Raw genomic sequence first — 54893 nt, 5'->3', positions numbered from 1 at the left:
CGAGCGCTTGTGTCGGCCAGGGTTATCGGCGCCTGCAACCTTTCTGACTTGTGGCTGACGAACACTCCGGGCCTTCCCCAACCTGGAGTGTTTCGTGATCCGTATGAAGAAAACCCTTGTCGTCGTGGCCGCCCTGGCCACTGGCGGCATCGCGTCGGCCCAGTCGAGCGTGACCCTGTTCGGCGTCGTCGATGCCGCCGTGCGCAACGTGTCGAACAAAAGCGAATCGATCAACGGCTTCGGCCCCGGCCTCTCGGTCAAGGCCAGCCGCACCGAGCTGGCCAATTCCGGCCTGAGTTCCAGCCGCCTCGGCTTTCGTGGCGTGGAAGATCTCGGCGGCGGCCTCGCAGCCGGCTTCTGGCTCGAAGCGCCGCTGGGCAACGACGACGGTGGCCCGGCCCTCGCGTTCTCGCGCCGCTCGACCGTGAGCCTGTCGGGCGCTTTCGGCGAGATCCGCCTCGGCCGCGACAAGACCGCGACCGTCTACCAGGAAGAAACCTTCGATCCGTTCGGCGACACCGGCATCGGCGGCTCGCTGATCATCGACGCCAACGAGACCAGCACGGCCGGCGGCGGCTTCGGTGCCAACAGCGCCTACAAGCGCGCCAGCAACATGGTGTCGTACTTCCTGCCGCGCAACCTCGGTGGCTTCTACGGCAATGTCGAGTACGCATTCCACGAGCGGGTGCGCACCTCGCCCGACACCTTCGCGGGCGCCGACCGCACGAGCACCGGACGCCATGTGGGCGGCCGCTTGGGCTACGCCAACGGCCCGTTCGACATCGCGGCCAGCTACGCGCAGAACGACACCAGCTTGACCACCGGCACGGGCACCGCAGCCGTGACGCGCCTCGGCAACATCAAGACCTTCAACCTCGGCTCGAGCTATGACTTCGGCGTGGCGAAGGTGTTCGGCGAGATCTCCCGCTCGAACGACGAGCGCGACCCGCTCAACGCGTTCTCGCAAACGCAGGGCGTCGACCTCACGGGCTATCTGCTGGGTGTGACGGTACCGGTCGGTCCCGGCCTGATCCGCGCGTCGTATGCGCAGGTCAAGTACGACGACAACCGCGCACCGGCTTTCGGTGTGAGCACGGCCGACCCGAAGGCGAACAAGCTGGCGCTGGGCTACGTGCACAACCTGTCGAAGCGCACCGCGCTCTATGGCACGCTGGCGCGCGTCTCCAACAAGAACGGCGCCAACCTCACGGTGGGCGCCGGTCCTGCTTACGTCACCACCGCCAACGCGGTGGCCGTGCGGCCGAAGTCGTCGACCGGCTACGAGTTCGGCATCCGCCACACGTTCTGAGCGGAAGACAGAGCCAATTTCTCCAAGGGTCTTTGAACCGATCCTTTTGGGCCCGCCGCGTGCGGGCCTTTTTTTGCGGCATTTCGGCGTTACGAGGTGCCCGCGAATGCACGGCGAATCAGCGCCGCCGCCAGGACGAGCATGGTCACGCCGATGAGTCCGTCCAGCCAGCGCCACGCGCCCGGCTTGGCCAACCAGGGCGCCATCAAGCGAGCGCCGAAGCCCAGCAGGATGAACCAGACGCAGCTGGCCGTTGCGGCGCCTGCAATGAACCAGCCGCGCAAGGCCGGAGGTTGTTGGGCGCCCACGGTGCCAACCAGCAGGACGGTGTCGAGATAAACATGCGGATTGAGCAGCGTGAACGCAGCCGCCTGTGCGATTGCCGTTCCGCGAGTCATGGGCCGGTTGTCAGCAGGGTGCATCGGCTGCGCATGCCGCGCGCGGCGCAAGGCCAAAACGCCGTACATCGTGAGGAAGGCAGCGCCCGCGAGGGCCAGCAAGCGCGCCAGTTCGGGCCGCTGGCCCAGTGCGTGTGCCATGCCCAGCACGCCGGCCGCAATCAGGACCGCATCCGCCGTTGCGCAGAACAGAACGATGCTCCCGACGTGCTCGCGGCGCAGCCCCTGCCGCAGGACGAGGGCGTTCTGGGCGCCGATGGCGGCGATCAGTCCCAAGCTCAGGGCGAGGCCTTGCGCGAAGGCCGGAAGGGCTGGAGAAGTCATCATGGGCGGAGCTTGCCGGTCTCGAGAGACAAAGACAAACTACGGTTTCTAATCCAGCTTCAGAAAATCTAATGCGATGCTCGACTATTCAGCACTGTCCGCGCTTGCTGCGGTGGTACGTGAAGGCAGTTTTGATCGCGCGGCCAGCGCGCTTCATGTCACACCGTCCGCCATTTCCCAGCGCGTGCGACTCCTGGAGGAGCGCATGGGTTGCGCGCTCGTGGTGCGCGATCAGCCCTGCCGCGCAACGGAAGCAGGACGGCGCCTTTGCCAGCACGTCGATCGCGTCAGATTGCTCGAACAAGACCTCTCGGATGCCGTTCCGTCGCTGGTGTCGGACAGGGCTGCGCGGGTCCAGTTACCCGTCGCGGTCAACGCCGACAGCCTCGCAACGTGGTTTGCGCCCGCCGTGGCGATCTTCGCGGCCGACGCACCCGTTCTCGTCGAAATCGCGGTGGACGACCAGGACCACACGGCCGAGTGGCTGCGCAGTGGCGTGGTGATGGCGGCCGTCACCGGCGGTGCCCGACCGGCGGCGGGGTGCAACAGCCAGGCATTGGGGGCGATGCGCTACGTGGCGGCAGCCAGTCCCGCCTTCAGGGCGCGGCATTTCGCTGAAGGCGTGGGTGCGGCCAGCCTGGCCGTGGCGCCGAGCCTCGTCTTCAACACCAAGGACGCGTTGCAGAGCCAGTGGGCGCGCCGCCTGTGCCATCGGCATGTCGAGTTGCCCCGACACGTCGTCCCGTCGTCCCATGCGTTCGTGACGGCCGCATTGGCCGGGATGGGCTGGGGCCTGCATCCGCTGTCCCTGATCGCGCAGCACTTGAAGGATGGCTCGCTGGTCGACCTGGCGCCGACGATGCCCCTGGATGTGCCGCTGTACTGGCAACAGGCGCGCGCCGCCTCCGCGCTTCTTGAGAGCTTGACGCGGCAGGTGGTCGCAGCAGCCAGCCGGGCGCTGTTGCCACCCTGACAGAGCAAGACCTCGCCTCGGCGCGAGCCCTTACACGCGCTCAAAAAAAAGCCGGGCAGGGCCCGGCTTTTGTTGGCATGAGGACCGATCAGTCCGCGTAGACGCCCGCTGCCTTGATCACCGGGCCGAAGCGCGCGACTTCGGCTTGCACGAACTTCTTGTGCTCGGCCGGCTCGATGCGCTTGTCGGTCACGACGACGGCGCCGAGGCCTTCTTCCTTCTTCAGGAATTCAGGGTCCTTCAGCGCGACCTTGAGGGCGTCGTTCAGCTTCTTCAGCACCGGCGCCGGCGTGCCCTTGGGCGCGTAGAGACCGTGCCAGATGGTGACCTGGAAGCCCTTCAGCCCGGACTCGTCGGCCGTCGGAATGTCCTTGAGCGCCGGCGTGGTGAGGCGCTTGAGCGTGGTGACGGCGTAGGGTTTGACCTTCTTGGCTTCGATCTGGCTCGTCGTGTTGGTGGTCTGGTCGCAGAGCAGGTCGATCTGGCCGCCCAGCAGGTCGGCGATGGCCGGGGCGGTGCCCTTGTACGGCACGGTCGTCATTTCGACCTTGAGTTCGCTCTGGAACAGCAGGCCGCACAGGTGCGACGCGGAGCCGATGCCGGCGTTGCCGAGGTTGACCTTGCTGCCGGTCTTGCCGATCCAGTCGCGCAGTTCCTTGAAGTTGTTGGCTTCGAGTTGCGGCTTGCCGATGACCGTCATCGGCACGTCGTTGATCATGCCGAGGTACTCGAAATCGGTCTCGTAGTTGTACGGCAGCTTGCGGTACAGCACCGGCGTGGTCGCCATGCCGACGTGCGTGAGCAGCAGCGTGTAGCCGTCGTTCTTGGCGCGGGCCACCTTGGCGTTGCCGATGGTGCTGCCGGCGCCGGCCGCGTTGTCGACCACGATGCTCACGCCATCGAGCGGCTTGCGCATGGCTTCGGCCAGATCGCGCGCCACGCGGTCGGTCGGGCCGCCTGCGGCGAAGGGCACCACGATCGTGATGATCTTGCCCGCCGGAAAATCCTGAGCCTGGGCGCCTGCAGCGGCCAGGGCGATTGCCGCGAGGGCGAACAGCTTCTTCATGGTGGGTGTTTCCAAAGGTAAAGGGCCCGATCCTATCGGCTGACCGGAAGCTGACCTATCCAGAATTGCCCTAGCTTCGAAGGGCTACGCCACACCGGGGCGCCTGCCGACAGGGGCCGACCTGCCGCGTGCCTAGCCTCGCGGCTTCCATTTCTCATCGGAGCACGCCGTGGCCACCCCTTCCCTCGTCAAGACGCACCAGAAGATCCAGCGCGAACAGGCCGCCAAAGACCGCCGCCCGGCCGCCAGGAAAAGCAGCGCCGCAGTGCAGGCCGGCGCGCGCCGCCAGCCCGTCAACCAGACCGGCGAGCAGCTCGCCAAGCCGGGCCGGGAAGCCGACCTGAAGCTGAAGCCCAACTTCATGGCGCCCGACTACCGCGGCAGCGGCAAGCTGGCCGGCATGAGCACGATCGTGACGGGCGGCGATTCCGGCATCGGCCGCGCGGTGGCGGTGCTGTTCGCCCGCGAGGGCGCCGACGTGGCGATCGTTTACCTGAGCTCCGACGCGGACGCCGAGGAAACCAAACGCTGCGTCGAGGCCGAAGGCACGCGCTGCGTACTGATCAAGGGCGACGTGCGCAAGGCGGCGTTTTGCGATCGCGCGGTGGCGCGCACCGTCAAGGCCTTCGGCCAGCTCGACGTGCTGGTGAACAACGCGGCCTTCCAGATGCACGCCGACGCGCTCGAAGACATTTCCGACGAGCGCATGGACCTCACGTTGCAAACCAACATCGGCGGCTACATGCGCATGGCGCGCGCCGCGTTGCCGCACCTGAAGCAGGGCGGCTCGATCATCAACACGGGCTCGCGCACCGGCCTGCAGGGCAGCTGGAACCTGATCGACTATTCGGCGACGAAAGGCGCGATCCACGCGTTCACCAAAGCGCTCGCGCTGAACGTGATCAGCCGCGGAATCCGGGTCAATGCCGTGGCGCCGGGCCCGGTGTGGACCCCGCTCAATCCGGCCGACAAGCCGTCGAAAGATGTGAAGAAGTTTGGCAAGGAGACCGACTTCAAGCGCGTGGCGCAACCCGAAGAACTGGCGCCTGCCTACGTGTTCCTGGCGGCACCGGTGTGCGCGGGCTACATCACGGGCATCGTGCTGCCGGTGACGGGCAGCGTCGCTGCCATCTGAACCGCGATCGGCGCGGCGGCGCGCTCACTTGTAGCTGCGCGCGTCCTCGATCACCTTGCCGTCGTTCGGGAGGGTGCCGGGGGCGACCAGTTCGACCGTGCCGCGCAACTTGGTCACTTCCCGGATCGCGTCGGCCACGCGTTCGCTCAGCCCTTCGGGCGTGGCGCTGCATTCGAGCCTGAGCGTCATGCGGTCGTCGCCCATGTCGCCTTCGACCACGAGCCGTGCGCGCTGCACTTCGGCGAAGCGCCGAGTGACTGCTGCGATCTGGCCGGGGTGCACGAACATGCCGCGCACCTTCGTGGTCTGGTCGGCGCGGCCGAGCCAGCCCTTGATGCGTTTGTTGGTGCGGCCCGTCGGGCAGGTGCCGGCGAGCACCGCCGAGAGATCGCCGGTGCCGAAACGCACCAGCGGATAGTCCGGATTGAAGGTGGTGACGACGATCTCGCCGACCTCGCCATCGGGCACCGGCTCGCCGGTGCCGGGACGCACGATCTCGACCAGCACACCCTCGTCGAGCACCAGCCCTTCGCGCGCGCTGGTTTCGTACGCGATGAGGCCGATGTCGGCGGTGGCGTAGCACTGCGTGCCATGCACGCCGTGCGCGTCGATCCAGTCGCGCAGACTGGGCGGAAACGCTTCACCGGACACGAGCGCCTTGGTCACGCTCGGCACCGGCAGCTTCAGTTCCTGCGCCTTTTCCAGAATGATCTTGAGGAAGCTCGGGGTGCCAACGTAGCCCTCGGGCTTCAGGTCGACCATCGCCTCGACCTGCTGTTCGGTCTGGCCGATGCCGCCTGCGAAAACGGTGCAGCCCATCGCGCGCAAGCCGCTCTCCATGATCGATCCCGCGGGCGTCATGTGGTAGCTGAAGCAGTTGTGTGCGAGCTCGCCGGGACGAAAGCCCGCCGCGTGCAGCGCACGCGCGGTGCGCCAGTAGTCGCGGCCGTCGCCCTCCGGTTCGTAGAGGGTGCCGGGGCTCGCGAAGATGCGCGGCATGCGGTTGCCGCGCGCGATGGCCGCGAACCCGCCGAACGGGTCGCTCGCGCGGCGTTCTTTCTGCAGTGCGAGAAGATCGGTCTTGCGCGTCACAGGCAACCTGGCCAGCGCCTCGCGCGAGCCCACGTCGCCAGCCTTCACGCCGTCGAGAATCTTCGTGAACGCCGGTGCCGCCGTCTGCGCATGGGCGATCTGCTTGGGGAGCGCCGCCAGCAAATCACGCTCGCGCTCGGCCGGTTCGCGAACTTCGAGCGCGTCGTAGAAATCGCTCATGCCAACCACCTCTTGCGCCGCTTGTAGCTCTTGCCGTCCTTGAAGCTCTTGCGGTCGGCGCCGCCCACGCCGAGGTAGAACTCCTTGACGTCTTCGTTGTTCGCGAGGTCGGCGGCCTTGCCGTCCATCACGATGCGGCCGCTTTCCAGGATGTAGCCGTAGTCGGCGTAGCGCAATGCCATGTTCGTGTTCTGCTCGGCGAGAAGGAAGGTCACGTGCTCCTTCTGGTTGAGGTCTTTCACGATCTCGAAGACTTCCTCGACGATTTGCGGCGCGAGGCCCATCGAGGGCTCGTCGAGCAGCACCATGTTCGGGTTGGCCATCAGCGCACGGCCGATCGCGCACATCTGCTGCTCGCCGCCCGAGGTGTAGGCGGCCTGCGAGCCGCGCCGCGTTTTCAGGCGCGGAAAGTAGGCGTAGACCTTTTCCAGTGTGGCGGCGATCGCGGCCTTGCCGTCGGTGCGCGTGTAGGCGCCCGTCATGAGGTTGTCTTCGATCGTCAGGTGCGCGAAGCAGTGGCGCCCTTCCATCACCTGCACCAGGCCGCGCTGCACCAACGCGGACGGCGTGAGCGCCTCGATGCGCTCGCCGCGCAGCTCGATCGTGCCCTTGGTCACCGCGCCGCGTTCGCCCGCGAGCAGGTTGCTCACGGCGCGCAGCGTGGTCGTCTTGCCTGCGCCGTTGCCGCCCAGCAGCGCGACGATGCCGCCTTCGGGCACCACGAGCGACACGCCCTTCAGCACGAGGATCACGTGGTTGTAAATGACCTCGATGCCGTTGACGTTGAGGAGAATGTTGGGCGTGCTCATGAGACGGTGGCTTTCACTCTCCTTCGGGAAACACCGCGGAACCGGCTTTGCCGGGCCGCTGGTGTTGCCCCCGGTGAGGGGGTTGGCGAAGCGACACGAAGTGCGCGAAGACTGGGGGAGCTCAACAAGCCCGTGGCTTGATGTTCTTGTCTTTCGCGTACTTGGCCGAGTACTCCTTCACCAGCGGGTCGATGTACGTCTTGTCCGATTGGTACCAGTCGGACTTGAGTTCCCACTTGCCGCCGTCCCACTGAACGATGCGCGCCCAGTCGTCGCCCATGTGGTTGGCGCACGAGGTCTTGACCGGCCGCATGATCTCGCCGAAGCCGAGCGCCTTGAGCTTGTCGGCCGTGAGGTTCAGGTTCTCGAAGCCCCAGCGCACCTGCTCGGGCGTCATGGCCTTGCCCTTGCCGTACTTCTCTTGTGCCGCGCGGATGGCCTCGACCTGCAGCATGGAGATCATCATCCCTCGCGTGTGTGCCAGCGAGCCGATGCTGTCGGCCGGGCCGGTGCCCTGGCCCTTGTCGTAGACGATCTTCTTCAGGTCGTCCTGCACCTTGTCCTTCGCCGAGCTGTTGTGGATGGTGATCGCGTTGTAGCCCTTGGCGCCGGCGCCGATGTCTTTCACGTCATGGTCCGAGCCGGCCCACCAGATCGCGTAGATCTTCTCGCGTGGATAGCCGCTCGCCTGCGCTTCGCGGATGCCGGCGGGCGTCATCACGCCGGCTGACCAGAACAGCACGTAGTCGGGCTTCTGCTGGCGGATCTGCAGCCAGGTGGATTTCTGCTCCACGCCGGGTGGCGTGACCGGGAACAGCGAGAGCTCGAAGCCCTGCGCCGCAGCGCGCTTTTGCAGCAGCGCGATCGGCTCCTTGCCGTAGGGCGAGTCGTGGTAGACCAGCGCGATCTTCTTGCCCTTCAGGTTGCCTTTTTCCTTCTTGGCGATGTCTTGCATCATCACGTCGGCGGCGGTCCAGTAGGTGCCCAGCAGCGGGAAGTTCCATTCGAACACCGTGCCGTCGGACGACTGCGACAGGCCGTAGCCGGGTGTCTCGACGGACACCTTGTCGACGAATGCCTTGTCGGTGACCGCGAAGGTGATGCCGGTCGATTGCGTGTCGAAGCCCGAGGCGCCGGAGCCCTTGGTTTTGAGCCGCTCGTAACACTCCACGCCCTTGGCCGCGTCGTACGCCGTTTCGCATTCTTCGTAGGTGAGCTTGACGCCGTTCACGCCGCCGTCGCGTGCGTTCACCAGCTTCAGGTAGTCCTGCTTGCCGTCGGCCCACGGGATGCCCAGCGGCGCGAACTGGCCGGTGCGATAGACCAAGAGCGGCACAAACTGCTCGGCGGTCTGGGCTTGCGCGATGGAAGCGCCACCCACGATGGATGCCACAGCCATCGCTGCGGCGGCACATTGCATTCTGAATTTCATTCTCTTGTCTCCTAGTTAAGTCACGTCACGGAACACGGGTACTTGTCTTTTCCAGCAGATGCCGCGGAACCGGCTTTGCCGGGCCGCAGGCGTCGCCTCCGGTAGGGGGTTGGCGAAGCGACACGAAGTGCGCGAAGACTGGGGGCGAGCCATATCAATGAGGGAAAGGCCAGAGCCGCAACTTCTGTCGCGCGGTGGACCAGAGCCGCGCGAGGCCGTGCGGCTCGACGATGAGGAAGAACACGATCAACGCGCCGAAGATCATGTGTTCCAGGTGCGATGCGGTGGCCGTCGAGATCGACAGGCCCAGCCAGTGCGGCACATAGTTCAACAGCAGCGGCAGCAGCACGATGAACGCCGCGCCGAAGAAGCAGCCGGCGATCGAGCCCAGCCCGCCGATGATGATCATGAAGAGCAGCTGGAACGACTTCTCGATGCCGAACGCCGCCGGTTCCCAAGCCCCCAGATGCACGAAACCCCACAGCGCACCGGCGACGCCGACGATGAAGCTGCTGACCGCGAACGCGGTGAGCTTGGCGTAGACCGGCCGGATGCCGATGACCGCTGCGGCCACGTCCATGTCGCGCATCGCCATCCACTCGCGCCCGATCGCGCCGCGCACCAGGTTCTTCGCGAGGAAGCCGAACACCACGACGAAGCACAGGCACAGCAGATACTTCTGCACCGGCGTGTTGAACTCATAGCCCAGCATCTGCAGCGTGCGCACGCCGACCGAACCGGAGGGCGAATCGTTGGTGACCCACTTCACCCGGTTGGTGAACCAGTCGATGAAGAACTGCGCAGCCAAGGTCGCGACCGCCAGGTACAGCCCGCGAATGCGCAGGCTCGGGATGCCGAAGACCACGCCCAGCGCCATGGCCGCCACGCCACCGCCGAGGATCGACAGCACCAGCGGCATGCCCTCGACGCGCACCTGCAGGTTGTAGGCCGCGTACGCACCGACCGCCATGAAGGCGCCGGTGCCCAGCGAGATCTGCCCGCAGTACCCGACGAGGATGTTGAGACCGATGGCGGCCAGCGAGAGGATGAGGAAGGGAATGAGCACCGCGCGGAACGCGTAGTCGCTCACCAGCAGCGGCACCGCGACGAAGCAGATCGCCGCGAGCAACAGCATCGCCCAGCGGTCCTGCGCGATCGGGAACAGCGCCAGGTCGGCCCTGTAACTGCTCTTGAATTGACCGTTTTCTCTGTAGAACATGGTGTCGGTTTCTTCAGACGCGGTCGATGATCTTGTCGCCGAACAGGCCCTGGGGCCTGATGAGCAGAACGGCCAGGGCGAGCACGTACGCGAACCAGTTCTCGATGCCGCCGCCGACATACGGGCCGAGGTAGATCTCCGACAGCTTCTCGCCCACGCCGATGATCAGTCCGCCGAAGATCGCGCCCGGCACCGAGGTGAGTCCACCGAGGATCACCACCGGGAAGGCCTTCAACGCCACCAGCGAAATCGAGTACTGCACGCCCAGCTTGCTGCCCCAGATCATCCCGGCGACCAGCGCGACGAGGCCGCCCACCGACCACACGATGATCCAGATGCGACCGAGCGGAATGCCGATGGACTGCGCCGCCTGGTGGTCGTCGGCCACCGCACGCAGGGCGCGGCCGGTGCGCGTCTTCTGGAAGAAGAGCGTGAGCAGTGCCACCAGCAGGGCCGAAGCCGCCGCGGCGTACAGGTCTTCGGTGTTGAGCAGCAGGCCGCCCTCGAAGAAATTCTCCAACACCAGCATCGGGTCCTTCGGCATGCCGATGTCGATCTTGTAGGTGGCGCTGCCGAAGATGAGCTGGCCGCCGCCGTCGAGCACGTTGGCGATGCCCAGCGTGGCCATGAGCAGCGTGATGCCTTCCTGGTTGACCAGCCGGCGCAACGCGAAGCGTTCGACCGCCCAGGCCACCGCCACCATGCACAACGCGGCTGCGACGAAGCCCAGCACGTTCGCCAGCACCTTGCTCTCGAAGTGGAACCACTGCGGGAACCATTCGGCGAAGCGGGCCATCGCGAGCGCCGCGAACAACACCATCGCGCCCTGCGCGAAATTGAAGACGCCCGACGCCTTGTAGATCAGCACGAAGCCCAACGCGATCAGCGCGTAGAGCATGCCGACCATCAGGCCGCCGAAGAGGGTTTCGAGGAAAAAGCCCATCAGTGCTCCACGCCCAGATAGGCCTTGATCACGTCCGCGTTGTTGCGGACTTCGTGCGGCGTGCCGTCACCGATTTTCTTGCCGTAGTCGAGCACCACCACGCGGTCGGAGATGTCCATCACCACGCCCATGTCGTGCTCGATCAGCACGATGGTCGTACCGAACTCGTCGTTCATGTCGAGGATGAAGCGGCTCATGTCCTGCTTCTCTTCCACGTTCATGCCGGCCATCGGTTCGTCGAGCAGCAGCACCTGCGGCTCCATCGCCAGCGCGCGGCCGAGGTCGACACGTTTTTGCAGGCCGTAGGGCAGGCGGCCGACCGGCGTCTTGCGGTGCGCCTGGATCTCGAGGAAGTCGATGATGTGCTCGACGAATTCGCGCTGCTGCAACTCCTCGCGCTCGGCCGGGCCCCAGCGCAAGGCCTGCGCGAGGATGCCGCTCTTCATCTTGAGATTGCGCCCCGTCATGATGTTGTCGAGCACGCTCATGCCCTTGAACAGCGCGAGGTTCTGGAAGGTGCGCGCCACGCCCATCTCGGCCACCTGGCGCGAGTTCATGTGCTTGAAGGTCTGGCCGCGGAAAGTGATGCTGCCCTGCTGCGGCTGGTAGACGCCATTGATGCAGTTGAGCATCGAGCTCTTGCCGGCGCCGTTCGGTCCGATGATCGCGCGCACCTCGTGCTCGCGCACGTTGAAGCTGATGTCGGTGAGCGCCTTCACGCCGCCGAAGCTCAAGGAAATGTTCTGCACGTCGAGGATGACGTCGCCGATCTTGCGGTTGCTCATGCGGCGGCCTTCACGACAGGAAAGGTGGCGGCCTCGACGATCGTCAGCGTGGCGTTGACGACGCCGGTGCGGCCGTCCTCGAACTTCACCTGCGTTTCGATGTACTGCTCGGTCTTGCCGCCGTAGAGCGCATCGACCAGCACGGCGTATTTCTCGGCGATGAAGCCGCGGCGCACCTTGCGCGTGCGGGTCAGCTCGTCGTCGTCGGGGTCGAGCTCCTTGTGAAGCACGAGGAAGCGCGCGATCTGCGTCTCGCCCATGCCGTCTTCGGTGGCGAGGTCGGCATTCACCTTCGCGATGCATTCGCCGATGAGGCCGAGCACTTCGGGCTTGGCCGCCAGGTCGATGTAGCCGCCGTAGGCGAGGCCACGCCGTTCGGCCCAGTTGCCGACCGCGTCGAAGTCGATGTTGATGAAGGCGCATACCGCGTCGCGGTGGTTGCCGAAACACACGGCTTCCTTGATTTGCGGAAAGAACTTGAGCTTGTTCTCGATGTAGTTGGGCGCAAAGATCGCGCCGTTCGTGAGGCGCCCCACGTCTTTCGCGCGGTCGATGATGCGCAGGTGGCCTTCGTTGTCGAGCACGCCGGCGTCGCCGGTGTGGAAGAAGCCGTCGGCATCGAGCACCTCGGCGGTCGCATCGGGGCGTTTGTAGTATTCCTTGAGCACCGACACGCCGCGCACCAGCACTTCGCCGTCGGCCGCGATCTTCAGTTCGATGCCCGGCGCCGCGGTGCCGACGGTCGAGAGTTTCACCTTGCCGTCTTGTTGCAGGCACACGTACGCACACGTTTCGGTCTGGCCGTAGAACTGCTTCAGGTTGACGCCGATCGAGCGGTAGAAGCGGAACAGGTCGGGGCCGATCGCGGCCCCCGCCGTGTAGGCCACGCGGATGCGGCTCATGCCCAGCACGTTGCGCAGCGGCCCGTACACGAGCGCATTGCCGATCGCATACATGAAGCGATCGCCTGCGCCCACCGACGCGCCGTTGAGGAGGTCGGCGCCCACGCGCTGCGCCAGCGCCATGAACTTCGCATAGAGCCAGCGCTTCGGGCGGGCCGCGTCTTCCATGCGGATCGACACGGCGGTCAGCAGGCCCTCGAAGGTGCGCGGCGGCCCGAAGTAGTAACTCGGGCCGATCTCGCGCATGTCGTTCATCACCGTCTCGGCCGACTCGGGGCAGTTGAGCGTGAAGCCGCCGACCAGCCACTGCGCCACCGAGAACAGGTGGTCGCCCACCCACGCCATCGGCAGGTAACTCATGATGTTGTCGCCGGGGCCGAGCCGGTCGGTCTCGACGCCGCCGCGCCCCGATGCGATGAAGCTCGCGTGCGTCTGGCACACGCCCTTGGGCCGGCCCGTGGTGCCCGAGGTGTAGAGGATCACGCCGACGTCGGTGGCCTCGCCGCTCGCCACCGCGCGGTCGTAGTGGCCGGGGTGCGCCAGGTCGAACGCGCGGCCGAGTTCGCGCAGCGTGTCGTAGCTGATGAGGCCCGGCTGGTCGTAGTGGCGCAGCCCTTTGGGGTCGTCGTAGATGATGTGGCGGATGCCGGGACGCGTCTCGCGGCACTCGAGCAGCTTGTCGACCTGCTCCTGGTCCTCGACCACCACGAACTCGATGGCCGCGTCTTCCAGCATGAAGACCATCTCTTCCGCGACGGCATCCTGGTAGAGCGGCACCGGCACGCCGCGCAGGCTCTGCGCCGCGAGCACCGCCATGTAGAGGTGCGGCCGGTTGGCGCCGACGATGGCGAGGTTGTCGAACGCCTCGAAGCCGAGGCTCGCGAGGCCGCACGCGATCTCGCGCACTTCCTGCGCGACCGCTTGCCAGCTCCAGGTTTGCCAGATGCCGAGGTCCTTTTCGCGCACGGCCGGCGCGTCGGGCCGCGTCGCCGCGTGCGCGAGCAAAAGGCGAGGAAAAGTGGGTGGCCGAACGGCGGTGGATAGGGTCACAGTGGGGCGGATCGTAGGCCGCACTTTGACGCCCGCTTGTCGTTCCAACGACAATCTAGGGGACAACACTCCCCGGAGTTTCCCGTGCACTTGACTCGCCCCCAGGCTTCGCGCACTGCGTGTCGCTGCGCCAAATGAACCTCACGCCTGTCGGCTCCATCCGCGATCGGGTGCGCCCGGCCCTGGCCGAGGAGTTGGCCAACATCCCGTGGCTGCGCACGCTCACACCGGCAGAGCGGCGCCGCGCCGAAGCCGTGGTCGTGGTCGGCGAGGCCGAGCCGGGCGACCTGGTGTGCCGCATCGGGCGTTCGCCGACCTACTGGTTCGGCGTGGTGGAAGGGCTGCTCAAGATGAGCAACGACGCGGCCGACGGCACCTCGATGACCTACAGCGGCCTGCCGCCCGGCGGCTGGTTCGGCGAAGGCACGGCCATGAAGCGCGAGCCTTACCGCTACAACATCCAGGCGCTGCGCCGGAGCGTGGTGGCCGGCCTGCCGATCGACGACTTCCACTGGCTGCTCGACCATTCCATCGGCTTCAACCGCTTCGTGATGAACCAGCTAAACGAACGCCTCGCGCAGTTCATCGCGGCCCGCGAAGCCGACCGCCTGAACAACCCCGACGCCCGCGTCGCGCGCAACCTCGCCGCGCTGTTCAACCCGGTGCTGTTCCCCGGCGTGGGCGAGCTGCTGCGCATCACCCAGCAGGAGCTGGCCTACCTCATCGGCCTCTCGCGCCAGCGCGTGAACCAGGCGCTGCGCACGCTCGAGTCGCAGGGTGCGCTGCGCGTGGAGTACGGCGGGTTGCGGGTGCTGGACATGGCGGCGTTGCGAGGCATGGCGACCGGGCCGGCCTGACGCTTGCGCTCACTACACTCGCCGCATGGAAATTCTCGTTCTCGCCGCCCTGATCTTCGTGGGCGCTTATGTACTCAAGTCGCGGGAGCAAAGCCGTCGCATCGCCCTGCTGGGGAGTCAGCTCGGCAACTACCAGATCGAGAAGCTCATGGAAAAGCTCACCGACGGCTACCTGCGCTGCCTGGGCGAAGACGACGCCGAGCGGCGCGACCAGATCTGGAGTCTCTTGGCCGAAGACGAGCAGACGCTGTCGGGCCAGTTCAACCGGTTCGCCGCCAGCTTCGGGCGCCTCGGAGACGCCGAGACGCGCATCAGCAAGCTGCCGATCGCGGTGCCCTACGCCGACCAGTGGTTGCCCTCGGCCACTTTCGATGCGCGCAAGGCCTTCGCCATTCACGCCAAGGGCATCGCCGACGCCGCCGGCAACGTGTTGCAGCAAACCTCCAAGCGCAAGGCCTTCACGATGTCGGCCGAACTCTTCCTGATGCAACACACTTGCCACTGGTTCTGCCGCTCGAAGACGGTGGCGTCGGCGCGGTTGCTGGCGCGGCACAAGACGTCGTACCAGCTCGCGCTCGATTCCGTCGCGCCGTCGACGCGCGAAGCGTACCGCGCCTTGACCGGCAGCTGAGGGAAGCGACATGGCCACCGCCCCACCGCTCGACAACCCCGGCGACGCGCTGATCGCCGCCCAGGCGCAGAACGAAACGCTGACCGCGCAGATCGCCGACCTCAACGAACTGCTCGCCAAGCCGCTCGACGAAATCCTCGCTGAACGCGACAAGTTCAAGGAGGCGGCTGCCGCGTGGGATGTTTTCGGCGCGATGTGGATGCTGTCGCAGCGCGCCATGAAGCGCGTCGCACTCGACCTCGCCGCTGCGCAGGGCGTGAGCGAAGAAGAAGTCGTGGCGCGCGCCATGACGCTGGCCAACGACGTGCTGAACGGCGACGGCGTCGATCTCGGCGGCACGGTCGCCAAAGCGCAGCTCGAACACATCGACCGCCATCGCGCGTTCCTGCGGAAGCAATTCCGCCAGCCCTGACTCTCTACGGACAACGCCCATGGCCACCGCCAAATCCTTCGAGACGCCCGACTTCAAACTCTTCCCGTCGCCGCGCAATGTGCACCGCGTGGTGTTCGAGCACCAGGTGTTCGTGCCGCACCCCTACATGCTGATCGACATGGAGAGCTACTACCTCAAGGGCCGCTACAGCCTCTTCGCCGCCTGCCGCCTGGCCGACGGAAAGATGGGCCAGCTCGTCACGCTCGAGGATGACGCGGACGAGACCAAGTTCAAGGCGAAGTTCGTGCCAGACTGACCCGCGACGTCTGACAGTTCAACGAAGGAGACACAACCCCATGTTCCAACCCGCCCTCATGACCGGCCAGCGCATCCTTATCACGGGTGGCGGCACGGGCCTTGGCAAGTCGATGGCCGAGCGCTTCCTCGGACTGGGTGCCGACGTCGCGATCTGCGGCCGTCGGCAGTCGGTGGTCGAAGCCACGGCGGCCGAGTGGCGCGAGCGCTTTCCGGGGCGCCGCGCCGATGCTTTCGGCGTCGACATCCGCAACGCGCAGGCGGTCGACGAGATGGTCGAGTCGCTGTTCGCGGGCGGCGGCCTCACCGGCCTCGTCAACAACGCGGCCGGCAATTTCGTCTCGCCGACCGAGGCGCTGTCGCCACGCGCCTTCGACGCGGTGGCCAACATCGTGTTCCACGGCAGCTTCTACGTCACGCAGGCCGTCGGCAAGCGCTGGATCGCAGAGGCCAAGTCGGGCGCGTGGAAGCCCGGCAGCGCGTTCCGCAGTGTCATGAGCGTCATCGTGACCTGGGTGGACAACGGCGGCCCCTATGTCGTGCCGTCGGCGATGAGCAAGGCGGGCATCGAGGTCATGACCAAGTCGCTCGCCATCGAGTGGGCGCGTTACGGCATCCGCCTGAACGCGGTCGGCCCCGGCGAGATCCCGACCGAAGGCATGAGCAAGCGCCTCAACCCCGGCGAAGAACCGGGCGAGCGCAGCAGGAAGAGCAATCCGATGGCGCGCACCGGCGAGATGAGCGAGCTGCAGAACCTCGCGGCCTTCCTGATGGCGCCTGGCCAATGCGACTGGCTCACGGGCCAGTCGATCATGATGGACGGCGGCCAGGCCGCAGCCACTGGCGGCAACTTCTACGAACTGCGCGAGTGGAGCGATGCCGACTGGCTGGCAGCGCGCGAGCGCATCGAGGAACAGAACGCCAAGGACAAGCTGCAGCGCTGACGCTGCCAGCCGGCCGGACCCCGATGAGCGCCACGAGGCGCTTTTTTTACGCCTTTTTTACAACCCGCCGCCCACTCCATTTCCCGTTTTTACGCGCCCCTGCCGAGACTGACCGCCATGTCTCGAAACAGGAGTGACCGAATGGACGTCGTATGGATCGCCGCGATAGCGGTGTTGTGGGTGGCCCTGGTGGGCATGGTGGCGGGCTTGCACAAGCTGCAGGCCGCCAAGGGAGAGCGGCCGTGATCAGCCTCGAAGTCCTCTACGGGTTCGGCGGGCTGGTCGCCGTGCTGCTGTTCGCCTACCTCGTGTTCGCGCTGATCTGCGCCGAGGAGTTCTGACATGAACCTCTCCGGCTGGACCTTGCTGGTCATTTTTCTCGCCGTGCTCGGGCTGCTCGCCTGGCCGCTCGGCCGTGGGCTCGCCGCCCTGTGCAATGAGCGCTTGCCGCGCTGGATGCAGCGCGTCGAGTCACCGCTCTTTCGTCTCGCGGGCGTGGCGCCCGGCGAATCGATGCACTGGCGCAGCTACGCGCTCGCGCTGCTCGCCTTCAACGCGCTCGGCGCGCTCGCCGTCTATGCGCTGCAACGCCTTCAGGCCGTGTTGCCGCTCAACCCCGCGGGGCAGGCTGCGGCGACGCCCGATTCGGCATTCAACACCGCCGTCTCGTTCGTGACCAACACCAACTGGCAGGGCTACGGCGGCGAATCGGCCATGAGCTATCTCACGCAGATGCTCGGCCTGACGGTGCAAAACTTCCTGTCGGCGGCCACCGGTATTGCGGTCGCGTTCGCGCTGGCTCGCGGCTTTGCAGCGCGCCGTACCGATGGCAAGGGGCTGGTCGGCAACTTCTGGGCCGACGTGACGCGCATCACGCTTTGGGTGCTGCTGCCGATCTCGTTCGTGGTCGCGGTGTTTTTCGCGGGACAGGGCGTGATCCAGAACTTCGACGCCTACAAGACCGTCGACACGCTCGAAACGCAGACCTACCAGCAGCCAAAGAACGGCCCCGATGGCCAGCCGCTGAAAGATGCGGCCGGCGCGCCGGTGATGGAAGACGCCAGCACCGCCACGCAGACGCTGGCCATGGGCCCGGTCGCGTCGCAGGAAGCCATCAAGATGGTCGGCACCAACGGCGGCGGGTTCTTCAACGCCAACTCGGCGCATCCGTACGAAAACCCCACCGCGCTGTCCAACTTCGTGCAGATGCTGGCGATCTTCCTGATCCCGGCGGCGCTCTGCTTCGCGTTCGGCCGTGTGGTCGGCGACCTGCGCCAGGGCTGGGCCGTGCTGGCGGCGATGACGGTGATGTTCGTCGTCGCGGTCGTGTTGCTGATGCCAGCCGAGCAGGCCGGCAATCCGTTGATCGGTGGCCTGGGCGTCGACCAGACGGCGAGCGCATTGCAGGCCGGCGGCAACATGGAAGGCAAGGAAGTGCGTTTCGGCATCAACGCCTCAGCGCTGTTCGCTGCCGTCACCACCGCAGCATCGTGCGGTGCCGTCAACACGATGCACGACTCGCTCACACCGCTCGGCGGCATGGTGCCGATGGTGCTGATGCAGCTCGGCGAAGTGGTGTTCGGCGGCGTCGGTACCGGCCTCTACGGCATGCTGATCTTCGCAATCCTCGCGGTGTTCATCGCGGGCCTCATGATCGGCCGCACGCCCGAGTACCTCGGCAAGAAGATCGAGGTGCACGAGATGAAGCTCACGTCCATCGCGATTCTCGTGACGCCGATCCTCGTGCTGGCCGGCACCGCGATCGCGGTGAGCCTGGCGGCGGGGAAGGCGGGCATCGCGAACCCCGGCGCGCACGGCTTCTCGGAGATCCTCTATGCGCTGACTTCGGCCGGCAACAACAACGGCAGTGCCTTCGCCGGCCTTTCGGCCAACACGCCGTTCTACAACGCACTGCTCGGACTGGTGATGTGGCTCGGCCGCTTCGGCGTGATCGTGCCGGTGTTGGCCATCGCAGGTGCACTCGCCGCCAAGAAGCGGCTGCCCGAAACGGCCGGAACGATGCCCACGCACGGTCCGTTGTTCGTCTCCCTGTTGATCGGCACCGTGCTGCTGGTCGGCCTGCTCAACTACGTGCCGGCGCTCGCGCTGGGCCCGGTGGTCGAGCACCTGATGCTCTGGAAGTGATCCCATGAAGACCGAAAATTCGCCCGTCGGCCTGTCGTTGCTCGACGCCGCGTTGATCAAGCCCGCGCTGTGGAGCGCCTTCGCCAAGCTGAGCCCGCGCGTGCAGTGGCGCAACCCGGTGATGTTCGTCGTCTACATCGGCAGCATTCTGACCACGCTGCTGTGGCTGCATGCCATCGGCTTCGCCGGCGAAAGCGGCATGCGCGCCGGCTTCGTGCTCGCCATTTCGGTGTGGCTGTGGTTCACGGTGTTGTTCGCCAACTTCGCCGAAGCGCTGGCCGAAGGGCGCAGCAAGGCGCAGGCGGCGTCACTGCGCGGCCTGCGCAAGGACACCTGGGCCAAGAAACTCAACGGCCCGCGCCGCAACGCCGGCTTCCTGCCCGAGCAGGCACCCAACCTGCGCAAGGGCGACGTGGTGCTGGTCGAGACCGGCGACGTGATCCCGCTCGACGGCGAGGTGATCGAAGGCGTGGCCTCGGTCGACGAAAGCGCCATCACTGGCGAATCGGCACCGGTGGTGCGCGAATCGGGCGGTGACTTCTCTGCGGTCACCGGCGGCACGCGTGTGCTCTCGGACTGGCTGGTGGTGCGCATCAGCGTGAACCCCGGCGAGTCGTTCCTGGACCGCATGATCGGCATGGTCGAAGCGGCCAAACGCAGCAAGACGCCGAACGAAATCGCGCTGACCATCCTGCTGGTCGCCCTCACGCTGGTGTTCCTGATGGTCACCGTCACGCTGCTGCCGTTCTCGCAGTTCAGCGTGGGCGCCGCGGGCACCGGCACCGTGGTGTCGCTGACCGCGCTGGTCGCGCTGCTGGTGTGCCTGATTCCGACCACCATCGGCGGCCTGCTCTCGGCCGTGGGCGTGGCCGGCATGAGCCGCATGATGCAGGCCAACGTGATCGCCACCTCGGGCCGTGCGGTGGAAGCCGCCGGCGACGTCGATGTGCTGCTGCTCGACAAGACCGGCACCATCACGCACGGCAATCGACAGGCTTCGGCCTTCCTGCCGGCACCCGGCGTCACGCCGGAGCGCCTGGCCCGTGCCGCGGTGCTGGCCTCGCTGGCCGACGAAACGCCCGAAGGCCGCAGCATCGTCGACCTGGCGCGCCGCCAGGGCGTCGAAGCCGACCGTGACGAGCACATGCAGTTCGTGCCCTTCACCGCCCAGACCCGGATGAGCGGCGTCGACCTGCCGGCCGCCGGGAACAGTCTCGATGCCGATGCCATTCTCTTGCGCAAGGGCGCGGTCGAGGCGGTGCGAAAGCACATCGAAGCGGTCGGCGGCACGATGGCGCCCGAGGTGCTGCGCGCCTCCGACGAAGTGGCACGCCGCGGCAGCACGCCGCTGGCCGTGTCCGAAGGCAACCGCGTGCTCGGCGTCGTCGAGCTCAAGGACATCGTCAAGACCGGCATCAAGGAGCGCTTCGCCGAGTTGCGCCGCATGGGCATCAAGACCGTGATGATCACCGGCGACAACAAGCTCACGGCCGCCGCCATCGCGGCCGAAGCCGGTGTCGACGATTTCCTCGCCGAAGCCACGCCCGAAGACAAGCTCGCGCTGATCCGCAGCTACCAGGCGGAGGGCCGGCTGGTCGCGATGACCGGCGACGGCACCAACGACGCCCCGGCGCTGGCGCAGGCCGACGTGGCGGTGGCCATGGGCAGCGGCACGCAAGCCGCCAAAGAGGCCGGCAACATGGTCGACCTCGACTCCAACCCGACCAAGCTGCTCGAAGTCGTCGAGACCGGCAAGGCGCTGCTGATGACGCGCGGCTCGCTCACCACCTTCTCGATCGCCAACGACGTGGCGAAGTACTTCGCGATCATTCCGGCGATCTTCGTGTCGACGTATCCGCAGCTCGGCGCGCTCAACGTGATGCAGCTGGCGAGCCCGTCGTCCGCCATCCTGAGCGCCGTGATCTTCAACGCCCTGGTGATCGTGTTCCTGATCCCGCTGGCGCTCAAGGGCGTGCGCTACCGACCGGTCGGCGCGGCCGCGCTGCTTCGCCGCAACCTCGCGATCTACGGCCTCGGCGGCCTGATCGTTCCCTTCATCGGCATCAAGGCCATCGACTGGCTGCTGGCCCTCGTCGGGCTGGTTTGAAAGCACTTCCATGACCACCAAACTCATTCGCCCCGCGCTCGTGTTGTTCGCCGCGCTCACCCTCATCACCGGGGTGCTCTATCCGCTCGCCGTCACCGGCGTGGCTCAGGCCGCTTTCCCGGCGCAGGCCGCCGGCAGCCTGGTGATGCGCGACGGCAAGGCCATCGGCTCGACGCTGATCGGCCAGGCCTTCAGCGACCCGAAGCACTTCTGGGGACGGCCGTCGGCCACATCGCCGATGGCCTACAACGCGGGCGCCTCCGGCGGCTCGAACCAGGGCCCGCTGAACCCTGCGCTGGCCGATGCGGTCAAGGGCCGCATCGAAGCGCTCCGCGCCGCCGACCCGGGCAACACCGCGCCGGTGCCGGTCGACCTCGTCACGGCGTCGGCGAGCGGACTCGATCCGCACATCACGCCGGCGGCCGCGCGCTACCAGGCGGCGCGCGTCGCGCGCGTGCGCGGCGTGTCGCCGGATTCGGTCGAGCAACTGATCGCACGGAACACCGAAGGCGTGTCGATGGGCTGGCTGGGCGAGCCGCGTGTGAACGTGCTGGCGCTCAATCTGGCGCTGGATGCGAAGAACTGACCAAGAAAGCAATCGATGGCTTACGCCGTTTACCGTGAACAGTTCGGGGTCTCGCGGACCGCTCCCCGGGGTGACGCCTTCTATGTGCTCGACGTCACTGTCGCGTGCGTGGATGCGGCTTGCGTGCGCCGCAATGTGGCGCGCTGTCCCGATGCGGGCGTGGTGCGCTGCGAGCCGCTGCTGCATGACGACGGCACGCAGGAAAGCATGGCGCCGCGCGTGCGGCTGATGATCCGTCTGCCGCTCGCCCGCTACGCCGAGCTGCTGCATCGCTTGATCGACTGCGTTCCGTCCGGCGAGATCGGTCGGCTGGTGAGCTGGCGCGCGCACCTCGCGCGCTGCGGACTGTCCCATGGGAACTGACCTTCTTCACGCGTTGCTGGCGCTCGCAGTGCTGTTCCTGCCGCTCCTGTTCTGCTGGTTCGTGCTGTCGCGCACCGCGCGTCGCCATCCGCATGGCCACGAACGGGATCGCGACCGAGGCGACCCTCACGGCGATCGCCCGCCGCGCGGCGACCGGCCCATGCGCTAACCTGCCGGCACCTCGCCATGAACGATGTCGCCCGTCCCGATCCCGATGCGCTGATTGCCCAGTTGCGCAGTGACGAGGCGCGCGCGTTGCGCGGCAAGCTGCGCATCTACTTCGGCGCGAGTGCCGGCGTCGGCAAGACCTGGGCGATGCTGAGCGCGGCCCAGCGCGAGCGCGCCGCGGGCCGCAACGTGCTGATCGGCGTGGTCGAAACCCACGGCCGCAGCGAAACGGCGGCGCTGCTCACCGGTCTCGAACAGCTGCCGCTGCGGCAGCTGCCCTATCGCGACCGGAGCCTGCCGGAATTCGATCTGGACGCCGCACTCGCGCGCCGCCCGACCATCTTGCTGGTCGATGAGCTCGCGCACACCAACGCGCCCGGTTCGCGCCACGCCAAGCGCTGGCAGGACGTCGAAGAGCTGCTGGGGTCGGGCATCGAAGTCTGGTCGGCGCTCAACGTGCAGCACCTCGAAAGCCTCAACGGCACCGTCGGCGCGATCACGGGCGTGCGCGTGCACGAGACGGTGCCCGACGCGGTGCTCGACGAGGCCGACGAGGTGGTGCTGGTCGACGTCACGCCCGACGAACTCACCGCGCGGCTCGCGGCCGGCAAGGTCTACGTGCCGCATCAGGCCGAGCGCGCCGCGCAGAACTTCTTTCGCAAGGGCAACCTCATGGCGCTGCGCGAGATCGCGCTGCGCCGCACCGCCGAGCATGTGGAAGACGACATGCGCGGCTGGCGCGTCGAGCAGTCCGGCGCCGGCGCGCTGCAGGCCTGGAACACCTCGGGCGCGATCCTGGCGTGCGTCGGCCCGCATGAAGACGCGGCCCAGACGGTGCGCACCGCAGCGCGGCTCGCCGGTCAGCTGAACGTGCGCTGGTATGCGGCGTATGTCGAAACGCCGCCGCTGCAACGGCTCACGTCGACGCAGCGCGACCGCATCCTTGCCGTGCTCAAGCTGGCCGAAGAGCTCGGCGCCGACACCGCGGTGCTCACCGGCGCCGACGTCGCGCAGCAGCTCGCGGCCCAGGCGCAGCGCCTGAACTGCGCGGTGCTGGTGATCGGCCGCGCGGCGCCCGCCACCGGCTGGCGCCGCGCCTTCCCGCGGGCGCGTCTCGCGCACTTGCTCGCGCAACAGGCACCCGCGCTCGACATCGTCGAAGCTGCGCACGCCGACAGCTCGCGTCGACTGGCGCGCGCGCCGCTCGGGCCGCTGCGTGCGGACGACGACGACACCGTCCGACAGCGTGCGCGCTGGCCCGGCTACGTCTGGGCAGCGGCCGTGTGCGTGGGGGTCACGCTGCTCGCGACGCCGCTCGCGGGCGTGCTCGAGCTGGCCAACATCGTCATGCTGTTCCTGCTCGGCGTGGTGGGCGTCGCGGTGCGTTTCGACCGTGGGCCGGCGGCGTTCTCGGCGCTCGTCAACGTCGCGGCTTTCGACTATTTCTTCGTGCCGCCAAAGCTGTCTTTCACTGTCAGCGATGCCCAGTACATCGTCACCTTCGTCGTGATGCTCGGTGTCGGCCTGCTGGTCGGCCAGCTCACGGCGGGTCTGCGTTTCGCAGTGGGCGTGTCGACGAGCCGCGAGCGGCGGGCCCAGTCGCTGTTCGAACTCACGCGCGAGCTGTCTGCAGCGCTCGAGGCGGCACAGGTCACGGCCATCGGCGCATCGGCGGTGGAAGGGCATTTCGGCGGTCATGCACTGGTGCTCGTCACCAACGCGGCCGATCAGCTGGTGCCGCCCGCGTCGGCGCCTGCCGGCTTCGATCCCAGCGTGGCCGACTGGGCCTTTCGCCACGGCCAGCCGGCGGGCCTCGCCACCGCGACACTCGCTGCGCAGCCATGGCATTACGTGCCGCTGAAGGCGCCGATGCGCGTGCGCGGCGTGCTTGCGCTGGTGCCGGCCCAGCCGCGCTGGCTGCTGATTCCGGAGCAGGCGCAACAGCTCGACACGCTGGCGCGGCAGATCGCGATCGCCCTGGAGCGCGTGCACTACGTCGATGTGGCGCAAGGCGCGGTGGTCGAAATGGAGTCCGAACGGCTGCGCAACGCGCTGCTCGGCGCGATCTCGCACGACGTGCGCACACCGCTCACTGCGCTCATCGCCCTGGCCGAGTCGCTGCAGACGCTGCCGCCGGCCGAGCATGCGGCAGCGGCGCAGGCCATCGTGGCGCAGGCCCGCCAGCTCAATGCACTGGTCAACAACCTGCTCGACATGGCGCGGCTCGAGGCCAACGGCGGCACGGTGAATTTGCGGCGCGACTGGCAGTCGGTCGAGGAAGTGGTCGGCTCGGCCATCCGCGCAGCCCGCCCCGCGTTGGGCGAGGGCAAGGTGACGACGGCGTTGGCATCCGACCTCCCGCTGGTCGAGTTCGATGCGGTGCTGATCGAGCGTGTGCTGGTCAACCTGCTCGAAAACGCCGCCAAGTACGGCGCGCCGCCGGTGGTCGTGGGCGCCAGCGTCACGCCGTCGGCGTTGCGGCTCACGGTACGCGACCACGGGCCGGGCCTGCCGACGGCGCTGCACGGCCGCGAGCACACGCTGTTCGACAAGTTCACGCGCGGCGAGGCCGAATCGGCCACGCCGGGCGTGGGGCTGGGTCTGGCGATCTGCAAGGCGGTGGTGAGCGCGCACGGTGGCGACATCACGACCGCCAATGCACCGGGCGGCGGCGCAGAATTCACCGTCACGCTGCCGCGTCGCGCGCCGCCGGCCGAACCTGCCGCCGACATCGCCAACGTCTGAATCCGCCATGCCCCAACCCACCGCCATCGTCATCGAAGACGAACCGCAGATCCGCCGCTTCGTGCGCGGCGCGCTCGAGGCCGAGGGCTGGCAGGTGCACGAGGCCGGCAACCTGCGCGATGGGCTCGCCGCGGCCGGCACGCGGCAGCCCGACTTGCTGGTGCTCGACCTCGGCCTGCCCGACGGCGACGGCGTGACGCTGATCCGCGACGTGCGTGGCTGGTCGGCGGTGCCGATCATCGTGTTGTCCGCCCGCAGCGACGAGGCTGACAAGATCGCCGCGCTCGATGCCGGCGCCGACGACTACCTCACCAAACCCTTCGGCACCGGCGAGCTGCTGGCCCGTGTGCGCGCCAACCTGCGCCGCCCGCGCGCAGCGGGCGGTGGCGAGGCGGGCGCCGAACCCGAGGCCGTGTTCCGCTTCGGCGAGATCGAGCTGGACCGCGCGGCCCGGCTGGTGCGCCGCGCCGGCGCCGAGGTGCATCTCACGCCGACCGAATACCGGCTGCTGTCGGTTCTGGTCGCCAACGCCGGCCGCGTGCTCACACAACGCCAGCTGCTGCGCGAGGTGTGGGGTCCGTCGCATTCGGAACAGAGCCACTACCTGCGCATCTACATGGGCCATCTGCGGCAGAAGCTGGAAGCCGATCCGGCGCAGCCGAAACACTTGTTGACAGAGACGGCGGTGGGGTATCGGCTGGTGATTTGAGCGGTGTAGACTGCGAGGTTTTTCGCTCTGGCGGTATGGTGCAAGTGTCACGGCGTACAGGGATTCCCGGCTCGACGCTCGCTCGACTGCTCGCTCGGCTGACCGATGCCGACGCCCCCGAATCCAAACAGGCTTTCGCGGACCGGCTGAGTCAATGGGTCGGCTGGACCGATGCCATCTCGCTCTCGGCAGCGCTGAACAGCGTGTCCCTGCCGGCACCGCCGTCTTCCGGGCCAGCGCCGTCGCACATCGAGGACGTCCAGGCCGAGCGCGTGAAAAGCGCGCAAACCGCGGCCATCGCCGAAGACATGCGAAGTGCCTCCAACGACGCCGCGGCCGCGTTCTCCGCATACCGCCGACGCTATCTCGCACGACAGCAGGCCATGGTGGCCAGCATCGGCCCGCTGCGCGGCCGGCTGCGGGAAACGCTGGCGACCCGCTCGCCCGCGATGGCCCGGCTGGCGGCGGTGGACGCGGTGATGGAGCAGGTGCTTGGCGCGCAGGAGCATCGGTTGCTCGCCACCGTGCCCGGCCTGCTGGAGAAGCATTTCAAGCGTCTGCGCGAAGCCGAAACGCCAGACGATCGCGCGTTCGGCAAGGACATGCACAGCGTGTTGCTCGCCGAACTGGACATCCGATTTCAACCCGTCGAAGCGCTGCTCGAAGCCCTTCGCACCGGCTCACCCGACCGCCCATGACCCGATCTCTGACCCGCTCTCCTCGCACCCCTATCACCGCCATCGCCGCTTTCGGGGTCGGCCTCGTCGCCATCGGCTGGGTCGCCTTCGGCTATCTCGGCACCCACACGCTGGCACTGGCCATGACGCTGCTGATCGGCGCCTTTTATGTCGTGGGCGCGCTGGAATTGCGCCGCTTCCACGACGCGACATCGACGCTGACGCGCGCCGTCACCGACCTGCCGGAAACGCCGACCACCTTGGGCGCCTGGCTCGACCGCCTGCATCCGTCCCTGCGCAACGCGGTGCGGCTGCGCATCGAGGGCGAACGGGTCGGCCTGCCGGGGCCGGCCCTGACGCCGTACCTCACCGGGCTGCTGGTGCTGCTCGGCATGCTCGGCACGTTCCTCGGCATGGTGGTCACGCTGAACGGCACCGGCACCGCGCTGGAAAGCGCGTCGGACCTGCTGGCGATCCGCTCATCCCTCGCGGCGCCGGTCAAGGGGCTCGGCCTGGCGTTCGGCACCTCGCTCGCGGGCGTCGCGGCCTCGGCCATGCTGGGGCTCGTGTCGGCGTTGTGCCGGCGCGACCGCTTGCAGGCCGCGCAGTCGCTCGACACGCGCATCGCCACCACCTTGCGGCCCTTCACGTCGGCCCATCGCCGTGAAGAATCCTTCAAGCTGCTGCAGCAGCAGGGCGAAGCGATGCCCGTGCTGCTCGATCGGCTGCAAACCATGATGTCGGCGATGGAACGCCAGCACCAGGCGCTCAACGAGCGGCTGCTCGCGAGCCAGGACGCGTTTCATGGCAAGGCCGAGGCGGCCTATACAGGTCTCGCCAATTCGGTCGGCCGTTCGCTGACCGAAAGCCTCACCGAAAGCGCCCGCCTGGCCGGCGCGGCGATTCAGCCCGTGGTGGAAGCCACGATGGCCGGTATCGCACGCGAAACGGCCGGCTTGCACGACACCATCGGCGCGGGCGTGCAGCGCCAGCTCGACGGGATGTCGACGCGGCTCGAAGCCACCACCACCACCGTGGCCGATCTCTGGAAGACCGCACTCGCCGGCCACGAGCGCACGAGCAAAACGCTGTCGTCGGACCTGCGCGCATCGCTCGACCGCTTCAACACGACCTTCGACCAGCGCGCGACCGCATTGGTCGACGGCGTGGCCGAACGGCTCGCGCACACCACGGCGTCGTTGTCCGGCACGGTGAGTCGCGCGCACGTCGACCTGCAAACGCAGCTCGCCGCCAACGACCAGCAACGGCTGGCTGCATGGACCGGCGCACTGGAGGCCATGGCCGACGCGCTGGGCAAGGAATGGCGAGAAGCCGGCACGCACGCTGCGAGCCGCCAGGAGGACATCGCCCGCACCCTGGCGAACACCGCCAGCGAGATCACCGCGCAAAGCGAGACGCATGCGAAGAACACGATCGCGGAGATCGCGCAGCTGATGCAGGCGGCATCGGAAGCGCCGCGCGCCGCCGCCGAAGTGATCGCGGAACTGCGCCAGAAGCTCTCGGACAGCATGGTGCGCGACAACGCGATGCTCGACGAGCGCGCGCGCATTCTCGGCACGCTGGAAACGCTGCTCGACGCGGTCAACCACGCGTCCACAGCGCAACGCGCGGCCATCGATTCGCTGGTCGGCGCATCGGCCGAACTGCTGGAACGTGTCGGCACGCGCTTCACCGACCAGGTCGAGGCCGAGACCGGCAAGATGGCCGGCGTGGCCGCGCAGCTGACCGGCAGTGCGGTCGAAGTGGCGAGCCTGGGAGAAGCGTTCGGTGCGGCCGTCGACCTGTTCAGCCAGTCGAACGACAAGCTGGGCGCGCAGCTGCAACGCATCGAAGGGGCGCTCGGCCAGTCGATGACGCGCAGCGACGAGCAGCTCGCTTATTACGTCGCGCAGGCGCGCGAGGTGATCGACCTCAGCCTGATGTCGCAAAAGCAGATCGTGGAAGACCTGCAGCGCATCGCCAGCCAGCGCGCACTCGCGGGCAGCGACGCGTGAGGAGCGAACTGACAGACGACATCGACGGCGGCATCGAGCCGAGCGTGCCGGTGTGGGCGGTGTTCGGCGACCTGATGTCGGGCCTGCTCGGCGCCTTCGTGCTCATCCTCGTGTGCGTGCTCGCGATGCAGTTCGAACTCGCGACGAAACTCGAAACGGAAGTGAAACAGCGGCAGGCCGCGGCGCAGCGCTTGCGCACGCTGGAGCAGGCGCTGGCCGGCCCGCTCGCCGCGGGCCGCGTGACGCTCGACAACGGGCGCATCGGCATCAGCGGCAACCTGCTGTTCGCGCTCAATTCGGCCGAGCTGCAGCCCGAAGGACGGCAGTTGCTGAAGTCGCTGGCGGCGCCGCTGGTCGACTACCTGAAGGCGCGCGACGAAATGCTCATGGTGAGCGGCTTCACCGACGACCGGCAGGTGCGCGGCGGGAATCGGCCGTTCGCCGACAACTGGGAGCTGTCGGCCCAACGCGCGCTGACCGTGACCCGCGCGCTGATCGACGAGGGCATGCCGTCGTCATCGGTGTTCGCGGCTGCTTTCGGTTCAGAGCAATCGGTGGCCTCGAATGCCGACGCGGACGGTCGCTCGAAGAACCGCCGTGTCGAAATGGCGCCGACGCCCAAGCGCGCGGACGCGGCCGCGAAGAAAAACCGTGAGTGACATCGAGGCCCTGCGCGCCCGGGGCGACCACCGCGTCAACCCGGTCCGTTTCCGGCTGATCGAGGCGCTGGCGCGGCGCAGCGCCGCGCACGAAGGCGAGGCGCGAAGGCTGCTCGACGCGCGGCTGGCGCAGTTGCTCGCGGCCTATGCCGAGGACGTGGCACACCGCGCCAAAGGCGCTGCCGTCGCGCCCGCCGATGCGGCGCCGATGCAGGGCGGCCATGCGCTCTCCGCGCTCGGCGCGCACATCGCACAACAGGCGGCGTTGCGCGGCGACGGCCCGACCGCACCCGAGGGCCAGACGCTGACCTGGTTCCGCAACGTGTGGACGCGTCTCAGCGCCGAGCGGCGGCTGGTCCAGTCACTGGAAAAGGTGCCGACCAACGCGGGCCCGCTCAACTCGCACAACCTCGTGCACCAGTCGCTCACGCTGATGCGCGATGTGTCGCCCGAATACCTGCACCGCTTCATGTCGTACGTCGACACCTTGTTCTGGCTCGACCAGACGACCGCGCCGCCTCAGCGCCGCGAGCGCAAATAAACGGCGCCGGCAAAAGCGCCGAGCGCGCCGACGACGAGCGCTGCGCACCACAGGAGCGCAGCGTGCTCCCCACGCGCCGCGTAGTCGCCGTACTGCGCATGCGCCAGGAACAACAGGGCGGCGCCACCGATCGCGCAGCCGACCGCGCGCAACTGCCGTACCTGTTCCGCGTTCACGTCACTTGCTCGGGTTGATCAGGAACTTCTCGCCTGTGGCAGCCTTGCCGTACACGGTGATGGCGTCGAGTGTGAGCGCTTCGGCCAGTGACACCTCACGCGTGTAGTGGCTCGCGAACGTGGTTTTGAGCTCCGACGCCACGCGGTCTTTCAGGCGCTGCACATCGGCCGCACCGATCTTCTGCAGGAACGGGAACAGCAGCCAGCCGCCCACGCCCCACGCCATGCCGATGTTGCGCACGATCTCGGTGTTGCTGCGGTCGAGGCTGCCGTAGAGGTACACCTGCTTGTGCACGGCAGAACCGTAGCGGCTGTATTCCTTGGCGGTGCGGTTGATGGCGACTTCCATCGCGCTCAGGATCTGGCCGGCCAGCTTGCCGCCGCCGATCGCATCGAACGCGAGCGTCGCGCCGGTGGTGGCGAGCGCGGCGGTCAGGTCTTCCACGAAGGTGGGCGTACTGGAGTCGACCACGTACTTCGCACCGAGCGATTTCAAGAGCGCGGCCTGCTCGGGCTTGCGCACGATGTTGACCAGGTCGATGCCGTCTTTCAGGCAGATCTTGTTGAGCATCTGGCCGAGGTTGGATGCGGCTGCCGTGTGCACCAGCGCCTTGTGGCCTTCGCGCCGCATCGTCTCGACCATGCTGAGCGCGGTCATCGGGTTGACGAACCACGACGCGCCTTCGGCCGCCGTCGTGCCTGCGGGCAGCGGCATGCACTGGTCGGCGCGGATGCAGCGCATCTGCGTGTACATGGCGCCGCCGATCATCGAGACCGTCTTGCCCAGCAGCGCCTGCGCTGCGGGCGACGCGCCGGCCTCGACCACCACGCCGGCGCCTTCGTTGCCCACGGCCATCGACTCGCCGTGGCGCGCCTTCATGCCGGCGAGCACGCGCTCGGGCACGGTGGCCGTGACGACGGGCTGCGCGGCGGTGCCCGCGGCCTTCAGCGTCGAGAGGTCGGCCGCGGCGAGCAGCAGGCCGAGGTCGGACGGGTTGATCGGCGCGGCTTCCATGCGCACGATCACCTCGTCGGCGGTGGGCTCGGGTGTCGGCACCTCGACCAGAGAGAGTTCGAGTTCGCCGGTGGGCTGAAGGAGGGAGCGGAGTTCGAGTGCCATGAGGGTGTCGCCTTGGGAATTGAAGTCTTCCAATGCTAGCCTCCGACGCCATGACCCAACTTCTGATCCTCAGCGTGAGTGCCGGCAACGGCCACGTGCGCGCTGCGCAGGCCCTCGCCGCCACCGCCGAGTCGATGGTGCCGCCGGTCCACGCGACGCACATCGACGCGATGGCGCATGTGGCCGGCGGTTTCCGGAAGGTTTACACCGACTGGTATCTGCAGCTCGTGAACCGGGCGCCGGAGGTCTGGTCGTACCTGCACCAGCGCGCCGACATCACGCCGCACAGCGCGACATCGCAGCGCCTGCGCCGCGGCATCGAGCGCGTGAGCGCGGGCGCGTTGCTTCGCGAAATCCACCGCGCGAAGCCGGACGCCATCGTCTGCACGCATTTCCTGCCGGCCGAACTTCTCATGCGGGAGCAGACCCGGGGCCGCATCGACTGCCCGGTCTGGCTCCAGGTGACGGACTACGACCTGCACAACATGTGGATCGTGCCGGGGATGGCGGGCTACCTCGCCGCGACCGAGGAGGTGGCGTTTCGCATGCGGGCGCGCGGCCTGCCGTCCGACCGCATCCACGTCACCGGCATCCCGGTGATGCCGGCCTTCGCGCGGCCCGACGCGCCGGCGTTGGCACGCGATGCGAACGTCATGCGGATCGGACTCGACCCGGCGCGCAAGGTGGTGTTGATGGCCGCGGGCGGTGCCGGCGTGGGCGACCTGCCGAGCATGGTCGCGCGCGTGCTGGCGATCCGCGGTGCGGGGTCGGACTTCCAGGTGGTGGCGGTGGCCGGGCGCAACGCGGCGGCGCTGCAGGCCCTCGAAGCGCTCGCGCAGAAGTGGCCGGGTCGGCTGGTCGCGCTCGGCTTCACGAACGAGATGGAAAAGTTGATGGCCGCGGCCGACCTGGTCGTGACCAAGCCGGGTGGGCTCACGATTTCGGAATGCCTCGCGCTGGGCAAGCCGATGTTGCTGGTGTCACCGATTCCGGGGCAGGAAGAGCACAACGCCGGCTTCTTGCTGGAGGAGAGCGCCGCCTGGCTGGCTTACGACGCCATCGGCCTCGAGTACAAGATCGCGCGCCTGATGGCCGCGCCCGAGCAACTCGCGCGCATGGCGCACAAGAGCCACGGTTTGGGCAAGCCCGACGCGGCGCGCGCCGTGCTCAACTGCGTGCTCTCCGCATGAACGCCGCAGAACAATTCGAGCGGCGCATCGGCCGCACCGTCGTGTACCTCGTGTGGGTCGTGGTGATGGCGTTCTTCTTCGCCAACGCCGAGATCCAGATCGAAGGTCCGGCCGGCTGGGCCGCCAACCTGCCGACCTGGCGCATCGAGCACCATTGGTTGCTCGACATCTTCTGGGGCGGGCGCGCGATGACGGGTTATCACGCGTGGGTGTTCCCGTTCATGGCACTGGTGTTCTTCGGGCCGATGGCTTTCAACGGGCGCTGGAGCTGGCGCGACGCCGGGCTCGCACTCGTCGGGCTCATGGTGTTCTGGATCGCCGAAGACTTCATGTGGTTCATCGTGAACCCGGCGTACGGCTGGGAGCGCTTCAACCCGGCGGTCGTGACCTGGCACAAGCACTGGGTGTTCGGCGCACCGGTCGACTACTGGGTCGGGCTCGGGGCAGCGGGGCTGATTCTCTTCGTGCGACACCGGCGGCGGGTGCACCACGAAGAAGAAGCGGCGGAGGGCGCGCCATGAAGCGGCGCTCGAAGCGCCACTACGCACCGGTCGCCGTCCGCCCCGAGGCGTGGGCCGATCCGCTGGCCGGCGGCGAGCACCGCATCGAGAACCTGCACCGCATCACGCCCACGCTGTACCGCAGCGCGCAGCCTCGGCGCGAAGACGTACCCGCGCTGAAAGCGCTCGGCATCCAGACCGTGATCAGCTTCCGCTCGTTCAACAGCGACGAGCGCGCGCTGCGCGGAAGCGGCATCGATCTGGTGCGGGTGCCGATCAACACCTGGTCGATCAACGACGACGAAGTGCGCCGCGCCTTGCTGGCGATCCGCGAGGCTGAGAAGAAGGGGCCGGTGCTGATCCATTGTTGGCACGGCGCCGACCGGACCGGCGCGGTCGCTGCGGTGTACCGCATGGCCGTCGAGGGATGGAGCAAGGACGCCGCGCGCCACGAGATGTTCAGGGGCGGCTTCGGGTATCACACGTTGTGGCGGAACATTCCGAGTTACTTGGCGCGCGTGGAGGTGGAGAAGATGCGCGATTCGCTTCCCTGATCCGCTATCGGCACCACGGGCCTGCGCTGAAGCATTCAGGCAAGGACAAAGGAAACGCGCAGTCGAACGAGGACTTCGGAGCGGCCTGAGCCTCACCGCAAGGCTGCACTAGCCCAGCGGCGCCGCGAAACCCCAGCCTCCGGCCAGCAGCGCATCGACTGCACACAACGCCGCATCGAGTCGCTCCACGCGATCACCGCGCAAAACGACGTGGCGGCGGGCAGTCTCTGAGAGGCGGGTAGCGAAGCGATCCGTCATCCACTCGCGGAGGGCTTCGCCGTCGCGCAGGCCGTCGTCTTCAAAGGGCACCCCGTCGTGATGCGTCAGCAGGTAGAGCCGTCCGCGGTCCTGTCCGGCGATGGCTTCGACGGCAGGGCTGCGGTGGCCCACGTAGCGCTCGTGCCAGATCGCGGTGGCGAAGGCATCGGTGTCGCACACCAGCAGCGGGCCGCCCACCGCGGCTTGCTCGCGCGCCATGGCGTTCTGCGTGGTGGCGATGCGAGTGAACTCGTCGCTGGGCCAGAGCAGGTCTTCGGGGCCGGGCCGCGGCGCGCCCTGCAGTTGCGCCTGCGCGATGGCCGCCGCCAGTTTTTCGACGCTGAGCGCGCGGCCGTACTCGGGCACCCAGCGCGTGTGGCCATAGGCGCCACCGCGCTCGCGCAGTGCCTGTGCCAGCGCGATCGACAGGGTGGTGGTGCCCGTCGATTCCGCGCCGACGACCACGATGCGCCACGCGAGGTCGGAACGCACGGGCGCCGCAATGAAATCCCAATACGCCGGGGGATCGTTGCGAAAGCGCGTGGCCGAGACGGGCGCGAGCAGGCGGGCCGTGTCGAGCGTGACCGGCGTCGCGTCGAAATGTCGGGCCAACTCGGCGCCGTAGGGCTCGGAGGTGAACACCGCGCTGACCCGCGGCGCGTCGATGGCCGCGAGCGCTTCGCGCATCAGCGCCACGTGCGCGCGCCAGATCGCGTCGTTGCCATAGTCGATCGGAATGTCGTCGACGATGCCCGTCACCACCACGTTCGGCAGGGCCGCATGCAGCTCGCGCAACCAGCGCACGCGCAGCGCGAGCGGGATGGATTCGTGCGAGGCCGCCATCGCGATGACGGTGACGCGCGCGCATTGCGAGGCCGCGGCGCCGATGAGCAGCTGGTGCCCGGCATGCGGCGGGTAGAACTTGCCGATGACCAGACCGTGCAATGTGGTCATGCGTTGGCCAGTGCCGGTGCGACCTGCTGCTGACGCTGCCAGGCACGCCGCCAGTCGACGTAGCCCGCGATGCAGATCAGCAGGAAGATGACGTAGAGGACCGCCGTCAGCGGCAGGCTGCGCTTCCAGTACAGCGGCACCGATATCACGTCGACCGCGATCCACATCAGCCAGCATTCGAGCCGCCGTCGCACCTGCCACCAGGTGGCGAGCAGGCTCAGCACCAGCAGCGTGGTGTCGGCGATGGGCACGGGGCTGTCGGTCCATCGGCGCAGCACCCAGGCGCCCGCGGCGATGGCCGTCGCGCACAGCGCCAGCGATAGCCCGGCTTCGCGCAGCGAAGTGCGTGTCACCGGCACGTCGTGCGCGGCATCGCGGTCGGCCGCGCGCGTCCATTGCCACCAGCCGACGATGCCGAGCACCGCGAAGGCAATCTGCAGCAGCGCATCGGCGTAGAGCTTGGCGCTGTAGAACAGCACCATGAAGCAGGCCACGTTGAGCAGGCTCACCGGCCAGTTCCAGATGTGACGCATCTTGGTGAGCCAGACCGTTGCGAGCCCGGTGACGAAGGCCGCAACTTCGAGCGCGGTGACGGGTTGGCCGAGCAGGTTCACAGCGGTGCGCGCGAGGTCACCAGCGCGCGCGCGCCTGCCGCCGCCCGTTCGCGTACCGCATCGAAGGTGGTCTGCTTCACGATGCGACCGTTTTCGAACACCGTCTCGAGCAGATCCGTCTGCGTCGCTTCCAGCGTCTCGATGCGCTGCGTCTGTATCGTGCCCTTCGCGTCGCGCGTCAACGTCAGCCGCCCCTTCTTTGACGCCTTGGTCATGTCGCCGACCGGAGCCTTGTACACGTCGCGCCATTCGCCATTCACCTGCATCGCCGAGCACTTCATCGCCCACTGCATGGTGTCGCGATGGACCTGCTGCAGCAGACCGCCGCCCATGCCGAAGGCGATGTTCTCTGCCGAGAAGCCGTTGTGGAAGAGGTTCGAGAGGCACAGGCGCAGCGAGTCGAGGTTGATGCCGTCGCCCTGGATCACACGCACGTTGTTCAGCACCAGATAGCCCTTCGTGTTGCGCGTGGTGCCGAAGCGCGCGGCCAGGATGCGCACCACCTTCAACACCGTCTCGGCCGGGTCGCCGGAGTCCGGCCGCACCACCAGCGTGGCGCCCGACTGCACGACCAGGTCCTTCAGCTCGGTGCCCCAGATCTGGTCGCAGGCATTGAAGATGTTGTAGCTGTCGCTGACCACGGCAAACACCGCGCCGGGCTTGCCGAACTGCTCGACCATGTTGCGGTACGCGTCCGATTCCTTGTCGCGGCCCCATGCCGTGATGGTGCTGTGCTCGGCCGCGGGAATGGAGAAGCCCGCCACCTCGCAGTCGTAGTAGCGGCGTGCCGCGACCAGCGCGGCGAGCGTGTCGGTGCCGAGGAAATTGACCAGGTGCGCCATCCCGCCGAGCGCTGCCGATTCGAGGCTCGACACGCCGCGCGCGCCGAAGTCGTGCAGCTTGAAGCCGATCTGCGCAGCCGGGTCTTCACAGGTGGCTTCGAGATAGCGCAGGAGCGTCGCCTTGGCCGCGCCCGAGAGCGTCGCGACGGTGGTGGGGTACCAGATCGCGCGCAGCAGTTCGGTCTCCAGGAAGCTGGTGATCCAGAAGAATTCGGGGTCGGTGTTCTCGATGGTGGCGAGCACGTTGTGCACCGGCAGTACGCTGCCTTCGGGCACCGCGCGGATGCGCACAGGCATGAGGCCGCCGTGCTTCTCGACCAGGCGCATCCAGCCCTCGCGGTTGAAGGGTTCGCCGTGCACCGCCATCAGTGCGGCGGCCTCGTCGATGTCGTCGACCGTGACGGGCGTGGAGAGGTATTCGCGCAGATAGGCCTGCAGGCCGAAGAAGACCGAATGGCTGAAGGCACCGCCGCGCGACTCGATGTAGCTGAACACCGTTTCGGTACCGGGCGGGTACTGCATCCAGTGCGACACCTTGTAGGAATCGGTGCGCAGCAAGAGGTTGCTGCCGAGGGAGGTGGGATTGCGCGTCATGGTGAAAGCTCCTTTCACATGGACCCCGTCAACCAGGGCCCGTTCTTGCTGAAATGGCCGGGACTTCTAGTTTTTGCCCAGGCCGCCGAGGAAATGGTTGGCGATGAAGTAGTGGTCTTCGTACATGCGCTCCTGCATGTCGAGGAATTCGGCGATCGGCACCCAGCGCACGTCGGCCGCGTCGTCGTCGGCCCGCACGTCGGAGAGGCCCGTCCACTGGTTGTGCGCGAGTTCGAAGAAGAAGCCGTGCGTGATGGTGCGGCCGCGCTGCGAGCGGTCGGGCGCATCGAACACATGGCTGGCCTTCAGGCTGCCGTTCAGCACCGGCACCGGCACCTTCAGGCGCGTCTCTTCCTTCAGCTCGCGCACGGCCGCTTCCTGCAGCCGCTCGTGCTGGCCGACGAAGCCGCCAGGCAGCGCCCAGGTGCCCTTGCCGGGATGGAACTTGCGCTGCACGAGGAGGATGTGCCCCGCCTCGACGACGACCGCATCCACGGTGGTGTAGATCGGCGGGAAGTCGCTGCCGGCGTAGCAGTACTTGGCCTTGTAGTCGGCGAGGAACGCACGTTCGTCGCAAAGCGCAGCGTAGTCGTCGCTCGCGGTGAAGCGGTCGAGGAAGGCCGCGGTGCCGTCGGGCAGGTCGGCCGGCGACAGTTGGCCGCGCATCTCGGGGTCGAAGTACAGGGCGCGCACGTCGGTCGCGTTGATGCTCTCGACCACCTGGTGCGCCACGAACTCCCAGCTCGGAAAGAGCCTGAGGTAATAGCTCGACGCGTCCTTCAGGTGCCCGACGAGCGCGATCTTCGCCCTGGCCGGTGGCACGCCATCCTGCAGGATGAGCCGGTCGACCGCCGACTGGATCGACGCGATCCAGAGCTGGTCGTTGTAGGGCGAGTCGCCCACGCCGATCACGCTCACGCGCATCTGCTCGGTGCTGCGCAGCGACGCGCGCACCATGCGTTCGCGTTCGTCGAAGGTGAAGGGGTTCTTGAAGCTGCGCGGCTTGCGGTCGGAGCCGACCACGACGATCACGCGTTCGGCCGCACGCAGGCCTTCTTCGATGAGTCGTTGGTGTCCGAAATGGACGGGCTGGAAACGCCCGATGACGATGGCGTACTGAAACTTGCGTGTGCTGCTTTGACTGTTCACTTGGGAATCCCCCAAAAATGTTGCGGTCAACCCGCGACGTGCATCGAGAATATCAGTCTCTGCCTGATCGTTCAACGCCTTTCTCCATGACCTCCCCCGAACCCGTCCGTCTCAACAAACGCATGGCCGAACTCGGCCTCTGCTCGCGTCGCGAGGCCGACGCGTGGATCGAGCAGGGCTGGGTCAAGGTCAACGGCAAGCCGGCCGAGATGGGCGTGAAGGTGACCCCGGCCGACCGCGTCGAGGTCGACAAGAAGGCGCAGGGCCACCAGGCGACGCAGGTGACGATCCTCCTGCACAAGCCGATGGGCTATGTGAGCGGGCAGGCCGAGGATGGCCACGAGCCCGCCGTGATGCTGATCAACCCGCGCACGCATTGGCGCGAAGACCCGAGCGCCAACCGCTTCTCCCCGCCGCAGACGCGCGGACTCGCGCCGGCGGGTCGGCTCGACATCGATTCGGTTGGCCTGCTGGTGTTCACGCAGGACGGACGCGTCGCGCGCCAGCTCATCGGCGAAGACTCCGGCATGGAAAAGGAATACCTGGTGCGCGTGGCGTACCACGGGCTCGGTCAGCCTGCGCCGCCCGGCCAGCTCATCCGCATGGACGACGACGACCCGATCACCACCAACGTGCGCGCCATTTTTCCGCCGGCCCTGCTGGAGCGCCTGCGCTTGGGCCTCAGTCTGGACGGCCAGCCGCTCAAGCGCGCGCAAGTCGACTGGCAGAACCCGGAGCAGTTGCGCTTCGTCCTGACCGAAGGCAAGAAGCGCCAGATCCGGCGCATGTGCGAGCAGGTCGGGCTCAAGGTGGTGGGTCTGAAGCGCATCCGCATCGGGCGCGTGGTGCTCGGCAACCTTCCGGCCGGCCAGTGGCGCTACCTCGGGCCCAACGAGCGCTTCTGACGACCGGCGCCGCCGTGTCGAGCTTGCTCAGGTTGTCCTAAGAATCGTTCGCTAGCGTCCGTGCCGGATCGCGATCGGTCCGAAGGAGACAACGTGCGCGTTCTGCTGGTGGAAGACGACGACATGATCGGGCGCAGCCTCATGCAGGCGCTCGAAGGCGCCGACTGGTCGGTCGATTGGGTGCGCGACGGCGCACTGGCGCAGAGCGCACTGGGCGACGGCGGCTACACCTGCGTGCTGCTTGACCTGGGGCTGCCGCGCGCCGACGGCACCGAGGTGCTGCGCCGGGCCCGCGAGCGCGGCGACCTGACGCCGATGCTGGTGCTCACGGCGCGCGACGGGCTCGACGATCGCATCCACAGCCTGGACCTTGGTGCCGACGACTACCTGCAAAAGCCCTTCGACTTCCGCGAGCTCCTGGCGCGCATGCGCGCGGTGATTCGCCGCCGCGACGGCAGTGCGCATTCGCTGGTCGGAACACCTGCACTGCAGCTCGACCTGACGACGCGCGAGGTGCTGCTGAACGGCACGCGCGATGCGCTCACCGCGCGCGAGTTCGCGCTCCTGCACGCGCTGCTGGAGCGGCCTGGCGCCATCCTTTCGCGCGAGCAACTGGAGAACCGCATCTACGGCTGGGGCGAAGAGGTGACCAGCAATGCGGTCGACGTGCTTATCCACGGCATGCGCCGCAAGATCGGTCCCGGGGCCATCCGCAATGTGCGGGGTCTCGGCTGGCGCGTGGTGCCCGCGTGAAACTGCCGTGGGCAGCGCCACGCTCGCTGCGCGGACAACTGCTGCTCTGGCTTTTGACGCTGCACGTGATCGCGGCCGGCATCACGGCGTGCCTGGCCTACGTGACCTACGGGCGTCTCGTGCACAACTTCATGGACGAGCAGATGCGGCTGGTCGCCGAATCCTACGCCTCGCACCGCAAGCCGCCAGCGTTGCAACCGCTCGCCGATGCAGCCGACCTGACGCGCGGCGCGTTCGTGCTGCAGGTGTGGAGCGCGGATGGCGGCACGTTGCTGGCCAGTTCTTGGCCCACGCTGGCGGTCCCGCTGCAGCCGGCGCCGGGCTACGTCGAGATGCGCACAGCGGCAGGTGACGATGGCGTCTGGCGCATCTACACCGCGCCGCCCCCGACGACGGAAGGCCTGCCGCGGGTGCAAGTGGTACAGAACGATGGCTTTCGCCGGCACCGCGTGATCCGGCGCGCGCTGTTTGAAGGCTTGCCGATCGCACTGCTGCTGCCGCTGGCCATGGTGCTGCTGTGGTTCATCGTGTCTGCGGCCTCGCGCTCGCTGCGCGCCGTTGCGCGCGAAGTGGTGGCGCAGGACGAACGCAGCCTGTCCGAATTGTCGGCGGCGCGCGTGCCGGACGAGATCAAGCCGCTGGTCGACGCGTTCAACAGCCTGCTCGGCCGGCTGCGCGCAGCGTTCTCGACGCAACGCCGTTTCGTGCAGGACGCCGCGCACGAGCTGCGAAGCCCGATCGCCGCGATCGGGCTGCAGATCGAGAACCTGCGGCCCCACGTGCCATCGGGCGAGGCGACGGAGCGTTTCCGGCAGCTCGAAGCCGGCGTGATGCGGACGCGGCATCTGGTGGAACAGCTGCTGTCGTTGTCGCGGCAGGAAGCGCCGTTGACCTCAGCGGGTGCGGGGCCGGTGGCCGTGGCCGCGTTATTGCGCGAAGGTCTCGGGCAAGCGATGCTGCTGGCCGATCAGCGCGGCGTCGACGTGGGATTCGAGGGCTGCATTTCGCCATGCGTCAATGCGCCGGCCGCCGAGCTGCGTTCCGTGTTCGACAACCTGATCGACAACGCGCTGCGCTACACGCGGGAGGGCAGTGCGGTCGATGTGCGATTGCATGCGGTCGATGGCGAGGCGGTGGTCGACGTGATCGACCACGGGCCGGGCATTCCGGACGCTTTGATAGGCCGCGCATTCGACCGTTTCTTTCGCGTGCCGGGTTCCGCGGCCGGCGGCAGCGGGCTGGGCCTGGCCATCGCGCAGGCTGCAGCAGCGCGCAACGGCCTGGACATCGTGCTGCGCAACCGCAGCGAGGAAGAAGGAGGACCGGGCCTCCTGGCACGCGTGCATCTGCGTGTGAATCAGCCGGCGGACTTGCTCACGTCCGCCTAAGTGATCGCTCATGGTCAGCTCACTCTGGCTGCCTACAGTGAATTCAGGTCAGTCGCGGGCAATGCCGCTTGCGGTGCGAGACCGGACACTGTTCGAACTTGAGGAGACAACCATGCAAGCTTCCACCAAACTTTTTGCTGTCACCGCGCTGGCTGCCTTTGCCGCGCTGGGCTCGGCGGCCGCCTCGGCGCAAGCCTGGGACGGCGGCGGTTCCGAGTCGATCGGTCAATCGACCAGCATGGCCGCCACCGCATCCACCGAAGCCTCGCGTGAAGTGGATGCGGGTGCGGTCGCGGCGGCGCATGCCTCGGGCACCGAAGCGGTCGGGCAGTCGACGTCGATGCCGATGCCGACCTCGGCCCTGTCGGCCGAAGAGGCCTACAAGAACGCCTACGCTGCGTCGCACGCTTCGGGAACCGAAGCGATCGGCCAGTCGACGTCGATGCCGATGCCGCGATCGTCCGGCTCCTGAGCGTCAGGCCGCAGGGTCGCGCGCCAGCGTCGGGTGCGGTTCGTCGGCGACGGAGGTCAGCACCAGCTTGTAAATCAGCGCGCCGATGATGGCGCCGACGATCGGCGCGACCCAGAAGAGCCACAGCTCGCTCATGGCGTAGCCGGGTGCGAAGAGCGCCGGGCCGGTGCTTCGCGCCGGGTTCACCGAAGTGTTGGTCACGGGGATCGACACGAGGTGAATCAGCGTCAGGCACAGACCGATGGCCAGGCCACCGAAGCCGGCCGGATTGCGCTTGGAGGTCGTGCCGAGGATGACGATCAGGAAGATCGCCGTCAGCACGACTTCGCACAGCAAGGCCGAGGTGAGGTTGAAGCCGCCCGGCGAATGCGCGCCGTAGCCGTTGGTGGCGAAGCCGCCAATATCGGCGCCGGCCTTGCCGGTGGCGATCAGGTAGAGCACGCCCGCGCCGGCGATGCCGCCGAGCACTTGCGACACCACGTAGCCCGGCAGTTCAGCCGCCCGGAAGCGACCCGCGACCACGAGGCCCACCGACACCGCCGGATTGAAGTGACCGCCCGAAATGCCACCGAGCGCATAGGCGCCCGTCAGCACGGTGAGGCCAAAGGCCAGAGAGACGCCGGCAAAGCCGATGCCGAGGCCCGGAAATCCAGCAGCGAGAACTGCGCTGCCGCATCCCCCGAAAACCAGCCAGAAGGTGCCGACGAACTCGGCGGCCCACTTTTGAAAAGTGTTGTGTTCCATATCCCTGAACTCCTTGTGTGACAAAAGAAAAAGCGTGTGTCCTACACACCCCCGAGGCGGATTGTAGGAAGGCAATTCGGAAAATTGCATCCCATGAGCTGCATCAATTCACGGAATACCCCGATTTCCGGCACTGTGTTGGACGTTTAACCTTGTGCTGTGTCCAACCGCTCCGGAGTGCAGATTGCATCGTTTTCACCAAGCCCGAAAGGTCATTGCAACGCGTGTCTTGATCGCCAGTGCGGCCGCTTTTTTTTCCGTGAGCACATCTGCCCAGGGCGTGGTGAACGCGCTGTGCAGCACGGACGGCCCGTGGTGCGAAGCGGCCGCCGCCGAGTTCACGCGGACCACCGGCATCAAGGTCAATCAGGCGCACAAAGGCACCGGCGAAATTGCCGCACAGATCCGTGCCGAGGCGGCCAATCCCAAAACCGATCTCTGGTGGGGCGGCACTGGCGATCCGTTCCTGCAGGTGGCCGAACAGGGGTTGCTCGATGCGTATCGCCCGGCTTACATCAACGATCTCTACGACTGGGCGGTGCGCCAGTACGCGATGAGCGGCAACCAGGTGGGCGGCTTCTATACGAGCACGATCGGTTTTGGCTTCAACACCGAGGTACTCAAGAAAAAGAAGCTGGCCGAACCCAAATGCTGGGCCGACCTCGTCAAGCCGGAATACAGGGGCGAGATCGAAATTTCGCATCCGGCGTCGAGCGGCACGGCCTACACCATCATCGCGGGGCTCGTGCAGCAGATGGGGGAAGACGAGGCTTTTGAATACCTCAAGAAGCTGCACAAGAACACCACGACTTACACGCGCAGCGGGCAGGCACAGGCGCCCAACGTGGCCAAGGGCGAAGTGGCGATCGGCGTGAGTTTCCTGTTCGGATTCGAAAAGTGGCGCTTCGAAAAGTATCCCGTCAAGACCTCGTCCCCCTGCGAAGGCACCGGCTACGAGATCGGTGGCATCGCGCTGGTCAAGGGTGCGCGCAACAAGGCCAACGCACTCAAGTACTACGACTTCCTGATGAGTCCGGCAGGTCAGTCGCTCGGCGCCAAGGTCGGCAGCCTGCAGACGCCCGCCAACAAGACGCTCAAGCCCGATCCGCGCATCCCCTCGTCGAGCAGTGTGAAGCTGATCAAGTACGACTTCGAAAAATACGGCAAGGCGGCCGAGCGCAAGCGGCTGATCGACCGCTGGACCCGCGAAGTCGAGTCGTTGCCGCGCTGAAACGGCGTCAGCCTGTGCAGGCCTTGTTGTGCGAGGCGTGCATGCCCTTGGCCTTGGCGTCGGCTTCGCTCAGATATTCGCCCTTTTTGGTCTTGCCGTAGTAGCGGTCGCCCATGCAGTGGTAGACCTTGGTTTCGTCGTTGGCCCACACCTTGCCGGCACCCCCGCCCGGTGCTGCGGTCATGGCCGCAGTCTTGTCGGTCTTGGCGGGTGTCGCAGGTGTTCGGCTCGCGGCGCCGGTGCTGGGCGCCACGCCGGTCTTGCTGACCGCGGCCGCTTGCGTCTGCACGGCTGGCGTTGGCGCCGCCGCGGGTGCAGGTGTCGCGTCGGCCTTGCCGTACCAGGTCTTGATGCCCTTGTGGCCGCGGCAGGCGCCCGATTTGGTGTCGGGGCTCGCGTAGCTGTCGTCCTTGCATCGCACCGTGGTGCCAGCCGGCGCGTCGGCTGGCACCTGTGCCTGTGCAGCAAAGGCGGTGAGAGCGAGGCAGGCGGCGCCGAGCAGCGACCGGGTTGAGGCGAAGGTCATGAAGAATCCCTGGAGTTGAAGAAGTCGACGACCATCTTGGCGGGCCGATCCCACCAGCACCTGACCAACTTGCAGCGTTCGCGCTGCACCCGCGAAGTCCGCGATCGCCGTGCTGCGCGTCGGTGCGCGCCGCGCGGCTCGGGTCCGTTCAGTAGGTGACAGTCACCGTCACCACGTCCAGGTACTCCCCCGCCGGCACGTTCTGCGGCGCAGGAACGCGGCCATACACCGCTTGCGGCATCGAAGTCCCCGTGCCCGTTCCGGTCGCGACCCCCGCACCGGTCGTGCTCCATGGCGTGGTGCGACCGCTGTCGCGATAGAGTTGGTAGGCGACGAAGTCGGTGCTCGTGCCCTTGCGCATGCGGCGCGTGCCGCCGGAAAAGTTCTGGCCATCGTCGAGGCCCAGCGTCCATGCCGTTCCCCTGCGGCACGTGAGTGCGACGCTCGACGCGTTGTCCAGCGGCGCAGTGATCGCCCCGGCGTTGCTTCCGAATTGCAGGTTGCTGGCGCTCAACACGTCACAGCTCGGCGGAATGTTGGCCTTCACATCGAAACTGAAGTTCGTGGGCGTCCCAGCTTCGCCGCCAGAGGTACAGGTCGCGGGGGGAGAAGCGGGCCCGAGAAGGCTGGAGTTCGACTGGAACACGACCGACGTGTCGGCTGCGCTGTAGCTGTGAAGGTAGTTGCCGGCGGCGGCATTGGCCTGTGCCGGGATCTGGCCGTACAGCGTTCGCGTGACGGCGCCGCTGCCGCCCACCAGCACGAGGACCGGATAGTCCAGATCGATGATCAAAGGTTGGTTGGCAGGGGCAGCAGTCGTACTGCTTCCCCAGATCAGGGTGCGCGACGCGTCCTTGTACAGCTGGTAGCTCAATGCGGCACCGGCAATGGCTGCATTGGGCATGTCGCGCACCGCCTTGCCGATGTTGATGCACATCCTGACCTTGGTGTTCGCGAGGAGCGACAAAGCCGTGGTGTTGCAGGTGACCGTCAGCGTTGCCGCGCCCTGTGTCGATTGGGTGACATCGCCAACGCTGCCGAAATCCAGTGTGGTGACCGTGGCCGAACAGGTGGTGACCGCCCAGGCGCTCTGTGTCGACCACGCCCACGCCGTGAACATGACGAACGCCATCCGCACAACAAGGGATCCGTTCATGGTGGGGCCTCCTCCGGCACACAGCGCAGCGGGCCGACGCGCGGCGTCGCGCCATCGGCGTCCGGGAGGTCGAATTCGACGATGCATGGGGTTGCGGTTGCAGCCGGAAATACGCGCAGACGGTTGTGCATTTGCAGCGTGTCCAGGTAGGTTTCGCCGTCGTAGCCCACGACCGCCCGCGCCCCGCTGCCGTTCGCGTTTTGCACTCTGGAGCCGAGCGCCATCGCCTGACCGGTTGTGTCGTGCAAGACGATCAGTGCGGCCCGGACGGGGCGGATGGCAAAACGAACGATGGTTCCTGCGCGGTCTGCGGGCGTGGCGTTCTTGTCGACTTCGAGAACCTGCGTATTGGCAGGCAGGTTCATCGGATCGATGGACAGCCGGTTGCGCTGCCATGCGTTCAGGCGCGTGACCAGCAACGTCCCGCGGTCGTCTGTCACGCCGACCACGCGGTTCTCCAGCTTGACTGGCACGCCCGCGATGCCGTCGGTGGTCACGAGGGCGAAGCCGTCGCTCACGTCGCGCGCCGCGAAGAAGCCGCTGTTCATGAGCACCAGAGAGCCGCTGGCGCTCGCATAGCTCGCGCTGTTGCCAGCGAAGTTGGCCGCGCCCAGGTTCGCGCGCCCGTAGCGCCCCAGCCAGCCTGCTTCGATCTGGCCGCCTCGGGTGCCGCCGTCGTCGCTAGCCTGTGCGCGCCAGCCCCACCCGCCGTCGCCTGGCACCGGCTGTGTGACATCGACGCTCGCGCGGGTCCGCCCCTCGCCACGCTGCAGCGTGGCGCTGGCATTCAGGCGCCCGTCCAGGCTGTAGCTCAGGCCGAAGAAGGCGTTCAGGTTCTTCCGGTCGTTCAGCTGCTGTGTCAACGAGGCGCTCAGTGTCAGCCGGTTGCCCAGCTGCCTGGACCATGAGATGCCGGCGTAACGCGAGTCGTCGCTGCCGGGGTAGGTCAGCCGGATGTAGCTCAACCCGAAGCTGCCGATCGCCGGAAACGTCATGCCGCCCGTGGCCCGGTCGCTGATGCGCGCCGGATCCTGGCCGTAGCGCGAGGCGATGTCTCGGTAGTGGCCTCGGGTGCGCTGGGTGTTCATTTCAAAGAAGAGGTTGTCATGGCTCCATTGATAGCCAAGCGATCCTTGAGCGCCGCGTTGTGCGGCACCGGCGCTGGCTGCAATGGAAGCGCTGAGCACGCCTGCCGTGCCGGCGTTGCCGAGCAGCCAGGAGGCGCCGATGCCGGTGTTTCGAACCTGTCCGCTGCCTTCGGCATGCGCCTCGACAGTCCATCGGTCGCTGACGCCGTGGCGCACCGTTGCGCTGGCGACCGGGGAATGGTCGTATGCAAAGGATCGTTGCCCATACCCGAGGCGCACGACGCCCAGCGATGCCGACCAATCGGTCAACCCCGTCTCGAGCAGGCGTTGCGTGTTGTAGAACGGCAGCGACAAGGTGCGGCTGCGTCCGAATGCATCTGTCAGGACCACCTGTGCATTGCCCGCCCCCGAGATGCCGGGATTGGCATTCAGCTGGAAGGGTCCTGCAGGCACCTGTCCGCTGTATTGTTTCAGGCCATTGACGTAGAGATCGACCGCTGATGGCACCGTGACTTCGCCGAAGAATGCGGGCTGTGGCGTCGTGAGGCGATACGGCTCCAGCGCGAAGTTGCTGCCGATGCGCACGCCACCGATCCTGACGGACCGGGTCCAGTCCAGGCTGCGTGTCACGCTGTCGCCCAGTTGAAGCGAGAGGAGGCGATCCGGCCATGACTTCTCCCATGAGGTGTCGAGCCGAACCGACTGGCTTTCCCAACCGTCGCCCGGGGCGCCGGTGTCGGTGCGCAGGAGCCGGGTGATCATCGTGTTGCTGTAGACCCCCTCGCCGATGCCGAAAAGGCGGGTTTCGTGGGCGGCGCTCAACTGGCTGCCGCCGCGGTCATGGGCTGTGTAGAGGTCGTAGTTGAACAGCACGCCGGGCGCCGTCGGGCTCGGGGTGGCCGAGGTGCTGCGGTTCGCCTCGAGACGGGTGGTTTCCAGGGCGAGAAGGCGCAGTGGCGCCGTGAGCACGACCCGCTGCAGTCGGGTGTCGAGCTGCGTGGTCAAGCCAGGCAGATCGGCGAGGTCGACGAGTGCGTCCGCGTGGATGTCCATCAGGACAAAGCCCAGTGTTCGCAGATCGGAAGCGCGCGCGAACAACTTGCCATTGCGCTGAACGAAGGGAGTCAATCCGCCGACGCGCGTCTGGTTGAGGGTCACCTCCAGGTACCACTCGGTTCCCTCGGCCGAGGTGGCAAGAGACGGCGCCGGCTGCGCGTGCGGCTGCGACGTCGTCGCAGCCGCACCGATCAACAGCGCCAGGATGCCGATCGCGCCACCGGGCCGGCGGTCTCGGTGCTCAAAGGGCGTCACCGGATGCGCGGTTTGGCGGCCGCTGTTGCAGAAGCGTTCGATCGGTGAGCTCGCCGTCGACGCGCCCCTTGAACGCCCCTGCATCGCCGAGAGGCAGGGTCGCGGGGACTGTCCACCGCCTGTGCTGTCCGGGCAACACGTAGCCTGCCAGTCCGTCGCGCACCGCAAGGCGGCGGCCAGCAGCGTCGACGAACGCCAGATCGGTGATCTGCGCGTGCACAGTCCCGCTGTTGCTGATCTCCAGGTAAGTCTTGCCATTGGAGCCGCCCAACCGACCCTCAAGGCTGGAGCGCAGCGCTGGCGCATCGGGGCGGGTCGCTGTCATCGGGGGGGTGAGAAAAACCGGCAGCGAATACCGGAGCACCAACTGAAGTCCTGCCCGTCGGCCAGCCCCTGCGGCAGGCGGCACCGTGTCCGGCAAGGGCAGCTCGTCGATGATGACGCGGTAGCTCGCCTCGACTTCGGCCGGTGGCGCACCGAGGCGAATCACCCGCACCAATTGCTTCTCTCCTCCCGGCAACTGGACCATGGGTGGACTGATCGTGAGATCGCGCGTCGGCTCGAGCTGGTCTTCGCCATCGAGTTGTCGCCAACGGTAGACGCGCACCTGCGCCGTCAGCGGCGCGTCGCCGGTGTTGCTCAGCCAAAGTCCGTCGGCGTTCTGTGCCGCCGCCAGCGTGAGAGACACCGGCGCGACTTGAAGGCTCGCCGCAGAGGCCTCCGAGGTCAAGACGCCAAAGCCGACCACCGCCCAGGCCACCGCGAATGCGAATGGACCCGTCGTTCCGCGCAAATCGTTTCGCACCGACGGGAGGTCAGTAGGTGACGGTTGCGGTGATCACGTCTTTGTAGCTGTCGGCCCGGAAGTTCGCGCTGGGCACTGTGCCGTAGACAGGGACGATTTGCTCCTGACCGTTGCCCACGCCTGCAACGGTGTCGGTTCCGACCGTGGCTCCCCAGTTGCTGCTGCGGGTGCTCTCCCGGTACAGCACGTAGGGCACTTCGTCGGTGTTGCCGCCGGTCAGTCCCTTCATCGTGCGTGCCGACACGGTGGCACCCGTACCGGTGCCGGCGCCGAGGCCGATGTCGTAGGCCGTGTTCTTCGTGCAGGTCACATACAGGTTGCCGAGGTTTTGCACGTTCGTGGCTGTCGACAACTGCGATCCGAAGTTCACGTCGCTCGCCGCGGTGGTGAAATTGCAGGCCTTGGCAATCGTGAGCAGGACGTTGAAGGTCGTTGTCTTCGTGTCGGCCCCGGCGACGGGTGCAGCGGAAACAATCGCAAGGGCCAGGATGACGGGTTTGAGCATGACGTCGGCTTCGAAAGATGGACGCCCCGACACGCGATGGTCGTCGCTGCCCCAGGGCTTGGAGTTGTCATCGTAGGAGGCGCCCTACACTCTCGCGACGTTTCGGGACACACACACTTCTTGGGTGTCTCCACATTTCGACCGTATTTGAGTACTTTGGTGTTAAGAGCTCAAAACTATTTGCAGCGTGTAAGTCGAACGTAGCCATGAGGTGCAGGACCCGCCGCACCGGCGACCATTGAAAATGCGGGTTGCGGCGCCAGCTGCTCGCACTCTTGCTATCCCTTTTTTTTATTTTGAGAACCATGGCCGAAGCCTCCAAGACAAAACTTCCCTTCCAGGCCGAAGTCGCCCAGCTGCTTCACCTCGTCACCCACGCGCTCTATTCGAACAAGGAAATCTTCCTGCGCGAGTTGATCTCGAACGCCTCCGACGCGTGCGACAAGCTGCGCTTCGAGGCCATCGACCAGCCCGATCTGTACGAAGGCCAGACCGATCTCGACGTGCGGATCACGTTCGACAAGGCCGCGAAGACGCTCACCATCACCGACAAGGGCATCGGCCTGTCGCGCCAGGAGGCGATCGACAACCTCGGCACGATCGCCAAGAGCGGGACCAAGGACTTCATGAGCAAGCTCAGCGGTGACCAGAAGGCCGATGCGCAGCTCATCGGCCAGTTCGGCGTGGGCTTCTACTCGGGCTTCATCGTGGCGGACAAGATCACGGTCGAATCGCGCCGCGCGGGCAAGCCGGCGGAAGAGGGTGTGCGCTGGGTGAGCGGCGGCGCCGGCGACTTCGAGGTCGACGACATCACGCGTTCCGAGCGCGGCACCAGCGTCACGCTGCATCTGCGCGACGATGCCGAGGAGTACCTCAACGCCTGGAAGATCAAGTCGATCGTCGGCAAGTACTCCGACCACATCTCGCTGCCGATCCTCATGGAAAAAGAGGAATGGAAAGAGGGCGAGAACGACCAGCCCGGCGACATGGTCAAGACCGGCGAATGGGAGCCGGTCAACAAGGCCAATGCGCTGTGGGCCCGTCCCAAGAAAGACATCACGCCCGAGCAGTACGCCGATTTCTACAAGGCCATCAGCCACGACTTCGAAGCACCGCTGGCCTGGAGCCACAACCGCGTCGAAGGCAGCACCGAATACACCCAGCTGCTGTACATCCCGGCCAAGGCGCCGTTCGACCTCTGGAACCGCGACAAGAGCGCGGGCGTCAAGCTGTACGTCAAGCGCGTCTTCATCATGGACGACGCCGAGGCGCTGATGCCCAGCTACCTGCGCTTCGTCAAGGGCGTGATCGATTCGGCCGACCTGCCGCTCAACGTGAGCCGCGAGCTCCTGCAGGAAAGCCGCGACGTGAAGGCGATCCGCGAAGGCAGCACCAAGCGCGTGCTCGGCATGCTGGAAGACCTGGCGAAGAAGGCCGTTCCCACGGCCGGCGCACCCGCCGAAGAAGGCGTGACCGATGTGGTCGACAAGAAGGAAGAAGAAGCGGCCGACGAGAGCGGCAAGTACGCGACCTTCTATGCCGAGTTCGGCGCCGTGCTGAAGGAAGGCCTCGGCGAAGACACCGGCAACCGTGACCGCATCGCCAAGCTGCTGCGCTTCGCGTCGTCCACGACCGACGGCGTGACCGTAAGCTTCGCCGACTACAAGGCGCGCATGAAGGACGGCCAGGACGCGATCTACTACATCACCGCCGACAACCTCGCCGCCGCCAAGAACAGCCCGCAACTCGAAGTCTTCAAGAAGAAGGGCATCGAGGTGCTGCTCATGACCGACCGCGTCGACGAGTGGGCGCTCAACTACCTGAACGAATTCGACGGCACCCCGCTGCAAAGCGTGGCCAAGGGCGCGGTCGACCTCGGCAAGCTGCAGGACGACGACGAGAAGAAGGCCGCCGAAGAGGCTGCCGAGTCGTTCAAGCCGATGCTCGAGAAGCTGAAGGTGGCGCTCAAGGACAAGGCCGAAGACGTGCGCGTCACCACGCGCCTGGTCGATTCACCGGCCTGCCTCGTGGTGTCGGACAACGGCATGAGCACCCAGCTCGCGCGCATGCTCAAGCAAGCCGGCCAGCCGGCGCCCGACCTGAAGCCGGTGCTCGAGGTGAACGCCGATCACCCGCTGGTGAAAAAGCTGGCGGTTTCGGAACATTTCGAGGACCTGGCGAACATCCTGTTCGACCAGGCCTTGCTGGCCGAGGGCGGCATGCCCCAAGATCCGGCGGCTTACGTGCGGCGAGTCAACGCGCTGCTCGTCTGACCGAGGCGGCCTGTCGGCCGCTTCGATGGCGACATCACAGGGAGCGACCGACACCATGAAGAAATATCAGAGCCTTTCAACGTCCTTTGCAGCCGCGTCGCGCGTCGGCTACTTGCTCGCCGCCGTGGCGCTCGCGGGCTGCGCATCCGGGTCGGGAGGCGTCGGTCTGGGAATCGGTATCCCGCTGGTGCCGGGCCTGTCGCTCGGCCTGGGCATCGGGTCGGGCGGCCCGAGCATCGGGCTCAACACCGGCTGGGGCCCCCTCGGCGCGGGTGTGGGGTTGAACAGCGGAGGCCAGGTCTACGGCAGCGCTGGCATCGGGGGCGGCATCGGCCTGGGCGGCGGCGCCTCCGTGGGCGCGGGCATCGGGAAAAGCGTGCTGCTGCACGACCCGGCGACGTCGGTAGCGACGGCCGACCGCCCCCTCGGCCCCCTCGGCACGCCGGGCCAGCCGATCGCGCCCTGAGCGTGCTCAGGCCGCTCAGGCGTAGAGCGGCTCTTCGGCCATCTGCTCGCACTGCTCTTCGAGCATCAGCACCTGGCCTTTCCAGTAATCGCTGGAGCCGAACCACGGGAAGTTGATCGGGAAGATCGGGTCTTCGAAGCGCCGCGCCAGCCACGCGCTGTAATGGATGAGCCGCAGCGTGCGCAGCGGCTCGATCAGCGCGAGCTCGCGTCGGTCGAATTCGCGAAACTGTTCGTAGCCGTCGAGCAGGCCGCTGAGCTGGCCGGTCCGCTGGGCGCGGTCGCCCGACAACAACATCCAGAGGTCCTGCACCGCGAAGCCGGTGCGCGCGTCGTCCAGGTCAACGAAGTGCGGACCGCCGCCGGGGCGGTCGGTCGGGGTCCACAGGATGTTGCCGGGGTGCACGTCGCCGTGCAACCGCAGCTTGCGGAAGTTCGAATCGGGCGAAGTCGTGGCGCTGGCGGACAGCGCGGTGGTGGCGATCATGTCGAGGGCCGCGTTGCACGCCGTCTCCCAGGCGCGCTGCACGTCGAGCGGAATCTTGTCGTTGCCGAGCAGCCAGTCGCGCGAGGCGATGCCGAAGGACTGAAGGTCGAGCGCCGGACGGGCCTCGAAGGGCTTGCGGCTGCCGATCGTGTGGATGCGCGCCAGGAAGCGGCCGACCCATTCGAGCACCTCGAAGTCGTCGAGCTCGGGCGCACGGCCACCCCGGTACGGGCTCACGCTGAACGCGAAGCCATCGTGGTGGTGCAGGGTGGCGCCGTGCAATTCGAGCGGCGCCACGGCGGGCACTTCGGCGGCCGCGAGTTCGAGCGAGAAGCTGTGTTCTTCGAGAATCTCCGCCCGCGTCCAGCGATCGGGCCGGTAGAACTTGACGACGACTGCGCTGCGGTCTTCCAGGAACACCTGGTACACGCGGTTCTCGTACGAGTTGAGCGCCGTGAGGCGCCCGTCGCCGTGCAGGTCGAGCGTCGCGAGCGCATCGAGCACCACGTCCGGTGTGAGGCTCTCGTAGGGATGGGTGTTCATGCACCCATTGTCGCTACACCGTCGGCTTGCCCTTGGCGAGCGAGAGGATGTGGCCGGTGCGCGGATCGCCCTTGCCGGCCAGCACCGCCGCGTAGGCCGCCTCGACCGCGGCCGCGCCGTCATGGTGCTCGGCGCGAAGCCAGGGCGCTTCCGGCTTCGTCACTTTCGCGATGAAGGCGTGCCACGCGGCCACCATGCGGCGCCCAAACTCGGGGCCGCCCCATTCTGCAGTGCGCTTCTTGATCTGCGCGGGCGCGAAGAACAGCGTGGCGCGCGGGCCGGGCGTGTGCTTGCCGGCGCCGCCGGCGGCCAGCTGCTCGACGTGCGTGCCGCCGATCGAGGCGCTGTATTTCAGATCGGTGAAGCGCGTGTGGACGGCATGGCGCAGCGCGCCGCTGCCGGCGAAGTCGATGTAGACGCACGGCGTGTCGGCCGCGAGCCCGTCGAGTTCGTCGTAGGCGAGCACGCGGTCGTAGCAGCCCAGGCTTTCGCAGAAGGCCCTGTTCGGTGCCGACGTCAAACCGACCACCTCGATGCCCTCGCGCTGCGCGAGCTGGAAGGCGGTTCCATAAGCGGTCTTGCTCGACGCGCTCGACAGCAGCATCGTCTTCGCGCCGAAGAATGCGTTGTCTTGCAGGAAGTCGTCGATGAGCCACGACGTGATGAAGAGTGGCCGAAGCAGTGCCTGGATGTCCTCGGTGTCGGCGGTGTAGAGCGCATCGGAGGCACTGCGGAAGTACTGGTTGTAGACAGCGGGCAGTCCGGCGCGGTGTGCGGCCGCGTCGGTGAAACGCTCGGCCGAAAGGCGGTCGGGCTGTAGCACCACGCTCGACGCCATCGGCCAGTAGCCATACAGGCGTTCACCGACCGCGACGCCGGGATGCAGCGATTGCGTCACGCTGCCAAACCCCCACACCGGAATGCTGCCCCAACCGTCCTCGCCGGTCGGGAAGAATTGCCAATAGCTCATCGCCTCGCCGAAGGCCGCGTAGGTGATGTTGTTGGACGTGAGGGCGAAGGCGTCGATTCGCACCCGCACCTGGCCGGCGGCGAGCGGCCCGTCTTCTGTGGTGTGAAGGTGCGTCGTGGCGAGGTGGTCCTTGCGGACGTGCAGTGCGGTGGTGCTCATGCGTGCACCATAAACACAGCGGCCCGCCTGATCAACACAGGCGGGCCGCGAAGGAGACAGAAGGCCGGGCAGGCCCTCGTGCGTTCGATCAGACGATTTCGAGGTCGACGTCGATGTTGCCGCGCGTGGCGTTCGAGTACGGGCACACCTTGTGCGCGGTGTCGACCAGCAGCTTCTTCTGCTCGGCGTCCAGGCCCGGCAGCGTGATCGCGAGCTTGACCGACACGCCGTAGGCGGCGCCGCCGTTCGTCGGGCCGAGGGAGACCTTCGAGTCGATCGACACGTCGTCCGGCACCTTCACGCTGATCTTCGGGCCGACCGCCTTCATTGCGCCGATGAAGCAGGCGGCGTAGCCGACCGCGAACAGCTGCTCGGGGTTGGTGCCCGGCTTGCCCGAACCCGGCGAGCTCAGTTGCACGTCGATCGCGCCGTCGCTGGACTTGCCGGCGCCGTCACGGCCACCAGTGGTGTGCGCTTCTGCGGTGTAGAGAACTTTGTCGAGTTTCGTCGTCATGGTGATTTCCTTTGGGTCTTCTGGGTTGCGGGAGGGTGAAAGAATCAGGCGGCCTTGATGTGGTCGCGCAGCGTCTGGATTTGCTGGGTGAGTTGCACCAGCTCGGGCACCGAGCACTGCGATGCCGCCATGAGGCAGGCTGGCACGCCGGCCGCCCGGCTCTTGAGCTTGCGGCCCGCCGCGGTGAGCGTGATGTGCACGCGGCGCTCGTCGGCGATGTCGCGCACGCGGGCGACGAAACCGCTGGCTTCGAGCCGCTTGAGCAGCGGCGTGAGCGTGCCGGAATCGAGCGACACGCGCTCACCCAGTTCCGACACCATGACGCCGTCGCGTTCCCAGAGCGCGAGCATCACGATGTATTGCGGATAGGTGAGGCCGAGCTTCTCGAGCAGCGGCTTGTAGAGCCGCGTCATGGCGAGCGATGCCGAATACATCGCGAAGCACAGCTGGTTGTCCAGCTGTTGCATGTCGACAGTGTTCGGTGCGGGGCGCATGGCCTGAATTATGACGAGCGATTAAATTGCGTGCAACCTAATTCCATTCGACCGGGAAGGTCGAATCGCCACGGACGCTCAGGGCGCCATCAGGGCCTTGGCGACCGCATGGAAAGCGGGCAGCGTGAGCGGGTCGTTGCCTGCGTTCGCGGCGATCGGGTGCGCTGCGTAACGCACGATCACCATCTCGGCCTTCGGATCCACGTAGATGCTCTGCCCGTGGATGCCGCGCGCCATGTAGGCGCCGTGTTCGTTGTTCGTGATCCACCACATGTCGCGGTACGACCAGCCGGGCAGGAGCGCATAGCCGGCCTTGGCGAACTTGGCTGGATCGCCGCCGCGCGTGATGTCGGCGACCGCCGCCGCCGGAATCGCCTGCTGGCCGTTGGCGCGACCGCCGTTGCGCATGGCTTCGCCGAAGCGCGCCAGGTCGCGCAGGGTGGTGTTCAAGCCGCCACCGCCTGATGCGGTGCCGATGCGGTCGACCATGAAATAGGCATCTTGCTCGGCCCCGATGCGGCGCCAGATCTTCTCGCTCAGCAATTCCGGCAGCGACTGTTTGTTGACCCGCGCGACGATCCACGCCAGCACCTCGGCATTCACCGTCTTGTAGGCGAAGCCGTCGCCGTTCGCGCCTTCTTTCTGCAGCGTCTTGAGGAAGTCGTAGAACGTCCTGGGGCCGGCGTAGTTCGGGCCTGGCG

General features: G+C 67.1%; 56 protein-coding genes (1 of these 56 cut by a window edge). 30 read left to right on the top strand and 26 right to left on the bottom strand.

From position 1 onward, the window contains the following. Positions 1 to 103: 103 nt before the first annotated feature. Entirely contained in the window at positions 104 to 1309 is a 1206-nt protein-coding gene (locus tag AX767_RS08000; RefSeq protein WP_068630214.1) for a porin, read from the top strand. A gap of 89 nt (positions 1310 to 1398) precedes the next feature. On the opposite strand, the gene AX767_RS07995 is transcribed toward AX767_RS08000, so the two are convergent. Beyond that, on the bottom strand, positions 1399 to 2034 hold the full coding sequence (locus AX767_RS07995) for a LysE/ArgO family amino acid transporter (protein ID WP_068630213.1): 636 nt from the start codon (positions 2032 to 2034) through the stop codon (positions 1399 to 1401). A 73-nt stretch (positions 2035 to 2107) separates the two neighbouring features. On the opposite strand from AX767_RS07995, the gene AX767_RS07990 reads away from it, so the two are divergent. After that, a complete protein-coding gene (locus tag AX767_RS07990) occupies positions 2108 to 3004 on the top strand; it encodes a LysR family transcriptional regulator ArgP (protein ID WP_068630212.1) in 897 nt (298 codons plus the stop codon). Positions 3005 to 3092: 88 nt separating this feature from the next. Here the strand turns inward: AX767_RS07990 and AX767_RS07985 are convergent, their stop codons facing one another. Next, positions 3093 to 4070: a tripartite tricarboxylate transporter substrate-binding protein gene (locus AX767_RS07985; protein ID WP_068630211.1), complete on the bottom strand. Its 978-nt coding sequence runs from the start codon at positions 4068 to 4070 to the stop codon at positions 3093 to 3095. Positions 4071 to 4239: 169 nt separating this feature from the next. Between AX767_RS07985 and AX767_RS07980 the strand changes: the two genes are divergently transcribed. Further along, positions 4240 to 5205 carry an SDR family oxidoreductase gene (locus tag AX767_RS07980; RefSeq protein ID WP_068630210.1) on the top strand — a complete coding sequence of 322 codons (966 nt, stop codon included), beginning with the start codon at positions 4240 to 4242 and terminating at the stop codon, positions 5203 to 5205. 24 nt (positions 5206 to 5229) lie between these two features. Here the strand turns inward: AX767_RS07980 and AX767_RS07975 are convergent, their stop codons facing one another. The 7 genes from AX767_RS07975 to AX767_RS07945 all read right to left on the bottom strand — a co-directional run bounded on the left by AX767_RS07975 (position 5230) and on the right by AX767_RS07945 (position 13617). Further along, entirely contained in the window at positions 5230 to 6477 is a 1248-nt protein-coding gene (locus AX767_RS07975; protein ID WP_068633471.1) for a phenylacetate--CoA ligase family protein, read from the bottom strand. Continuing rightward, positions 6474 to 7286, bottom strand: a complete 813-nt coding sequence (locus AX767_RS07970) for an ABC transporter ATP-binding protein (RefSeq protein ID WP_068630208.1) — start codon at positions 7284 to 7286, stop codon at positions 6474 to 6476. Before AX767_RS07970 ends, AX767_RS07975 begins: the two co-directional genes overlap by 4 nt. A 121-nt stretch (positions 7287 to 7407) precedes the next feature. Further along, on the bottom strand, positions 7408 to 8685 hold the full coding sequence (locus tag AX767_RS07965; protein ID WP_237288631.1) for an ABC transporter substrate-binding protein: 1278 nt from the start codon (positions 8683 to 8685) through the stop codon (positions 7408 to 7410). 187 nt (positions 8686 to 8872) lie between these two features. Next, positions 8873 to 9937: a branched-chain amino acid ABC transporter permease gene (locus tag AX767_RS07960; protein WP_068630199.1), complete on the bottom strand. Its 1065-nt coding sequence runs from the start codon at positions 9935 to 9937 to the stop codon at positions 8873 to 8875. Between the two features lie 13 nt (positions 9938 to 9950). Further along, the gene (locus AX767_RS07955) at positions 9951 to 10880 is read right to left on the bottom strand and encodes a branched-chain amino acid ABC transporter permease (RefSeq protein ID WP_068630198.1); all 930 of its coding nucleotides are present in this window, start codon (positions 10878 to 10880) and stop codon (positions 9951 to 9953) included. Further along, the gene (locus AX767_RS07950) at positions 10880 to 11665 is read right to left on the bottom strand and encodes an ABC transporter ATP-binding protein (protein ID WP_068630195.1); all 786 of its coding nucleotides are present in this window, start codon (positions 11663 to 11665) and stop codon (positions 10880 to 10882) included. Before AX767_RS07950 ends, AX767_RS07955 begins: the two co-directional genes overlap by 1 nt. Then, on the bottom strand, positions 11662 to 13617 hold the full coding sequence (locus tag AX767_RS07945; protein WP_068630194.1) for an AMP-dependent synthetase/ligase: 1956 nt from the start codon (positions 13615 to 13617) through the stop codon (positions 11662 to 11664). The genes AX767_RS07950 and AX767_RS07945 overlap by 4 nt, the downstream gene beginning before the upstream one ends. A gap of 134 nt (positions 13618 to 13751) precedes the next feature. On the opposite strand from AX767_RS07945, the gene AX767_RS07940 reads away from it, so the two are divergent. From AX767_RS07940 to AX767_RS07860, 17 genes are all read left to right on the top strand, one after another. Further along, positions 13752 to 14474 carry a Crp/Fnr family transcriptional regulator gene (locus AX767_RS07940; RefSeq protein ID WP_068630192.1) on the top strand — a complete coding sequence of 241 codons (723 nt, stop codon included), beginning with the start codon at positions 13752 to 13754 and terminating at the stop codon, positions 14472 to 14474. A gap of 25 nt (positions 14475 to 14499) precedes the next feature. Next, complete coding sequence (locus AX767_RS07935; RefSeq protein WP_068630190.1) at positions 14500 to 15105, top strand: hypothetical protein; 606 nt, start codon at positions 14500 to 14502, stop codon at positions 15103 to 15105. Positions 15106 to 15115: 10 nt separating this feature from the next. Continuing rightward, the gene (locus AX767_RS07930; protein WP_068630188.1) at positions 15116 to 15517 is read left to right on the top strand and encodes a hypothetical protein; all 402 of its coding nucleotides are present in this window, start codon (positions 15116 to 15118) and stop codon (positions 15515 to 15517) included. 19 nt (positions 15518 to 15536) lie between these two features. Beyond that, positions 15537 to 15794 carry a hypothetical protein gene (locus AX767_RS07925; protein ID WP_068630186.1) on the top strand — a complete coding sequence of 86 codons (258 nt, stop codon included), beginning with the start codon at positions 15537 to 15539 and terminating at the stop codon, positions 15792 to 15794. A gap of 40 nt (positions 15795 to 15834) precedes the next feature. Further along, on the top strand, positions 15835 to 16737 hold the full coding sequence (locus tag AX767_RS07920; RefSeq protein WP_068630185.1) for an SDR family oxidoreductase: 903 nt from the start codon (positions 15835 to 15837) through the stop codon (positions 16735 to 16737). A 242-nt stretch (positions 16738 to 16979) separates the two neighbouring features. Further along, positions 16980 to 17078 (top strand): K(+)-transporting ATPase subunit F, encoded by a 99-nt coding sequence (gene kdpF, locus AX767_RS07915; protein ID WP_068630183.1) that lies wholly within the window; start codon positions 16980 to 16982, stop codon positions 17076 to 17078. A gap of 1 nt (position 17079) precedes the next feature. Next, complete coding sequence (gene kdpA / locus AX767_RS07910; protein WP_068630181.1) at positions 17080 to 18882, top strand: potassium-transporting ATPase subunit KdpA; 1803 nt, start codon at positions 17080 to 17082, stop codon at positions 18880 to 18882. Between the two features lie 4 nt (positions 18883 to 18886). Continuing rightward, positions 18887 to 20989: a potassium-transporting ATPase subunit KdpB gene (gene kdpB, locus AX767_RS07905; RefSeq protein WP_068630179.1), complete on the top strand. Its 2103-nt coding sequence runs from the start codon at positions 18887 to 18889 to the stop codon at positions 20987 to 20989. A gap of 10 nt (positions 20990 to 20999) precedes the next feature. Next, a complete protein-coding gene (gene kdpC, locus AX767_RS07900) occupies positions 21000 to 21575 on the top strand; it encodes a potassium-transporting ATPase subunit KdpC (RefSeq protein ID WP_068630177.1) in 576 nt (191 codons plus the stop codon). Between the two features lie 15 nt (positions 21576 to 21590). Beyond that, complete coding sequence (locus tag AX767_RS07895) at positions 21591 to 21938, top strand: hypothetical protein (RefSeq protein ID WP_068630171.1); 348 nt, start codon at positions 21591 to 21593, stop codon at positions 21936 to 21938. Continuing rightward, positions 21928 to 22107 carry a hypothetical protein gene (locus tag AX767_RS07890; protein WP_068630169.1) on the top strand — a complete coding sequence of 60 codons (180 nt, stop codon included), beginning with the start codon at positions 21928 to 21930 and terminating at the stop codon, positions 22105 to 22107. The genes AX767_RS07895 and AX767_RS07890 overlap by 11 nt, the downstream gene beginning before the upstream one ends. Positions 22108 to 22124: 17 nt before the next feature. Further along, positions 22125 to 24851 (top strand): DUF4118 domain-containing protein, encoded by a 2727-nt coding sequence (locus tag AX767_RS07885; RefSeq protein ID WP_068630167.1) that lies wholly within the window; start codon positions 22125 to 22127, stop codon positions 24849 to 24851. A 7-nt stretch (positions 24852 to 24858) separates the two neighbouring features. After that, on the top strand, positions 24859 to 25560 hold the full coding sequence (kdpE, locus tag AX767_RS07880; protein ID WP_068630165.1) for a two-component system response regulator KdpE: 702 nt from the start codon (positions 24859 to 24861) through the stop codon (positions 25558 to 25560). A gap of 35 nt (positions 25561 to 25595) precedes the next feature. Beyond that, positions 25596 to 26258 carry a DUF3348 domain-containing protein gene (locus AX767_RS07875; RefSeq protein WP_068630163.1) on the top strand — a complete coding sequence of 221 codons (663 nt, stop codon included), beginning with the start codon at positions 25596 to 25598 and terminating at the stop codon, positions 26256 to 26258. Further along, positions 26255 to 28252, top strand: a complete 1998-nt coding sequence (locus tag AX767_RS07870; protein WP_068630161.1) for a DUF802 domain-containing protein — start codon at positions 26255 to 26257, stop codon at positions 28250 to 28252. Before AX767_RS07875 ends, AX767_RS07870 begins: the two co-directional genes overlap by 4 nt. A gap of 8 nt (positions 28253 to 28260) precedes the next feature. Beyond that, the gene (locus AX767_RS07865) at positions 28261 to 28911 is read left to right on the top strand and encodes an OmpA family protein (protein ID WP_068633470.1); all 651 of its coding nucleotides are present in this window, start codon (positions 28261 to 28263) and stop codon (positions 28909 to 28911) included. After that, entirely contained in the window at positions 28904 to 29452 is a 549-nt protein-coding gene (locus tag AX767_RS07860) for a DUF2894 domain-containing protein (RefSeq protein ID WP_068630159.1), read from the top strand. Before AX767_RS07865 ends, AX767_RS07860 begins: the two co-directional genes overlap by 8 nt. Here AX767_RS07860 and AX767_RS07855 read toward each other — a convergent pair. Then, positions 29431 to 29628, bottom strand: a complete 198-nt coding sequence (locus tag AX767_RS07855; protein ID WP_068630157.1) for a hypothetical protein — start codon at positions 29626 to 29628, stop codon at positions 29431 to 29433. The genes AX767_RS07860 and AX767_RS07855 overlap by 22 nt on opposite strands. A 1-nt stretch (position 29629) precedes the next feature. Further along, positions 29630 to 30748: a zinc-binding dehydrogenase gene (locus AX767_RS07850; protein ID WP_068630155.1), complete on the bottom strand. Its 1119-nt coding sequence runs from the start codon at positions 30746 to 30748 to the stop codon at positions 29630 to 29632. A 50-nt stretch (positions 30749 to 30798) separates the two neighbouring features. Between AX767_RS07850 and AX767_RS07845 the strand changes: the two genes are divergently transcribed. Genes AX767_RS07845 through AX767_RS07835 form a run of 3 tightly spaced genes read left to right on the top strand, consistent with a single transcriptional unit; the run spans position 30799 to position 32992 of the window. Beyond that, positions 30799 to 31938: an MGDG synthase family glycosyltransferase gene (locus AX767_RS07845; RefSeq protein WP_068630153.1), complete on the top strand. Its 1140-nt coding sequence runs from the start codon at positions 30799 to 30801 to the stop codon at positions 31936 to 31938. Then, positions 31935 to 32459, top strand: coding sequence for a hypothetical protein (locus tag AX767_RS07840; protein WP_068630151.1), 525 nt, complete (start codon positions 31935 to 31937; stop codon positions 32457 to 32459). Before AX767_RS07845 ends, AX767_RS07840 begins: the two co-directional genes overlap by 4 nt. After that, positions 32456 to 32992: a dual specificity protein phosphatase family protein gene (locus AX767_RS07835; protein ID WP_068630149.1), complete on the top strand. Its 537-nt coding sequence runs from the start codon at positions 32456 to 32458 to the stop codon at positions 32990 to 32992. The genes AX767_RS07840 and AX767_RS07835 overlap by 4 nt, the downstream gene beginning before the upstream one ends. Before the next feature lie 108 nt (positions 32993 to 33100). On the opposite strand, the gene AX767_RS07830 is transcribed toward AX767_RS07835, so the two are convergent. From AX767_RS07830 to AX767_RS07815, 4 genes are all read right to left on the bottom strand, one after another. Continuing rightward, positions 33101 to 34204: an AAA family ATPase gene (locus tag AX767_RS07830; protein ID WP_068630147.1), complete on the bottom strand. Its 1104-nt coding sequence runs from the start codon at positions 34202 to 34204 to the stop codon at positions 33101 to 33103. Further along, a complete protein-coding gene (gene pnuC / locus AX767_RS07825) occupies positions 34201 to 34818 on the bottom strand; it encodes a nicotinamide riboside transporter PnuC (protein WP_068630145.1) in 618 nt (205 codons plus the stop codon). Before pnuC ends, AX767_RS07830 begins: the two co-directional genes overlap by 4 nt. After that, the gene (locus AX767_RS07820; RefSeq protein ID WP_068630143.1) at positions 34815 to 36254 is read right to left on the bottom strand and encodes a nicotinate phosphoribosyltransferase; all 1440 of its coding nucleotides are present in this window, start codon (positions 36252 to 36254) and stop codon (positions 34815 to 34817) included. Before AX767_RS07820 ends, pnuC begins: the two co-directional genes overlap by 4 nt. A 66-nt stretch (positions 36255 to 36320) precedes the next feature. Next, positions 36321 to 37403, bottom strand: coding sequence for a bifunctional nicotinamide-nucleotide adenylyltransferase/Nudix hydroxylase (locus AX767_RS07815; protein WP_068630142.1), 1083 nt, complete (start codon positions 37401 to 37403; stop codon positions 36321 to 36323). A gap of 86 nt (positions 37404 to 37489) precedes the next feature. Here AX767_RS07815 and AX767_RS07810 point away from each other — a divergent pair, with 86 nt between their 5' ends. From AX767_RS07810 to AX767_RS07795, 4 genes are all read left to right on the top strand, one after another. Continuing rightward, positions 37490 to 38308, top strand: a complete 819-nt coding sequence (locus AX767_RS07810) for a pseudouridine synthase (protein WP_068630141.1) — start codon at positions 37490 to 37492, stop codon at positions 38306 to 38308. Between the two features lie 93 nt (positions 38309 to 38401). Beyond that, entirely contained in the window at positions 38402 to 39061 is a 660-nt protein-coding gene (locus AX767_RS07805; RefSeq protein WP_068633468.1) for a response regulator, read from the top strand. Further along, entirely contained in the window at positions 39058 to 40449 is a 1392-nt protein-coding gene (locus AX767_RS07800) for a sensor histidine kinase (RefSeq protein WP_156480997.1), read from the top strand. Before AX767_RS07805 ends, AX767_RS07800 begins: the two co-directional genes overlap by 4 nt. Before the next feature lie 112 nt (positions 40450 to 40561). Beyond that, positions 40562 to 40921 (top strand): hypothetical protein, encoded by a 360-nt coding sequence (locus AX767_RS07795; RefSeq protein ID WP_082755135.1) that lies wholly within the window; start codon positions 40562 to 40564, stop codon positions 40919 to 40921. Between the two features lie 3 nt (positions 40922 to 40924). Here AX767_RS07795 and aqpZ read toward each other — a convergent pair whose 3' ends face one another. Next, a complete protein-coding gene (gene aqpZ / locus AX767_RS07790) occupies positions 40925 to 41665 on the bottom strand; it encodes an aquaporin Z (protein ID WP_068630138.1) in 741 nt (246 codons plus the stop codon). Positions 41666 to 41924: 259 nt separating this feature from the next. On the opposite strand from aqpZ, the gene AX767_RS07785 reads away from it, so the two are divergent. Further along, positions 41925 to 42896: an ABC transporter substrate-binding protein gene (locus AX767_RS07785; protein ID WP_237288595.1), complete on the top strand. Its 972-nt coding sequence runs from the start codon at positions 41925 to 41927 to the stop codon at positions 42894 to 42896. A gap of 7 nt (positions 42897 to 42903) precedes the next feature. On the opposite strand, the gene AX767_RS07780 is transcribed toward AX767_RS07785, so the two are convergent. The 5 genes from AX767_RS07780 to AX767_RS07760 all read right to left on the bottom strand — a co-directional run bounded on the left by AX767_RS07780 (position 42904) and on the right by AX767_RS07760 (position 48287). Further along, on the bottom strand, positions 42904 to 43422 hold the full coding sequence (locus AX767_RS07780) for a DUF3761 domain-containing protein (protein WP_068630137.1): 519 nt from the start codon (positions 43420 to 43422) through the stop codon (positions 42904 to 42906). Positions 43423 to 43570: 148 nt separating this feature from the next. Beyond that, positions 43571 to 44578, bottom strand: coding sequence for a Csu type fimbrial protein (locus AX767_RS07775; RefSeq protein ID WP_168164814.1), 1008 nt, complete (start codon positions 44576 to 44578; stop codon positions 43571 to 43573). Beyond that, positions 44575 to 46977 carry a fimbria/pilus outer membrane usher protein gene (locus AX767_RS07770; protein ID WP_068630135.1) on the bottom strand — a complete coding sequence of 801 codons (2403 nt, stop codon included), beginning with the start codon at positions 46975 to 46977 and terminating at the stop codon, positions 44575 to 44577. Before AX767_RS07770 ends, AX767_RS07775 begins: the two co-directional genes overlap by 4 nt. Next, positions 46964 to 47665, bottom strand: coding sequence for a fimbrial biogenesis chaperone (locus AX767_RS07765; protein WP_210392579.1), 702 nt, complete (start codon positions 47663 to 47665; stop codon positions 46964 to 46966). The genes AX767_RS07770 and AX767_RS07765 overlap by 14 nt, the downstream gene beginning before the upstream one ends. 127 nt (positions 47666 to 47792) lie before the next feature. Continuing rightward, positions 47793 to 48287 carry a Csu type fimbrial protein gene (locus tag AX767_RS07760; RefSeq protein WP_068630131.1) on the bottom strand — a complete coding sequence of 165 codons (495 nt, stop codon included), beginning with the start codon at positions 48285 to 48287 and terminating at the stop codon, positions 47793 to 47795. A 305-nt stretch (positions 48288 to 48592) separates the two neighbouring features. Here AX767_RS07760 and htpG point away from each other — a divergent pair, with 305 nt between their 5' ends. Both htpG and AX767_RS07750 read left to right on the top strand, forming a co-directional pair. After that, on the top strand, positions 48593 to 50560 hold the full coding sequence (htpG, locus tag AX767_RS07755) for a molecular chaperone HtpG (RefSeq protein WP_068630129.1): 1968 nt from the start codon (positions 48593 to 48595) through the stop codon (positions 50558 to 50560). A 55-nt stretch (positions 50561 to 50615) separates the two neighbouring features. After that, positions 50616 to 51026, top strand: coding sequence for a hypothetical protein (locus tag AX767_RS07750; protein ID WP_068630127.1), 411 nt, complete (start codon positions 50616 to 50618; stop codon positions 51024 to 51026). A 15-nt stretch (positions 51027 to 51041) separates the two neighbouring features. Here AX767_RS07750 and AX767_RS07745 read toward each other — a convergent pair whose 3' ends face one another. The 5 genes from AX767_RS07745 to AX767_RS07725 form a co-directional block, all read right to left on the bottom strand. Then, positions 51042 to 52055, bottom strand: coding sequence for a serine/threonine protein kinase (locus AX767_RS07745; RefSeq protein ID WP_068630125.1), 1014 nt, complete (start codon positions 52053 to 52055; stop codon positions 51042 to 51044). A 13-nt stretch (positions 52056 to 52068) separates the two neighbouring features. After that, complete coding sequence (locus tag AX767_RS07740) at positions 52069 to 53184, bottom strand: DUF2855 family protein (RefSeq protein WP_068630123.1); 1116 nt, start codon at positions 53182 to 53184, stop codon at positions 52069 to 52071. Between the two features lie 88 nt (positions 53185 to 53272). Continuing rightward, the gene (locus AX767_RS07735) at positions 53273 to 53698 is read right to left on the bottom strand and encodes an organic hydroperoxide resistance protein (protein ID WP_068630121.1); all 426 of its coding nucleotides are present in this window, start codon (positions 53696 to 53698) and stop codon (positions 53273 to 53275) included. A gap of 44 nt (positions 53699 to 53742) precedes the next feature. Beyond that, positions 53743 to 54165, bottom strand: a complete 423-nt coding sequence (locus AX767_RS07730; RefSeq protein ID WP_269465557.1) for a MarR family winged helix-turn-helix transcriptional regulator — start codon at positions 54163 to 54165, stop codon at positions 53743 to 53745. Positions 54166 to 54270: 105 nt separating this feature from the next. Further along, positions 54271 to 54893: the end of a serine hydrolase domain-containing protein gene (locus AX767_RS07725; protein WP_082754903.1), read on the bottom strand. It continues 697 nt past the right edge of the window; only the last 623 of its 1320 coding nucleotides appear in the window; its start codon lies off the right edge, out of view — the gene reads right to left on this strand; its stop codon occupies positions 54271 to 54273.

It is taken from the genome of Variovorax sp. PAMC 28711, assembly GCF_001577265.1.
Taxonomy (GTDB): Bacteria; Pseudomonadota; Gammaproteobacteria; order Burkholderiales; family Burkholderiaceae_C; genus Variovorax.
Note: the sequence above shows the minus strand (reverse complement) of the source record. Positions and strands in the feature narration are given on the sequence as shown.

What these genes read in the sequence shown, in the direction of transcription:
- AX767_RS08000 (WP_068630214.1), top strand. Translation starts at nt 104, where the DNA reads ATGAAGAAAACCCTTGTCGTCGTGGCCGCCCTGGCCACTGGCGGCATC.
- AX767_RS07995 (WP_068630213.1), bottom strand. Translation starts at nt 2,034, where the DNA reads ATGATGACTTCTCCAGCCCTTCCGGCCTTCGCGCAAGGCCTCGCCCTG.
- AX767_RS07990 (WP_068630212.1), top strand. Translation starts at nt 2,108, where the DNA reads ATGCTCGACTATTCAGCACTGTCCGCGCTTGCTGCGGTGGTACGTGAA.
- AX767_RS07985 (WP_068630211.1), bottom strand. Translation starts at nt 4,070, where the DNA reads ATGAAGAAGCTGTTCGCCCTCGCGGCAATCGCCCTGGCCGCTGCAGGC.
- AX767_RS07975 (WP_068633471.1), bottom strand. Translation starts at nt 6,477, where the DNA reads ATGAGCGATTTCTACGACGCGCTCGAAGTTCGCGAACCGGCCGAGCGC.
- AX767_RS07970 (WP_068630208.1), bottom strand. Translation starts at nt 7,286, where the DNA reads ATGAGCACGCCCAACATTCTCCTCAACGTCAACGGCATCGAGGTCATT.
- AX767_RS07965 (WP_237288631.1), bottom strand. Translation starts at nt 8,685, where the DNA reads ATGGCTGTGGCATCCATCGTGGGTGGCGCTTCCATCGCGCAAGCCCAG.
- AX767_RS07960 (WP_068630199.1), bottom strand. Translation starts at nt 9,937, where the DNA reads ATGTTCTACAGAGAAAACGGTCAATTCAAGAGCAGTTACAGGGCCGAC.
- AX767_RS07955 (WP_068630198.1), bottom strand. Translation starts at nt 10,880, where the DNA reads ATGGGCTTTTTCCTCGAAACCCTCTTCGGCGGCCTGATGGTCGGCATG.
- AX767_RS07950 (WP_068630195.1), bottom strand. Translation starts at nt 11,665, where the DNA reads ATGAGCAACCGCAAGATCGGCGACGTCATCCTCGACGTGCAGAACATT.
- AX767_RS07940 (WP_068630192.1), top strand. Translation starts at nt 13,752, where the DNA reads ATGAACCTCACGCCTGTCGGCTCCATCCGCGATCGGGTGCGCCCGGCC.
- AX767_RS07935 (WP_068630190.1), top strand. Translation starts at nt 14,500, where the DNA reads ATGGAAATTCTCGTTCTCGCCGCCCTGATCTTCGTGGGCGCTTATGTA.
- AX767_RS07930 (WP_068630188.1), top strand. Translation starts at nt 15,116, where the DNA reads ATGGCCACCGCCCCACCGCTCGACAACCCCGGCGACGCGCTGATCGCC.
- AX767_RS07925 (WP_068630186.1), top strand. Translation starts at nt 15,537, where the DNA reads ATGGCCACCGCCAAATCCTTCGAGACGCCCGACTTCAAACTCTTCCCG.
- AX767_RS07920 (WP_068630185.1), top strand. Translation starts at nt 15,835, where the DNA reads ATGTTCCAACCCGCCCTCATGACCGGCCAGCGCATCCTTATCACGGGT.
- kdpA (WP_068630181.1), top strand. Translation starts at nt 17,080, where the DNA reads ATGAACCTCTCCGGCTGGACCTTGCTGGTCATTTTTCTCGCCGTGCTC.
- kdpB (WP_068630179.1), top strand. Translation starts at nt 18,887, where the DNA reads ATGAAGACCGAAAATTCGCCCGTCGGCCTGTCGTTGCTCGACGCCGCG.
- kdpC (WP_068630177.1), top strand. Translation starts at nt 21,000, where the DNA reads ATGACCACCAAACTCATTCGCCCCGCGCTCGTGTTGTTCGCCGCGCTC.
- AX767_RS07895 (WP_068630171.1), top strand. Translation starts at nt 21,591, where the DNA reads ATGGCTTACGCCGTTTACCGTGAACAGTTCGGGGTCTCGCGGACCGCT.
- AX767_RS07890 (WP_068630169.1), top strand. Translation starts at nt 21,928, where the DNA reads ATGGGAACTGACCTTCTTCACGCGTTGCTGGCGCTCGCAGTGCTGTTC.
- AX767_RS07885 (WP_068630167.1), top strand. Translation starts at nt 22,125, where the DNA reads ATGAACGATGTCGCCCGTCCCGATCCCGATGCGCTGATTGCCCAGTTG.
- kdpE (WP_068630165.1), top strand. Translation starts at nt 24,859, where the DNA reads ATGCCCCAACCCACCGCCATCGTCATCGAAGACGAACCGCAGATCCGC.
- AX767_RS07875 (WP_068630163.1), top strand. Translation starts at nt 25,596, where the DNA reads ATGGTGCAAGTGTCACGGCGTACAGGGATTCCCGGCTCGACGCTCGCT.
- AX767_RS07870 (WP_068630161.1), top strand. Translation starts at nt 26,255, where the DNA reads ATGACCCGATCTCTGACCCGCTCTCCTCGCACCCCTATCACCGCCATC.
- AX767_RS07850 (WP_068630155.1), bottom strand. Translation starts at nt 30,748, where the DNA reads ATGGCACTCGAACTCCGCTCCCTCCTTCAGCCCACCGGCGAACTCGAA.
- AX767_RS07845 (WP_068630153.1), top strand. Translation starts at nt 30,799, where the DNA reads ATGACCCAACTTCTGATCCTCAGCGTGAGTGCCGGCAACGGCCACGTG.
- AX767_RS07840 (WP_068630151.1), top strand. Translation starts at nt 31,935, where the DNA reads ATGAACGCCGCAGAACAATTCGAGCGGCGCATCGGCCGCACCGTCGTG.
- AX767_RS07835 (WP_068630149.1), top strand. Translation starts at nt 32,456, where the DNA reads ATGAAGCGGCGCTCGAAGCGCCACTACGCACCGGTCGCCGTCCGCCCC.
- AX767_RS07830 (WP_068630147.1), bottom strand. Translation starts at nt 34,204, where the DNA reads ATGACCACATTGCACGGTCTGGTCATCGGCAAGTTCTACCCGCCGCAT.
- AX767_RS07820 (WP_068630143.1), bottom strand. Translation starts at nt 36,254, where the DNA reads ATGACGCGCAATCCCACCTCCCTCGGCAGCAACCTCTTGCTGCGCACC.
- AX767_RS07810 (WP_068630141.1), top strand. Translation starts at nt 37,490, where the DNA reads ATGACCTCCCCCGAACCCGTCCGTCTCAACAAACGCATGGCCGAACTC.
- AX767_RS07795 (WP_082755135.1), top strand. Translation starts at nt 40,562, where the DNA reads ATGCAAGCTTCCACCAAACTTTTTGCTGTCACCGCGCTGGCTGCCTTT.
- aqpZ (WP_068630138.1), bottom strand. Translation starts at nt 41,665, where the DNA reads ATGGAACACAACACTTTTCAAAAGTGGGCCGCCGAGTTCGTCGGCACC.
- AX767_RS07780 (WP_068630137.1), bottom strand. Translation starts at nt 43,422, where the DNA reads ATGACCTTCGCCTCAACCCGGTCGCTGCTCGGCGCCGCCTGCCTCGCT.
- AX767_RS07775 (WP_168164814.1), bottom strand. Translation starts at nt 44,578, where the DNA reads ATGAACGGATCCCTTGTTGTGCGGATGGCGTTCGTCATGTTCACGGCG.
- AX767_RS07760 (WP_068630131.1), bottom strand. Translation starts at nt 48,287, where the DNA reads ATGCTCAAACCCGTCATCCTGGCCCTTGCGATTGTTTCCGCTGCACCC.
- htpG (WP_068630129.1), top strand. Translation starts at nt 48,593, where the DNA reads ATGGCCGAAGCCTCCAAGACAAAACTTCCCTTCCAGGCCGAAGTCGCC.
- AX767_RS07750 (WP_068630127.1), top strand. Translation starts at nt 50,616, where the DNA reads ATGAAGAAATATCAGAGCCTTTCAACGTCCTTTGCAGCCGCGTCGCGC.
- AX767_RS07745 (WP_068630125.1), bottom strand. Translation starts at nt 52,055, where the DNA reads ATGAACACCCATCCCTACGAGAGCCTCACACCGGACGTGGTGCTCGAT.
- AX767_RS07740 (WP_068630123.1), bottom strand. Translation starts at nt 53,184, where the DNA reads ATGAGCACCACCGCACTGCACGTCCGCAAGGACCACCTCGCCACGACG.
- AX767_RS07735 (WP_068630121.1), bottom strand. Translation starts at nt 53,698, where the DNA reads ATGACGACGAAACTCGACAAAGTTCTCTACACCGCAGAAGCGCACACC.
- AX767_RS07730 (WP_269465557.1), bottom strand. Translation starts at nt 54,165, where the DNA reads ATGCAACAGCTGGACAACCAGCTGTGCTTCGCGATGTATTCGGCATCG.